We start from the raw sequence: 57,671 nt of genomic DNA, 5'->3' as shown, positions 1-57,671 counted from the left end.
TGCGACTAGGTTATGCAAAACCGCGACTGAGATTGGCAGGTGAAACCATACATTACTGATCCCAAGGCTGATTTGGGTAAACAGGACTATTGCGACAATCACGCTCAATTTTTGGTGAGGCGCTTGGCCAAATTTCCATAGCTGGTACACGATCATCAGCACCGTTAACGTCGCCACAATAGCCCCGAACCTGTGCATTACATGGATGGTAAGCCTTGCGGGATATTCCAACACACCAAACTCATAGTTATCATGACCGTGTTGAGCAAAATCGAAGGCATTCTTGAAATCTAAATAGCTTGTCCAGTTCCCTTCACAGATAGGTAATTGGGTACACACCAGAGCGGCATAATTAGACGATGTCCAGCCACCGAGCAGTATCTGCCCGACCACAATGAGTAATCCGAATAGTGCCGAGACTTTAAGTGGTGAAGAATAGGTAGCCTCACCAAAACGGCTTTGGAATTGAGACAAACGACAGTAGAGCAGACACAACAGTGACAGCAACGTGAAGCCCCCCATCAAATGCGCCATAACCACAACGGGCATCAACTTGAGAGTCACCGTCCACATTCCAAGCAAAGCCTGAAATATCACGGTTGCAGAGATAAGTAACGGAAGACCAGCAGCTGTTATGTTCTTTTTAATACACCAAGCAACAACGACAAAGATAAGCAGCCCTAATGTTCCTGCAAAGTAGCGATGGATCATCTCTATCCAAGCTTTGTCTGCTTCGAGAGCTCGTTCTGGAAATTGTAGATTGGCTTGATTAACGGCTTGGGTATTCGAGGGAACGGTGATCTTTCCATAGCACCCAGGCCAGTCAGGACAGCCAAGGCCAGCATCAGACAAACGGGTATAAGCGCCGAGTACAATCACGGTAAGGGTTAACAAGATAGTGAATCTCATCATGTGCATGAGTAAATCAGGGGCTTTATTCTGCATCGTTTATCTCCCTATACTTATTCCCTTTTCGCTAACAACACTCAGCATTAACGTAATCAGCTAAAGCTCATTAACTCAAGCTTATCAATTCAAGTTTATCAACTTAAGCTGATTAACTACCCAACTCGTGACAGCTTAAGCAGCTTTCTTAGATCATGAATCATGCCTTTAGATTGGCTGACTAGCTGCGAAGGATCAGAAACGCTTTTGTATTCCATAACCAATTGTCCGAGTGGGTCAATAATGACTATGGAAGCCGGCGAAAACTCGGTACTTAATTGATCACCACCCGCTAACAAAGATAAATCAGGCTTGTTGAGCGAACCCGACAACGAGTTACCTTCTGAGACGAAAACAACGGCGGTCACTCGCTCTTTGTTTTTCCCTAGCGCCAAGTAACTTTGATTCAAATAATGAAGCTGTTGTTCACACAAGCTTTCGCACTCCATCGGTGCGATATAACCCACAACCCAACCCTCTCCTGCCATGGGTACCGTTACGCCGAAATCCGCTAGTGTAATTCTTGGTTCTACCAATTCGCCTGAGTTAGTGACACCTGATGTATACCAATTCTGATCCAACACTGTTTTGGCGATAATCGCAGGCAAAGCGAAAATTAAAACGAGTCCGATTAATACCAAACGTCCCTTAGTACGACGGCTTCTAAGCTCAGCCATGTTTGCCTCGGTACTTTCCCTGTTCACTTGTGCTTGAGACTTATCCATCGTTGTTCTCCGTGATAGGTGTCGCTTTTAGGTACCGATAGCCAATCAACAACATCAAAAACAAAAGTACCGCAGCCATAACAAACCATTGAAATGAGTAACCAAAATGCTTCTCAGACCTCATCGCCGTTGGACGCCATAACATTTCATAGGGCCATGAATCTAAACTCTGAGGTTGGAAGACAAAGGGCAGCACTTCTTGTCCTGTATACTGTGATAACGCTGCTATGTTTAGGTTTTGGATTCTATTCGGTGTCGTATTTTCTAAACCCAACTCATGACTTAAAGGATTAATTGAGCGTGTATACAAGCGCCCTGACATTTTGGTTGGTACAGTGATACTTCCTAATTGCGGTAGTTCTCTTCTGTCATTACTTGCCGGAACAAACCCAAGATCGATCAACAACTGTTTTTCAGCCACTAAGGACTGGTTTCCATCTTCAAAGCGAACCTCACCCAACATGTAAATCACATACCCTACCGTTCCTTGGCTTATCTGGTTGTCTAACAAGAGCATCAAGCCGCTCGTATTGACTAATTCAACATCAGCCTTTAACCCGTTTAGGGTTTGAGGATTTAATGACTCTTGACCAGATAAATCCAGCTCTCGCAACTCAGAAATAACGACACCCAAAGGTTGTGACGAGAGATGTGCTCTCTCAGCTAATTGCTGTTCATAACGTAATTTCTCGTTACCACGATCGAGTTGCCACAAACCTAACTTGATTAAAGCGCCGACTGAAACCACAGTTAAAACAACCGCTATCCAAAAACCTTTACTGCGGAACTTGTGTTCATCATCAATCAATCGGTTTGGAGTTATCACTATGGCGTCATCTACCTTTGTTCTGTTATTTAAAGTCGTCTTGGTCGCTTTGCTGTTTTTTATCGCTTTCAATTTGATGAAAGGCCTAATCCAAATCGCCTCGGGCAAACACAATGGAAAAAGGCTCAGTCACTTCTTGGGGCGTCGTGTCATGTGGTCAGCCGTTGTCGTGCTACTTTTATTACTTGCTTTGGGATCAGGAGTGATAACTCCTAACCCTCGCCCCTATTAATCCCCGATAGGCTCAGCAGTTAAAGCACATAGACAAATACAAACAGGCCTAACCAAACCACATCAACAAAGTGCCAATACCAACTGCCCGCTTGGAACGCAAAGTGGTCTTTCGGAGTGAAGTGGTCTTTCGCAACCCTTGCCAGCAACACAATCAAAAAGATCGTCCCTAAACAGACATGTAAGCCATGAAACCCAGTAAGTAAAAAGAAGGTATTACCGTAGATGCCAGACTGAAGTGTCAGCCCCATCTCTTGATAAGCGTGAAGATACTCTTCAACTTGGAAGAACAGGAAGAAGCCAGCCAGAACAATGGTTATCTCCAACCACACGATCAAAGCCATACGCTTATTTTGTTCAAGACTGATATGTGCCATGTGCAGCGTCACAGAGGAAAGCAGCAGAATAATGGTGTTCTTAAGCGGGATACCTTGCCAAGGCATGGCTTGTGTCGTTACGCCATCAGGGGTCGTCGTTAGTGGCCAAATTGATTGGAACATCGGCCACAATACTTCATGGGTCATTTCATTATTGCCCGCACCACCAATCCAAGGCACAGAAATCATTCGAGCATAGAAAAGCGCGCCAAAGAAAGCGCCAAAGAACATGATTTCGGAAAAGATGAACCAACTCATTCCTTGTCTAAAAGAACGAGAAATCTGCTCAGAATAGAGACCACTCAATGATTCTGTGATCACATTGCTAAACCAACCTGCGAGCATGTAAAGCAACACAGCAAACCCGACTAACAACACCGCTTTGCCAAACACACCACCTGCGGCGTCGGTACCCATGTTTTGCACCGTCAAGCCAGCGCCAACCGCGACCAAAAACAGTGCTACAGCACCCACCAATGGCCAGTGGCTTTGATGTGGAACGAAATAAACTTCCTTTTTAGAACTCATCGCTCAACTCCTTATGTTGATACTGGTTCTGTAAATTCCTAGTTACTTGCGAGTACGTTAGGCTCAGATTTATTGGCCGCAGCACCCACCTCATTCGTGATATTGAATAATGTGTAAGAGAGCGTCAGCGTATGTATCGATTCTGGAATATCTGGCTCAATGTAAAATATCAAACCCATTTCTGCGCTCTTGTGCCCGTCCAATGGCTGCTGATTAAAGCAAAAGCATTCCATCTTATTGAAGTAGGTTGCCCCCATACCTGGAGAAACCGACGGTACGGCTTGGCCAACCAATGAGGCTCCAGAAAGGTTTTTGGCAATGTAGTTAGTTTGAACCACTTCACCAGGATGAACCTCTAACACTCGAACTTCAGGCGAAAACTGCCATGGCATATCTGGCTTGATGTGGGACATGAATTCGACTCGAACCGTACGAGAGTAGTCTGGCTGCATTCCCTGAGGTTGCACCGCTGAAACAGTATTAGTTTTGCCATTGATGCCTAAGGCCTCACACATGACATCGTAGAGCGGCACCAAAGCGAAACCGAAGCAAAACATCGCAACCACGCTCAACACCAAGTAGCCCGTCAGCTTTTTGGTCGATCGCTTATTAGACAGGCGCTTAGGTTGTTTTTTATCTTGATTGGGATCGCTTTGCTTATCACTCATGGTTCTGCCCTCTAATCCACTTTCGGCGGATGGGTAAAGGTGTGGTGAGGCGCAGGGCTTGGTACTGTCCATTCAAGACCTTCAGCTCTATCCCAAGGCTTACTTGGCGCAGGCTCTCCCCCTCTTACGCACTTAATCGCTAGCCATAAGAAAATTAGCTGAGACAACCCAAACGCAAAACCACCAATCGACACGACTTGGTTAACGTCAGCAAACTGAATCGCATAATCAGGAATACGACGCGGCATACCCGCTAACCCTAAAAAGTGCATCGGGAAAAACAGTACATTAACTGAAATCACCGACGTCCAGAAATGCCACAGGCTGAGCTTGTGGTCGTACATATGTCCGGTCCACTTAGGCAGCCAATAATAGGCAGCAGCCATAATCGAGAACACGGCACCGGTTACCAGAACATAATGGAAGTGAGCCACAACAAAATAAGTATCGTGGTATTGGAAATCAGCTGGCACGATAGCGAGCATCAATCCAGATAACCCGCCAATCGTAAACAAAACAATGAAGGCAATCGCAAACAGCATTGGTGTTTCAAAGGTCAAAGCACCCCGCCACATGGTCGCTACCCAGTTGAAGACTTTCACACCGGTCGGCACCGCTATCAACATGGTGCAATACATGAAGAACAGTTCGGCAAATACTGGCATACCCGTGGTGAACATGTGGTGTGCCCAAACCAAGAATGACAACAGTGCGATACTACAGGTCGCATAAACCATCGAGTGATAACCAAACAGGCGCTTACCACTGAATGCAGGGATGATGGCTGAGACAATACCAAAAGATGGCAAGATCATGATGTACACTTCGGGGTGCCCAAAGAACCAGAATATGTGCTGGAACATCACCGGGTCCCCACCACCAGCGGCATCAAAGAAACTAGTCCCAAAATATTTGTCAGTCAGTACCATGGTCACCGCACCCGCGAGCACGGGCATCACGGCTATCAGCAAGAAAGCGGTAATTAACCAAGTCCATACGAACATCGGTAGCTTGAACCAAGTCATGCCCGGTGCGCGCATGTTCACTATGGTTACGATCACGTTAATCGCCCCCATGATCGAACTGATCCCCATAATATGAACTGAGAATACGAATAGCGCGGTACTGTCTGGCCCATAAGTTGTCGAGAGTGGCGCGTAGAAGGTCCAACCAAAGCTCGGGCCGCCACCCTCTGTAAACAAAGATCCGATTAAGATTAGAAACGCAAAAGGCAAGATCCAGAAACTGAGGTTGTTCATTCTCGGCAGCGCCATATCTGGTGCACCGATCATCATCGGAATCATCCAGTTAGCCAAACCCGTAAATGCAGGCATTACGGCACCGAATACCATGATTAAACCATGGACTGTAGTCATCTGATTGAAGAAATCTGGCTCAACGAGTTGCAAACCCGGTTGGAACAGCTCCGCACGGATCACCATCGCCATTGCGCCGCCCGTTAAGAACATTGCAAAGCTGAACCACAAATAAAGTGTACCAATGTCTTTATGATTGGTTGAATACAGCCAACGAGCCCAGCCTTTAGGTGCCGCATGTGAATCGTGATCATCAACAGGCAAATCATTATTGCCCAAGGTGCCTTCCGCAGAATGGCTCAGTACTTGATCTTCTGCTGGAGCCGATTTCACCGGCTTATTGATTGGTGAACTCATAACTGATCCTTAGCATCATTTTGTGCATCATCCGTTGAGCTTTCAGAACTGCCTTCTTGCTTCGCCTTATAAGCGTTGATATCTGAGGCCTGAACAATATCGCCGGTATCATTACCCCAAGCGTTTCGTTGATAAGTTACTACCGCTGCGATCTCTTTCTCGGTTAACTGATTATCGAATGCTTGCATCGCCGTACCGCCACGACCATAAACAATTGTGTCGATATGAACATCCACATCACCAAGGGCAATAGGACTTCCTTTGATGGCAGGGAATGCTCCAGGAATGCCCTCACCGTTTGCTTGGTGACAAACCGCACATCGAGTTTTGTAAACCTCTTCACCGATGGTATTCAACTCCGCCAAGGAAAGTGACGCACCTAATGCATCTTTTGCGGCTTGTTGTTCGGCTATCGCTAACTCTTTCTGCTCCGCTAGCCATGCGTCAAACTCATCTTCTTCCATGGCATGCACCACGATCGGCATGAAACCATGGGCACGACCACACAACTCTGCACACTGCCCTCGGTAAACACCAGGCTCATCTATCTTAGTCCAAGCCTCATTAATAAAGCCCGGAATGGTATCTTTCTTAACGGCGAATGCTGGCACCCACCATGAGTGAATCACATCATCGGAAGTCATCAAGAAACGGACTTTACGGTCAACAGGCAGTACCAGCGGCTTATCAACTTCTAGCAGGTAATGCGCGCCTTTCACTTCGAGGCCTTCAATCTCTTTGTCACTGGTCGCTAGAAGGCTGTAAAACTCGACGTCTTCACCAAAATAGCTGTAATGCCATTTCCATTGTGACCCGGTGATTTTAACGGTCAGATCTGATTGGGAGGTATCTTCCATCGCTATTAAGGTTTTGGTGGCGGGTATCGCCATAGCGATGAGAATGATGATAGGGATGATGGTCCAAAGAATTTCGACTTTCGTGCTTTCGTGAAAATGGGCAGCAACTGCGCCCTTCGATTTCCTGTGCCTCAAAATCGAATAAAACATCACACCAAAAACAACAAAGGCAATCGCACAACAGATGTAGAAGATCAGCATATGAAGTTCATACACCTTACCACTGATCTCAGTGACGCCTTGAGTCATGTTGTAATCACTGCTAGCGTGCACTAAAGGCGATACTAAAAGCACAACAAAACTCTTCAAAAGCCACGCTAGCCTAACCAGTAATCTTTTCAAAAGATCTCTCCTTGTCCTTCCTAATTGGATACTTGCGACCTAAATGTCGTTGCGAACTGGACAACATTCATTGTTATTCCGGCTACACATGAAAAGGCTGAATCTCAATCTACAACTCACATGGAACTAGCCTGTGAGCAGGCTACTGACCTCATATAAACCCAAGAACTAATACGGTTCAAAAGCGTTGGAGGTTTCCATGAAAGATTCAAAAACGGCGAATTTGTTAAATTTTGTTATATTTATGTAAAAGGCTAGTTAGTGATATCCAATTATTCAAGGTAAGTTTACTTACTAAACAGTCAATTATTTGAAGTGGCTTAATCTACGTGCCCTCTTGCCGTTGGAATTTATTTTATATCGAGTTTTACGATTGCCCCCATGGAAATGAGAATCAATATCACTTAAATTAAATCAACGGTAAGTCATACAGACATTAATAGGTTTAGTGATTATGCAAGATGCAATGAATTGGTTAGCGAGAGACCCAGATCCAAGAACTCGTGAAGAACTTCAACACCTCATCGATGAGGGAATGCACGACGAACTTGAAGACCGCTTTACTCAACGATTAGAGTTCGGAACGGCAGGACTTAGAGGCAAAGTTGGATGCGGCCCAAATCGAATGAACCGTTTAGTCATACAGGAAACAGCAACCGGGCTCGGCCACTACTTAATCGAACATGTCGCTAATGCGACCATTCGCGGTGTGGTCGTCGGTTATGACGGCCGTTTAGATTCAAAGCAGTTCGCGATTGATACCGCTTCCGTACTCACGGCTTTAGGCATTAAGGTTTATCTAACCTCGAACGTCGCGGCGACCCCTATCGTTGCCTTTGGTATTGAGCACTTCAACGCCGCAGCTGCCGTTGTGGTGACGGCCAGCCACAACCCACCGGAATACAATGGTTTCAAAGTGTACTGGGAGAATGGCGCTCAAATCATTCCTCCTCACGATGCGGGTATTGCCGCTGAAATCGATATCGCATCGACCAAGCCGCTCCCTTTAATGAGCCTAAGTGACGCTGAGACGCAAGGTAAGTTGGTGTGGTTAACTGAAGGCTATTATCAAACGTACCGCGCTGCGATCAATCAGAGCCCATACGTGAGTGACGAGATCGAATCGGCGAACACCACCATCACCTATACCGCAATGCATGGTGTCGGCGCACAAATGGCCGAGGATCTACTTCACGATTCTGGTTTCCATAAGGTGTTCAGCGTCGCCGAGCAAAGAGAGCCCGATGGTAACTTCCCGACCGTCAACTTCCCGAATCCGGAAGAAAAAGGCGCGATGGATCTGGTGGTTAACTTAGCAAAAAGTGTCGATGCCGACATTGCTTGTGCCAACGATCCAGATGCAGACCGATTTGCGGTTGCAGTGAGAACAGATGATGGCTCATACAAAATGCTAACAGGTGACCAAGTCGGCGTGCTATTCGCTCATTATCTACTCTCAAAGCCGCATACCAAAAACCAATTAGTTGGTAACAGTATCGTATCTTCAACATTGCTTGAAAAAGTAGCTCAATCCCACGGGGCGACTTATTTCCAAACACTGACAGGCTTTAAATGGTTAGCGAATATTGGCATGCAATTGGAAAATGATCAGAACGACTTCTTGTTCGCCTATGAAGAAGCATTAGGCTACACAATTGGTACTCAAGTACGAGACAAAGATGGGCTGTCTGCTATTGTCGTGTTTGCTCAATTGGTTGAGGAGTTAAAATCTCAAGGTCGAACTGTCTGGGATCTTCTTGCTCAAATTTCATTTGAACATGGGGTTCACACCAACGCGCAACGAAGTATTGCTTTAGACCCAGACTCACCATCGATTGGTTCTAAGCTCCGCTCAGCACAGCCTAAAGCAATCAACGGTGTCGCTATCTCTGTAATTGAAGACCTGCAGTCTTCTTTACGCTTCGTCATTGGAGGCAATACTGAAGCCATTAACCTGCCTGCAAGTGACGTACTCATCTATCATCTCGAAGATGGTTCACGCATTATCGTAAGACCTTCCGGTACTGAGCCAAAAGTTAAGATCTACTATGAGACGGTGACAAAATTTGAAGGGACAGAAACCTATGAAGACACTCGCCTGCGCGGTGAGAAGTACATGGAGAAACTGATTGAACAGCACCAACAAGAGTTGAATTCATAGCGATTTAGCGCGTTCAACATGTAACGGTTAAACATAAAAATGGACGCTCGAAGCGTCCATTTTTGTCTCAGCGGCTAACCACGAGAAGATGTCTGATTTGATTCGTCTACGAAGTAAAGAAAGAAGACAACATCCAGATAGCTAACACGATGAAAACTCCGCCCATGACTTTCTGTTGATAGGTACGAAACTTCGCGTTTTCTACGAGAGATTTACCAATCGTACCCACTAACGCCACCAGCAAAAAGTTAAACGTTAAGCCGAGAACATTCAGTAATAAACCCAGAACAAGCATCTGCTGACCGGAAGTCGCTTCAATATTCGTCGACACAAACTGAGGCAGAAACATCACAAAGAAAACCAAGGCTTTAGGGTTAAGCAGGTTGCTGATCAGCGCTCGTTGATAATAGGCTTTTGCAGCAAAATTATCGTTTAACTCCGGCGCATTACCCTGCTCTGTTCGCAGGCAATCCCAACCCATCTTCAACAAGTACGCGCCGCCTAACAAATGGAGAGCTTTAAGCGCTATTGGGCTCATTGCGATCAACGCTGATACACCCATGGCCGCTAATACTGTCAGAATGATTCCAGAAGTCGCATTACCTAGGCTTGCAAACACGCCGACCTTACGGCCATAGCTCATGCTTGAACTCGCAATCAGTAACATATCAGGGCCAGGTAAAAGAAGAAGTGCAACAACGGCAGTCAGGTAGACAGGTAAAATGGTTAAGTCGATCATGAGGGTCAGCATTGATAAAAACGGAGGCGGATTTTATATCAATTACTAACACCCTTCCAGATGCAATCAGTTGTTCGACGTTTATTTAATCGAATTAAAAACCAACATTAATCGACAAAGCCAATTTATTAACTAAATAGAAAAGACTAATTAACTTGCTACCCATTCGATCTCAATCAATGTCGTATCGCCACACTTTAGGCGACCAAGGAAGATATCGCCTCGATGTACGGCCCCAACACCTTTTGGCGTACCTGTCATCACAACATCGCCGTCTAGTAAGGTGGTATAAGAAGACAGCTCTTCTAGGATAGTTTTTGGAGAGTAAAGCATCTGCTCAACATGTCCTTTCTGAACACGAACACAGTTAATAAACAACTCTAGGTTTAAGTCTGCAAGGTCTAAGTTATCAATTGGAACAAAGCGACTCAAGACAGCGGAACCATCAAACGCCTTGGCGCGCTCCCAAGGTAGGCCTTTCGCTTTTAAGCTACTTTGTAATTCACGTTTGGTGAGATCTAGTCCTAAACCCACAGCGGAGTACTGGCCATTTTCAACAATAAAACAGATTTCTGCTTCGTAGTGCAGCGCTTCTTGATGAAAAGAAGACAGGGATGACGTAACGCTGGTACTTGGTTTATTGAAAACCACCATAGAGTCTGGGATTGCGTTATTGAGTTCTTCGATGTGATCGACATAGTTACGCCCAACACACAGCACCTTAGTTGGGGTTGCTGTTCGTCTCGAATTCATCAGCTGTTCCTGATCGACAACACTGCTCATAGTTTATCCCTGAACTATTTTTTTTGAGTGGAGAGTTTAACGCATCATAAAATGAGAGTCTTCGACAAGATGGTTACCAATATCTAAATTCTGATCTTTAGCTCAATTCGATGCTTTGAAAGCGTTTATACGAAGGTCGCAATAGTGCGAAATCACCATTCAAGACAAAAGCCCAAAACGAAAAAAGCCCTCTCTAACCAAAAGGTTTGAGAGGGCTTAGCATGGTGTCTAGGACAGTATCCTAAAAGGTAAACCTAAGGAGTAAACACTATGCTAAATCAGTCTGCGACTTATAGGTAGTAACGAGCACCAAGTAGCCATTGGTCGTCAGCTTTCTCTTTGTACTCACCAGAACCTTGTAGGTCGAATTGGTAACCAGCGAAGCCTACGAACTGAGATGTGAAGTTGTATTCAGCTTGTAGAGCTGTTGTAGCAAATACTGTTTCGCTCATCTTGTCATCTTCTACAGCTTCGTAGTTAACGCTTAGGTTAAGGCTGTTAGCTAGTGCGTAAGATGCTAAAAATTCGTAACCTGTAGACTCTGAAATAACGCCAAACTTACCATTATTCATGTAGTTGTTCGCTGCGTATACAGCTGCAACGTAAAGACCTTCAGAACCGTATGAACCGTAAGTTGCACTTAGTACATTAGAATCAGCAGTCTTTGAATCAGTACCAACATTAGCACCAGTACCGAAAGTAACGTGACCAGTATTGTAAGCGTAGTTCACAGAGAAGTTAGCGATATCGTAGTTCAGAGCGATTTGACCGCGGTTACCGTACTTATTCTCTGAAGCAACTTCGTTGTATTCTTCGTCAGAAACCTTACGACCTTGCCATGCAACGCCAATTGCTAGAGAGCCAGCGTTACCGAAATCCACAGCGTTAGCGTAGCTCACCATCTCTTCAGCACGACCAGTACCTAGATTACCGTGATCTTCGTAGATGAAGTCATTCGCGAATGCGATTGGCATATCAGCAACACCAGCAACGTTGTAGTAAGGTGCCCATTGAGTACCTACTGCTGCACGGCCATAATCGTCGTGAGAAACACCAACGTAACCAAGACGAGTTGTGAATGACTGATCACCACCGTCAAGCATGTTTAGCGCCCATTCACCTTTAGCATCAGCAGTAAAGCCGTTACCAAGTTCGTGAGTTGCACCGAAGTTGATACGTGGAGAAACAGTTTCAACACCGATGTCATCGCTGTTTTGACGATCGTCGCTGTTTACATCACCAACTGCAACTGAAACGTGACCGCCAACTGAGAATGTTGTGCCGTCTTCGTTGTAAAGTTCTACTGCGACTGCCTGTGTACCAAATACTGCACCAGAAATTGCTAGCGCTAAAAGTTTCTTATTCATTTGTCATGTCCATTATGTAACTGGGTGAGTTATTCACTAACAACCTCGTGCTTACGGAGAAGTTGTTACCTGCATTTAACAAGTAGGCAAACCCTAATATACGAATGACAAGAAAGTTGCATTAAAATATATAAAATAAAAAAAATCGCACTATAAAAAACAAAAATACCTTTTAAAACAGTTGATTAACACGACAATCGCTGGGATCTCCTTTCATTCTTTGAGATAAATACTTTGATTATTTTTGATTTTATAATCACTAAAAAAGCATTAAAAATCTAAACCCAAGGTAACTCATCAGACCATCGAGAGGCTCGCCTTTGCCTTTGAAACATTTTGTAACACGTAGAGCTCAGCTGAAATATTTAGCTTTGTGAAACAAATCCCAATATGAGCTAGGAAAAATCGTTCAATAGAAAGTTCATTAGAGAAAAACAAAAAAGGGCAACCAATCAGCGACTGGTTGCCCTTCATAACTCATCATTGAACTCTTATTTGAAGCAAACCTCAGCCCAACGAGCTAAACCTGCAGTTACTGAACCGAAGTAATTACCACTCACAATCGGTACATTCGGCACAGCTTGTTGTACGGCTTCACGAAGTATCGGTGAACGAGCGGAACCACCCGTCATGTAGATTACGTCTGGCTTTTTCTGGCCTTGTTGAATCGCTTCTTTAACCAACTCAATCATCTTAGACTTTGGTGTTTCAATCGCTTCAACCATCTGTTCGACTGAGATATCTACCTCGACCAGTTCAGAGGCAACATTAATCGCAGCACGATATTGAGGGGATTCTGCCAGCGCAATCTTGGCCTCTTCCGCTCTACGCACAATACCGTAACCCAAAGTGTCGTGATAAACCTTCATCAAACGTTCTAGCTTTTGAGGCTCTGACGCTTCTTTACGAAGTAATTTTAATGCCGCTAGGTTTTCTCTTGAATAGAAGTTCTTTTGAGCTTCAACATTATTAATCGCAATTGGGTTCCAGAATTGAGTCAGTGGCATATCAATACCCGAAATGCCTTTGCTGCCCATACCAAAAGGTGACATCAGTTGTTTGAATGCAAGATAGATATCGAGGTCATTCCCCCCTACCCTTTGCCCACTGTGTGCCAACAAGCTCTGGGTACGATCCGCTTTACCAGACCACGTTGGTCCCATTTCTAATAATGAGCAATCGGTGGTACCACCGCCAATATCAACAACCAATACTGTTTGGTTTTCAGTTAATGTGCTTTCGTAATCAAGGCCTGCGGCTACGGGCTCAAATTGAAAAGCGATATCAAGGAAACCGGCACGCTTAGCTGCGCGAGACAGTATGTCTTCAGCTTGTCTGTTCGCCTCTTCACCACCTCGACCGTGGAAGTTAATTGGTCGGCCGATAACAGCTTGCTTGATCTGCTCTTGAGTCGTGAGTTCGGCTTGATTCTTGATATTTGCCATCATGGCGCACACTAAATCTTCGAAAAAGCTCACCTGCACATCATGCAGTCCACTCGCGCCAAGGAAAGATTTAGGGGACTTAACATAATAAACATCGCGAGGGTCTTCTAAATATAAGTCCAACGCAGCCTGACCAAATGCCATGTCTTCTGGCACTAAGTCGATACTCTCTTCTCTGTTCAGCGCAATCGCACGTCGTAGTACTTGCTCACCGATCGCATCACTCGGCTTGATATTCAAGTGGCGGAATAGATGTTCAGAAACACTCTCACGAGTAGGCGCAAACACGGTTGAGGGAATATAGTGGTTGTTACCTTCTAGCGGTAACAGGCTTGGCTCTCCATTAACCATCGCCGCGACAGAACAGTTCGCTGTTCCATAATCAAATCCAATAAACATAATATCCCCCCACTCAACAAAAGGGGCGAGATGTTACATGAAAAGCCTAAAAATTACGAGGTCATTTCTAAATTTAACTGAGTAATTTCTTAGCTTAACGGCTCTTCAAGAAGAAACAAATATGCTACATTTCAGCCCAAATGAATCACAGGTTAGAGAAATGAAAACACCTTGCCGAGCGGCTTGTAAAAATAATGGCGGAATGTGTAGTGGCTGCTTTCGAACAATGGATGAAATTATAGGTTGGAAAGGCTTATCTGAAGAAGAGCAAACGTCGGTTATGGATAATCTTAGTGGCGCGAGTTCGACTCACCAATGTCCACAGTGTAATGAGCCAGCTCAATGCGATATCAGTGCGGGCAAAGAGACGTGTTGGTGTTTTGAGTTAGAAAAACGAGATACTAGCGATATTCCAAAGGCTGGAGTTTGTATGTGTCGTAAGTGCTTGTCTGCCCTGCCCGTTCAGTAGTTTAGAGCCCATTTAGTAAGTTACTGGATAGCAAGTTACTAGCCAGTTCAACATAGACAAAAAAAGCGAGAGGTTGTTTTCTCGCTTCAAAATACTGAGATCAAATTTCGACCTAATCGTTACCTGGTTAGTGTCTACTTCGCTTTTGCAACCAGCGCAGGCTGAGAAAACTGGATACCATTCCAGCCATGAACCATAAAGTTACGAATATTTTGATGGTCGCTGTTCTCAGGAAAACCTAGCACGTCGTTACGATAAAATTGACCAAAACAAGCAAGTGTTTGCTCTGCTGATAGGCCTTGCTCTAAACCAAAAGCAAAAATCTTACACGAACCATTATTCTGCCCTGCAGCGTTCACTACCTCACCATTGCGAAATTCGCGCTCAGAAAAATCATAGTGAGCTTCGATCACTTGCATTGTATCTTCAAATTGCACGGCCTCTGGGGTTTCAGCCAGAGTATTCAATAAGGTTTCCAGTTCCATTTACTATTTCTCCATCAAGTATATATCTGTCAGCAGTGTATCTTGTTTTACGACAAGAGTAAGCCGTTGTTTACTTGAGATAGCGATTCACTTTTTTGTTGTACGCTGCTAATTACTTCAATGAAACTAATGACATAGTTTTATCAGGGCGTTATATTATTTTATCAAACGATTAACATTGTTCAGTAACGAATATGCATAAAGATAAAAACTTAGAACTGTTCAGATACCTAAAGCCAGGTACAAAAACAGCAGGTGTATTGGAATTTGGCCCAGACGACTCAATCCAGATCAGTACACTTTATATCGGACACAAAGAAGATCAGTACCTCATCCTAGAGCTTACGCAAAAAGCGACAGAAGCACTGACGCTGAGAAAGCTCACAAACGTTGATATTATTGTTCGTGCGATTACCGACACCGAACTTGGGCACATTGTCGCGTTCAAAACCAATGTACTGGCTCATATCACCTCTCCAGCACATCTAATCTTCCTTCGCCCACCCTCAAACTTTGCAAGCAAGCCTATTCGTGAACACGAAAGGTATAAAGTACGTCTCAGCTGTGAAGTCACTTTTGATACCTTGTCGCTGGATGCCACACTAGTCGACTTTTCAGCGTCAGGGTGCGGTATCTATCTTACCCAGCAATCAGATATTGATGTCGGCTGGAAGATAAAAGTTAATTCTGACTTAAATGAGTACTTAGATGACGATCTTGTCTACAAGGTGGTAAGTAAGAAAAGGCAAAGACAAGGCTGGCTGCTAGGTATCCAATTCCCTGAACACCTAGATATGAGTGATGAGTTGAAAACGCTGCTATTGGAACAAGCCTTTGTCGCTGGCTCGATATAAAGGCAGAAAATTAGTTACTTCTCTTCAACAGACTCCATTAAAGAGCACTAAGTTAAAGCCTAGTGCTCTGTGTCATTCCAGTATGAGTTTTTGAAATGAACAAACGCTTGGTGGAGCGACTCTTCTTTAATCGGCTTTACAATCACGTAATTCGCCCCTGCGGCCATAAAGCTGTCTCTAGTTGACTCTTGAGCATCAGCGGTACACGCATAAATAGGGGCTGACACACCAATCTCACCTCTTAGCTGCTGAGTGGTTTCAACACCACCGAGATTAGGGAGTTGGTTATCCATCAAGATCAAGTCATAGGTAATCGTCTTAGCCATCTCAATCGCTTCTAAGCCATCTTTTACCCAGGTGACGACCATGCCATATTTCTTACAGAAAGCCTGAGCAATAAAGGCGTTGGTGTGATTGTCTTCCACCAGCAACACATTCAAAGGTCGACTAAACAACGCCTCTGGCTCAACCTCAGCTTGTTGCTTAGCATCGACTAATAGCGGCTTGGCGTGTACGACTACAGGAATTTCTATCGTGAACTCTGAGCCTTGACCTATCACGCTGCGGACTTGAATGTCCCCTTCCAGCATATCGACCAGATTTTTTACAATTGTAAGTCCTAAACCAGTGCCACCATATTCACGAGTGGTGGTCTCTTCGGCTTGAACAAAGGGTTCAAAAACAGCATCAATTTTGCTTTCATCAATACCAATGCCAGAATCTTTCACTCGAACGATCAAGCTGGCGTGATCGGAGTTAAAGATACTCTCGAGATCAAAGCTGACGGAGATACCGCCTTGATGAGTGAATTTAAAAGCATTACTCAACAGATTAAACATGATCTGATTGAGGCGTACTTGGTCGGTATTGATTTCAATGTCATCAACCAAGTGATTCACAATGGTAAATTCGACGGATTTATCTTCACACAGCGGTCGATAGATGCTGTCTAAGGTATTAACTAACTCCCCTAAACGGAAGTCTTTCTTTTGAATATTAAACTGCCCTTGCTCAATCTTTGAGAAGTCCAAGATATCGTTAAGTACCGCCAGTAAATGTTCCGCACTATTACACAGTACATCCACCTGCTCGCGATTATCTTCATTGTGCATAGAGCGCTTGAGCAGCTGAGACACACCGAGAATACCGTTGAGCGGCGTGCGAATCTCATGACTCATCTTAGCTAAGAAGTCTGCTCGCACATTCGCAAGATGCTCAGCTTCTTCTCTTGCTCGATCAGCCTGTCTTTCCGCCTCGATTAGCTTAGTAATATCTTGCCCTTGTACCACCACTCCTGTGATGCCGTGTTCCACGCGAATAGCAGACATGTTCCAACGAAACACCTTTTCACCAATGGGTACGTTAATACCCGTCAGTTTAGAACCCTGAACCACCATTTGAATATTAGGCAGCATTCGCTGCTCAAACTCTTGGGCAATTGGACCATAATTGTCATCAGCATCGAACAACGCCATACGAGCGGCGGGGTTCATCTGAATCAAATCGCCTTTTTCAGACCAAACTAAGATAGGCGAATGAGCAAAGTTAAAGAGATCTTGGAATTTTTGATTCTGTTCAGATAAGCGCTCAAAGGTGTCTTCAAGAGTACAACCAATATGATGAAATTCGAAAATGTTAGAGCCATCGAACTTGTTGTACTCTTCGCTAGCACTTGCCGAACGAGTAAAGTCCATTAGCTTATCAAGCTCGGCTGAGACTCTCTTTTGAATCCAAGTTCGAGCAAAAAAAGACATCAATATGATCACCACAATCACCACGATGATCGCACGCTGATAATTCTCTTCTAACGCAATGAAATTATTATTTTTTTGAACAGCTCGAATGATTAAAGGAGTTTCAACAGCATTAATCTTAATGGTTGCGATGGTAACGAAATGACGCGGCAACTGTTCGTACATTTGGTAATTGAGGATGTCAGTAATGGTGTAGCTTTCATCACCACTGAATGTCGATGTCACCGGTGTACCGTGCGCTTCAATCACGATATTTTCGCTATTACTGCCCTGTTGGATTGACTCAGCCAAAGAGAAGTTATTGTCAAGCACAATGGCGATATAGAGTTGACCAAGGACTTCCCCAGTAGCGTTATCAACAATAGGGGTACGGCGAGCCAACAAGTGACGCTTACCTATATCTGTCCTCAGTTTAATAAAATGCCAATTACTGCTGAACGAAACCTCATCAGAAATATGCTTTAAGTTGGACTCATCCAAACCATAAAATTGACTGTTGCCGTCTTCCCAAGCCAAACCATCGTGGGTTGAGACAAAGCGTAAATCTGGTGCATGATCCGGTTCACCTTGGTCAACACCAAAGAAAAAGTAGCTCAGAGTCTCGTCATTACCCGTATCAAAGTGCTCTCTGAGAGTTTCACTGTGTGAGCTACTGTCTTGATGGATTTGCAGCACCGACAAACGATAATCAAACATGTTTTGGATCAGGCTTGAGGTTTGCTGTACCGTTCGATTCGTCTCTTGCTGTACGATATTACTGCTGGTTTCATAATTATGAATAAGCACGCCAAGTGCCATCACGCCTATCACCAAAATAACGATACGCGTAATGAGTCTAGCTAAAGTGTTTCTAGGTGTACTGGCGTAACTTTTCTTCATTAGTGACCTGAGTACCTAAATGCTCGCTGTTTAAGTTCTGAAATACGTTCTGGGGAATCTTCCTTGGTGACAATTTCAAATTCACCAGAGTAAACGGTAGGCACTTCCAAACCGGCTAGATCCCACTTGATCGCCTCTGCCATTGCAATGCCTGTATCGTCGTTCATACGCATGACAGTAACATCTAGGTCGCCCCTTGCAATGGCTTCAAGTTCAGCAGAGCCGCCTCCCCAACCATTCACTAAGATGTCTTGGCCCGATTCACGAATCGCTTCCATTGCACCGAGAGCGACATCCGTTGAACATGCATAGATAAAGTCTAGATCCTTATCGTTCTCTATGCTGATTTTAGCCGCTTGGTAGCCACTGTCTTTGTTTGATTTTGTGTAAAACGAAGACTTAAGGGTAAAGTTGGTATCCGTATTCACTTCATGGATAAAAGTATCTCCACGCGCATCACTGATATAGCCTTGTGAGTAATACAAAACAGAATACTTACTGTCTGGCGGACTTACTTGTTTAAAATAGTCCGCCAGTTTTAAACTGCCTGTCGCATGGTCAAAACCCACATACATAAATGGCTGTCTATCTGCCCAAGCTCGCACTGGCGTCGTGATATTTTGAAGAATCAGTTTGGTGTCTGTAGAGGTCAACACGTGCTCGATAAACTTGCGGTGGCGCGTGGTATCTAGCGTGAAAATCAAATAATCCGTCTTGTTTTCAATCGCTTCTTGCAACGAAATACTCTGCTGCGCGAGATCGGCATTAATACGGGTAAACACTTGATTTATTTGATAGCGGATCTTCAGCCTATCGAGACGCTTCTCAAAAGCTTGAATATTGCGAACCCAGTAATCCGAGATCTGTTGACCCGGATACACCACGGAAATCGTGATCGGCTCATCTTGGATCCTTCTCAGTGGCACAGGGTGATTTTGTACAGCCTCGACCATTTTATCGGTCAATGCTCTTTGTTCTGGAAAAGTGGAAAGATAATCTTGGTATTCCCAGTACCCATTGAGGACATGAGTACCATGGGAGAGAGCGGACGCAGAAAATACGGCAAGTCCAAACAACATCAGTAAACGTTTCATATTTTTCTCGTTTTATATGAGCTACTTTGGCTCATTTTTTAACCTAGCATGACACCATCTCTTTGTATGGCTAGTGGATATTATGTAGGACAACGATGATAAATGATAGCGTCTAACACTAATTAGAACGACATTCTAAATGAGCAATATGTTAATTTGGAATGGAGATTAAGAACAACGAGTTAAATTATGATTTCAGCCCATTCACGGTAAGAGTAATTACCATTTAAATTCATAAGCTTAGCTAGAGCTATTATAGCCCCTTACACTATTAAGATTTAATCAATAACAAACATTTTAGCTATGAATTATGAGACTTCGATATATTGAATTTGCTCTTCTTGCCACTCAATGATTAGTTTGAGTGATACCAGTTTTTCTTTGCGGGATTTGGGCAACTGCTTGATCGCGTATTCGGTTTTCAACGCCTCACTTTTTGAGCCAACACCAAAGCTCCAAACCAGCTTAAGTGGGCCTTTACCTTTTAAAGCTTTGGCGCCTTTACCGGTTTGATGTTGTTCAAATCGACGTTCTAGATTGTTCGTCACGCCACAATAAAGGGCATTGTGACGATTGCGGATCAAGTACACGACCCAATCCGCATTTTTATCAGCATCTGACATTTAAAGCAGTGATTCAACCAGAGCCTTAAGCTCTGCCACTTCTGCTCGTAGGCTTGCAACTTCAGACTCAAGCTCTTCAAACTTTTCACTCGTTGCAGAGGGGGCAGCCGCGCTTACTGATGCCATCGCAAACGCTTCAACGTCCACTTCACCGCTCAACAAATGCTGGTAGCGTGATTCACGTTTACCCGCTTCGCGTGGCAGCTTCACAACCAAGGCACCTGCTTCTCTTGCAGCGAGTTTGTCTAATGTTGCTTCTACTTCTTTCACATCACTAAAGTTTGCAAGGCGACCCGTTCGAGTACGAAGTTCACCGGGTGTTTGCGCACCGCGCAGTAACATACAGCAGATGATTGCACGCTCTTGCTCTGTAAATTGCAGATCGCCGAACTCAGTGTTGCAGAAACGATGCTGATACTTATTAACACGGCTATTGAAGCTGCTCTCATCACTCACCATGCGACGTCCGATTAAACCATCAACTGCATCTAAAACATCTGACTCAGAAAGAGAGAGAACAGGTTCACGGTTACTCTTTTGATTGCATGCCGTGGTTAAACTGTTCAGTGTCAGTGGGTAATGATCGGGAGTAGTGATTTCTTTCTCGATCAAACAACCGATAATTCTCGCTTCAATTGGGGAAAGTACTGTGTTCATCGTTTTTCCTTTTTATTATTTTGATAATTCCATCTCAACACCTAACAATGCAGTAACTAGTGTTCAGACAAAATTGGTACTCGTTTCTTTCTGCCCTGTTCATCAATCATTATGATCTTAGAACGGTTTAGCTCTATTTCCACGACTTCCAAATAAGTACGCTCTTGTACATACGCATCACGAAGCTTGTTTTGTTCTGCTGAAGATTCAGTGACATTGTCGTCCAATTCTTCGTTTTCCAATTGTTGTTGATTCATTTCACATTTCGTATCAATGCAGTATCTACATGGGATACTAACTTGAACGGTAAGATAAAAACAATCACACATCAGCGAGAGTGACGAATAATTAAACAACCTTACTTTTGCTTTGATCTAAAGACTGTTACATCATCAATTGATGTGCTTTAATCAGAAGCAGACAACGTATTTGACGAATAGGAAAAGGAATCTATGAGCAGCGTATTTGAAATTGTTAACCAAGCACGACGTAAGAACAAACTTAAGCGTGAACTTTTAGACAACGAAAAGAAAGTTCGCGACAACCGCAAGCGTGTCGACCTCCTTGATAACCTACTTGATTACATCAAGCCAGAAATGACTCATGACGAAATCTTAGGCATTATCAAAAACATGAAAGCAGACTACGAAGACCGTGTTGATGACCACATCATTAAGAGCGCAGAGATTTCTAAAGCGCGTCGCGATATCAGCCGTCGTATTCGTGAACTAACAGAAGAAGACAAGCAAACCCAAGGTAAGAAGTAATCTAACCGAGTAAATTGACTTGCAATAATGTTAGCAACCCACTCTTTGTAGTGGGTTTTTTTGTACGTAAATTCTATCGTCTATACTTAATTGAACGTAAATGATTTGGTGACAGCAAGTTATCAAGTGAAGGTAAGTTACTAAGTAAACGCAAGCAATGGAGTGACCCTATGTACGCAAGTATTCTGATTACCTTAGCGCTATCATCAACTCAGCCCTACCCCGAAGAATTTGAGAGACTTTACACTGAAGAGACAGAAATCACTTACGACGACCTCGTAGTAGATGTTCATGGTTACAAGGTTCCGACTCGATCGGCATTTCGAGGTTGGATGCTTCTTAATCATGCAGAAGATAAAGTAAAGGAAGTTGGGCAACAGCTCAAAGATGCTGGTGTGACCAAAAGTATGCCATTGCATTTAGTGCTACTTCAAGGAACAGACTGGGCAATGAGTAACACCACTTTGTTTACCCTTCCCAATAAGAAAAACGTGCCTAACATGATCAATACCTTGAAATACATACAACAATATATTGAGCCTGAAATCGGTGTTGTTATACCAGTATCTGGAGAGCGAACCGATATCTACAATCAACAAGCTGGTGGTGCACTGCGAAGTAAGCACTTAGAGTTTTGTGCCTTAGACCTAGTGCCTGCAAATGACATTACTCGCGAAGATCTACACGTGAAACTTAAAAATATTCATTCGGAATTCGGGCAAAAAAATAATGTTGGGCTTGGTTTATATTCAGGTGTTCGATTCCACATCGATACTTGTGGGTTTAGACAATGGTAAAGAAACACGATCAAGTCATAAAGACCTGCAATTCGCACGTGTCACTTAGACTCTAAAAACAAGCGAAATTACATAAGATTATGATTTTAAATGTAAATTAAAACCGGAACGCTAATTGATATTAATAACAAGTATCATAATTATTAATAGCAATTAGGAATTCAATATGAAGACGATGACTCAACGCTTTCAAACTCTGCTTTCTGTTTCAAACTTCAGTCTAGCTATCACAACCTTGCTTATGCTTCTCAGTATTATTGTTGCTTATCCAATGGCCGATCACTTCTCACTGCCAATTCAAATCGTCGCCCACATCAGCACCATCTTAGTCGCAGCCTTGCTGAACATCAGCTATGTCGGTCGTTGCCTTGCACAATACAACCTTGGATTGGAAGTTCGTTAAGTAGCGCCGCGCTAGCCTTGATACGGGAGCCCTAGACAATATCAAGGCTACTGAAAAGATCGTACAGCTGGTGAGATTTATAGGGTTTAGGTAAGTAGGCGTTCATACCGGCTTCAAAACAATCTTTGATGTCTTCTTCTAGAACACTGGCGGTTAAAGCTATGATGGGTAATGGTGTGACTTGTTGATCGGCTTCCCACTGACGTATCGCACGAGTCGCCGTTATGCCATCCATAACAGGCATCATGCAGTCCATTAAGACTGCATCAAACTGAGCACCCTGGGTGATGACATCCACCGCTTCTTGGCCATTACTGGCAATCAAATATTCATAACCCGCTTGCTCAAGGAAGAAGCTCGCTATTTTTTGATTCATCAGATTGTCTTCAACGATCAAAATGCGTCGATTCAGAGAGCGAACTTCTTCATCTTTTGCTTCCACTTGAGGCGTTTGCTCTTCGCCCACATCGAGAGATTGTAAGCTGGTTAAGAAACGTCGGCCCAAGAATGGCAAGGTATGAGTCGAGTGGACCGTTTCTCTGATTAGGTTGGTTTTAAATAGGTGATGCTGACAAACGATGACGCGAGCAAGAGGATATATCACCTTCAACGTCGCAAGATCTTTTTCCATAGAGTGGTGCAAGGTATGACAATAAAGTATGAAGTCACTTTCTTTTACACTTTCACTAAGGGCAGCAATGGATGACACCACATTGGCTCGAACATTCAAACGCTCACACTCTTTAACGAGCTGATCGAGGTAATTGAAAGAGTTCGAGATGATGGTCGCTCGGCTCAGGTTATCGAAAGTTTGAACAGGCGCTTCTACAACATCGACATACAAACAAAAAGTGAATGTAGAGCCCTCTCCTTTCACTGAACGCGCGGTAATGTAACCACCCATCAAATCAACAAGCTGTCGACAAATCGCAAGCCCTAACCCCGTACCGCCAAATTGACGGGTAATGCTGCCATCTTCTTGAGTGAAAGGTTCAAATATGGACTCTAACTTCTCGGGCTCAATCCCAATCCCGGTATCAGACACGCTGCATTCAAGCTTGCCCCTGCCCATAGACATAGGTGTATAAGCAATGTCAGTTGTAATTGTGCCCTTAGACGTAAATTTGATGGCATTAGAAAGCAGATTGGTCAGCACCTGTCTCACGCGGTACTCATCGAAAAACAGTTGTGACGGCGTTTGATAATCGATATTGATGTCGAGCTCAATATCCTTACTTATCGCTTTCGACTGAATCACACTCACAGAGTCATAAACCGCTTCTCGCAAATCAGCATTGTGTGGTGACAACATCAAGTTACCCGACTCGATTTTAGACAGGTCGAGTATGTCATTCAGCAGCACCAGTAAAGAGTGAGAGGACGATTCGATATCCCCCAGTACTTCTTGTTGATTTGGGCTCAGTTGGCTTTGAGATAAGATCTCAGCCATGCCAATGATCCCGTTAAGTGGCGTGCGTATTTCATGTGACATATTTGCTAAGAATGCGCTTTTGGCTTTGTTAGCCGAAATCGCGTCTTCTTTTGCTGTTATCAACTCTTTGTTGTGCAGATAGTTGCGTTCCATCACTCGATTTAGGGTTTCAGTGAACTCGGCAAGCTCATCGTTCCCTTGGATACGAATCACCTTTGGCTGGCCGTAGCTATCAGCGCATTCCGACAAACCTTTCAAGATAATCGACAGGTTTCTGTTTAAGCGCAGAGATGTCGCAACCCCAAGCCACATCAAAACACCAGAAGCGATGAGTATAAGCAACGTCATGACCAAGGTTTGCCTTTTCTGCAACGCGATATTCTTGGTCAGTTCAAACTGTATTTGATTGGTGTAAGCGCCAATCGCGTTTGAAATAGCCCGTTTTTTAACCTCTAAGCTTTTCAAGTGTTGATATATTTCGGGTGATGAAAAGTCCCCTTTGAGGATTCGAGATATAAATTTGTCTTGAAAATCATCTTTGGCGACCGCGTTTAGCAACTGTCTAATGTTTGGAGAACGCGTATCCGAACGGAAAAATGTATCTAATAGCTGTTGCTGCCTCTCTAGAGCAGCGACATAGCTAAGCAAGTATTGGTTTTTAAACTCTGGGGAGCGATTCAAACTGAAGCTTAACCACGCTTCTCTCTGAGTCCAAAACACATAATGCGTAAGATTGATAAACATCGCTTCAGCTTGACCGATATTTTCATCGACTAAGGCCATACGATATTCAGACAGCTCCATCAGCACGTCTTTTAACAAGTCGAAAGCGCGCTCTGTCAATTTTCTGCTGTCTGTCGTTTCAGGTGTACTAGCTAGGATCATCAACAACTTTTTCAATTCAGCTAACTGAGGGTCAATACTCCAATTGCTGTCGAACCGTTGAAGTCGCATTCCATACTGAGTCAGTCTATCCAGTTCTGATTGCAGTGTTAAAAGCAACTGACCTTTCTCAGGGGAGTCATTAGACAGCACCAACCATCGATAAGCATCACTTGAAACCGTATTAAAAGATTGAAGCGCTTCGACCTTAATACGCGTTGTTTCAAGGTGATTCATCTTCTCATCGTTCTTAAGCACTTCATTCACTGTAAACCCGAACATAATGAGTACAGAAACCGTGGAAAGAAAAATAAGACGCCATCTAATTGACATGTTTATCATTTTTATAACGACTCCCTTCCCGAAAGTAATTTACCTAACCCAAATTAAGAATAGGACATTAACAGAGGGTTATTGATCAAATTGGATATGAACAAACGATACTCTGAGCCCAGAACGAAAAATTAAAGCCAACTGGTATCCAGAAAAGTGCTTTAAAGCGGAAAGGCGTGCTTTATTAAGACTGGTTTAAACAAGCGAGGTTTCAGTGAGCAAAAGGTAAACAAAAGACGTTTTCTCCAGTTATTATCACCGGCATAACAAGTACACATCCACATTCTGCGGCTCAACTAGACTGTGAATAATGACTCTGCGTGCTAACAAAGTGGATAGTTAGGTTAAAATTGTGACATCCAATCGTTTGCGTGATGCACTTTTCACACTCAAGCTAGGCTTATTCAAAGGTCGAACATCAATACTCGTTAATTCCCTTATTTATCGTTTACTGTTTACGTGTAACTTGAGTTAGCGATCACACCTTTAATGTTCAATATGACCTGTATTACATATTACCCTTTGAATTGAGTATTTTTTGACGAAAAATAAGTGCTACAGATTGTTAAAGTCAATAGTCTTTATCTACGTTCAAATCTTGATTTATGGCTAATATAAAGCCAATTTACAGATATTTTGTCTGCATTTATTTTTCCTAGCAGAATAACCCGTCGCACCTTACAATCCTGCCACATAAAAATTACAAGTTACACACAAGGTATATCAGCACATTTAAGTGGCAATAGAGACCACAGACTGATGCCTCAAATCCCCTATGCTGATTGGCTTCCCTACAACCGCCATGAATGCAGAAACTTAACGTGAAAGGTCCCGAGTAAAGATGAGTCCCGAAAAGCACCTCCTAGATTGGCAAACTAGTCAAACCATTGCTGAATCCATCGCTCCAACTTTAGGTCAGTTATACCGTCAAAAAGGCGTAGAAGTTATCCTCTTTGGTAAGACCTTAGTTAACGCGACAACTATCGACATCATCAAAGCTCACCGCATCGCAAAACGTTACACTGGTTCTCCTCTTACAGCAGAACAGACTCAACCTATCATTCAACACCTTCTCTCTATGGACTTATCTCCATGTCGTATTGATGTTGGTCGCCTTGCGCATTCATTCTGGCAAGATCGCGAAGACACACATGGGTTGGATGATTTCCTACAAACTGCACTTATCGAATCGCTTGAAGGCGATGCAATGACAGAACCTCGTGACGTTGTATTGTACGGTTTTGGTCGTATTGGCCGACTGCTAACTCGTCTGTTGATCGAGAAAAGTGGCCCGGGGTACCCACTGCGTTTACGTGCAATCGTTGTACGCGGCGGCAAAGATGGCGACCTAGAAAAACGTGCAAGCCTGCTTCGTCGTGACTCTGTACACGGCCAATTCAACGGCAGCATTGTTGTAGACCAAGAACGCAAAGCGATCATCGTTAACGGTAACTTCATCCAAGTTATCTACGCAAACAAACCAGAAGAAGTGGATTACACGGCTTACGGTGTTGAAAATGCACTTGTGGTTGATAACACAGGCGTATGGCGTGACGCGGAAGGCCTGAGCCAACACGTTGCGTGTAACGGTGCGAAGAAAGTGCTACTGACTGCACCTGGTAAAGGCGACATCAAGAACGTGGTATTTGGTGTGAATGAAAATGTTATTCAGCCAGAAGACACCATCATCTCTGCAGCAAGCTGTACTACTAACGCAATCACGCCAGTATTGAAAGCGGTTCACGACAAGTTTGGCGTGCTGTCTGGTCACATCGAAACGGTGCACTCATTTACCAATGATCAAAACCTAATCGATAACTTCCACTCGGGTGATCGTCGTGGTCGTGCTGCATCATTGAACATGGTACTGACATCGACTGGCGCTGCTAAAGCAGTATCAAAAGCGATGCCGGAAATGGAAGGTAAGCTAACAGGTAATGCGATTCGCGTTCCTACGCCAAACGTTTCAATGGCAGTTGCGAACCTAAACCTTGAGAAAGGCACAAACAAAGAAGAGTTGAACGAGTACCTGCGTGAAATGGCGCTGTCTTCTGCTTTGTCTGCACAAATTGATTACACAGACTCGACTGAGATTGTATCTACCGACTTGGTTGGCTCTCGTCACCCAGGTGTGGTTGACGGTGTGGCGACTATCGCACAAGACAACCGTGCCGTGCTGTACATTTGGTACGATAACGAGTTTGGCTACAGCTGCCAAGTTGTTCACTGTATGGAACAGATGATGGGTGTACGCTACAAGACATACCCAGAAGTTTAATTAACTTCGCTCTTGTAGATACGTCCATCGCAACAAGCTCCACAACATAATAACTATATCTGCGAAGTCTGTATGGACTTCGCAACCCCTTTTGTTTTACTCCCCCGTATAAACAAGAGGGTTGCCACTTAGATCTGCTCTCTCTAACTGATCTAGGTGGCCTTTTTACATCTAGCGCCCTAACTTTTATCGCTATAATAAGATCTTGTCTTCATCACTCTTGCACAGCTTTACGTCTGTTATAACTCAACCTCAACATCTGACTGAATCGAGCTTGAACATGCAAGCACGTAGCCCTGTTCAATCTGCTCTGGCGTCAATGTTTCTTGGCTGCTTGATTCCACAGATCCTTTGGTCACTTTGCATTTACACGAACCACAAATCCCACTACGACAAGCGATAATAATTGGAACGCCTGCTTTTTCTAATGAATCCGCCAATGGTGTGCCAGTTTCCGCTTCAACTTCAGCGCCGAACGCAGGCACAAATACCTTAACAGCACTATTCGTATCGTCAGCAATTTCGGCGTTTGACGCTTCTGATTGAGCATCCTGAGTAGCAGGAGTAAAGCTTTCTTGATAGAAGTTATCCATGTTGAACTCAAGCTCTTTCAGATAACTCTCAATATCTTGCATGAAGCCGACAGGCCCACACAGGTAAACCGTTCTATCTAAGATATCTGGGCTCAGTTTCACCAACCAGTTTTTATCTAAACGACCTTGAGGGGCGGTTGTTCCTTCGTTGTCTTTTAACAGCAGTTTTAAGTTGAAATTCGCATGTGATTCATCGAGCTGATGAAGTTCTTGAAAGTAGATAGTCTCAAGCTTGTTGCGTGCCATGTGGACGAAATCAATCTCAATGTCACTGTCACTGTCACTGTCTTGAGACAGCCAATATTTTACCATCGCCATTACGGGTGTAATGCCACAGCCCGCACTCACTAGCGTTACTTTCTTTGTTGCCGTTGGCATGCAATCAATACAGTTAAACGAGCCTGCCGGCTTCAACACAGAAACCTCGTCACCTTCATCAAGCTCATCAACAATAAAGTTCGAAACCAAGCCACCTTCCACACGCTTGACCGTCAACTTCAGGCGGTTATCTTCGGGGCAAGAAGCCACGGAATAAGCACGGTAATCCGTTTTCGTCGGCATATCTAAACCCAAGGTGATGAACTGACCGGGCTTAAAATTGAAATGTAAATCTTGTGGAATACTGCCAAGCTCAAAGCTGACCGTATCTGGCGTCTCGTGCCATTTCTTTAAACACACTAAATTGATTGAATCGCTATCCGACCATGCATACATAGTTCACACACCTCACTGATACTAAAGAATTAAATCTAAAAAGCCCCGCCGCTGCACGTTCCTAGAGAACAGCAACAACGGGGCTTGGGAGTGGGCTTAGATTAAGCCGCTAAGATTGTTTTAAGATCTTGCTCTGGCGTTGAGATAGAACGCATATCGAACTCGTCTTGAATAATCTTTAGTAGGTTTTCAGTTAGGAATGCAGGCGCTGTTGGGCCTGTGTAGATACCTTTCACACCCAGTGCGAACAGAGTAAGCAGGATAACGATCGCTTTTTGCTCGAACCAAGAAAGAACAAGTGTTAGTGGTAGTTCGTTGATGCCACAATCAAACTCTTGAGACAGCGCAAGAGCAAGCTGAATCGCTGAGTATGCATCGTTACATTGGCCAACATCGAGCAGACGTGGAATACCGTTAATGTCGCCGAATTGGTTTTTGTTGAAACGGAATTTACCACATGCCAATGTCAGGATTACTGAATCTTCTGGCGCTTGAGCTGTGAAATCTGTGTAGTAGCTACGTTCAGATTTGTCGCCGTCACAACCACCCACTAGGAAGAAGTGTTTGATGTTGCCTTCTTTCACTTGTTCAACAACCGCAGGCGCTGCTTCCATCAAGGCGTTACGACCAAAACCGACAGTGATCATTTGCTCGATCTCGTCATGCTTAAAGCCTTCTTGCGCAAGAGCACAATCGATCACTGCACTGAAATCGTCACCTTCAAGGTGAGCAACACCCGGCCAGCCTACGATGCTACGCGTAAATAGGCGGTCAGCGTACGAGCCCACATCTGGGTTAAGCAGACAGTTAGATGTCATTACGATCGCACCTGGGAAGTTCGCAAATTCTTTTTGCTGGTTCTGCCAAGCGCTGCCGTAGTTACCCGCAAGGTGTGGGTACTTGTTTAGTTCAGGGTAGCCGTGTGCAGGTAGCATCTCACCGTTGGTGTAAACGTTAATGCCCTTGCCTTCCGTTTGTTGAAGGATCTTTTCTAGATCATGCAGGTCGTGACCAGAAACAAGGATACAGTGACCTCGCTTCGTCTTCACATTCACGGTTGTTGGTTGAGGGTGACCGAAGGTATCTGTCTCGCCTTTATCCAACATTTCCATGACCTTGTAGTTCATTAAGCCGATCTGCATAGACGTATCTAACAGTTGTTTTAGGTCTGATGGATCTGTACCTAGGAACGCCATGATTTCATGGTATTCAGCGAAAATAGCATTATCAGTTTGACCAAGAACACGTGCGTGCTCCATGTAAGCTGCTGCACCTTTTAGACCGTATAGGCAAAGAAGGCGAAGACCAATCACATCTTCGTGTTGAGAGTCGTGACCACGGTTTACCGCCGCTTGAGGGGCAAGCGCCAATAGCTCTGAAGAGTCCGTTGGAAGGTCGAATTGAGCAGCAGCAGAAAGCGCTGGGATCTCAAAACCAATCAATGTCGCTGCCGCGCGAACCTGTTGCTCTAAACGCTGCTTGAATTCATGGGACTGTTGTGCGAATTCGATGATACGAGCAGGGTCGAAGTTAACGTTGGTTAGTGTTGCGAAAAACGCTTTTGGCGCCCACTCGTCGATTTCAGTATCAATAACATCACACGCACGGCCCAAATTGGCCCAAAAAGAAACACCTTGAAGAGAATGCACCAACACGTCTTGAAGGTCGGATACTTCCGAAGTTTTACCACACATACCTTGTGCGAAAGAACAGCCTTTTACGGTTGGGGTTTGAATTGTTTGTTCACATTGAATACAGAACATATAAGGGCTCCAGTAATTTTTATTAACTGTAAGTACTTTGCTTACAGTGACTTATTCCAACCCCTATAGAGCATCAAGCGTGCCAACTTTTAACATATTGATTTTATTAAACTTAGTTTTATTCCATGTTTTTAGTGCGTGATTATGACTACATATAAACTCCCTAACAGCACACATCCGTGTCATAGTGACTCTCAGAGATTTATTAACGGCGTTCATGTTTCGTTCAGAATAGAAGCGATAAAGTAACAACATAGAAAAAGAGGAATGAATATGAAAAATATATTAGTTACGATTGTTGCATTGTTTACTGGCCTTTTGGCGTTATTCACAAGCTTGATCCTTGCTATTCCTTTAGCTATTGCAGCTTTAATTACTGGCAAGCGCATTCAGAATCAAATGAAGAAACAAGGTTTCGCAGCTCATATGAACACTCGTCAGTCATCAACCAATGATGCCGGTGTTATTGAAGGTGAATACGAAGACCTTTCAAGCAAAAAGTAACCTAAACTTTAGTTTCAGACATAGTGAAAGCACAACAGAGACAAGATTACATAATGCAAAGAAAGCCCCTCCTAGCACTGCTGGCCTTAACGACTTTAAGTCTCGTTGGTTGTTCCAACGAGACACCGATACCCGCTTACGAAACATCTCCAGACTTGCCTAGCTATCAGCAAGACAGCTTTGATGCCTACGTCAATGACACACAAGATTGGTTATTGAAAAACCGCGTGTTCATGACGGAAGACAAGCAACTTGAGATCCAACTCAATTCACCAACCGAGTATCAACCAACCTCGCCAAACGGCAAGGCGGTATTATTGGTTCATGGATTAGGCGACTCACCTTACTCATTTAAAGACATCGCTACCCATTTGGCAGAGCAAGGTTACTTAGTGAGAACCGTATTACTTCCGGGTCACGGCAGTCGCGTGGGTGATTTAATGCAGCCGAGCCTAGAAGATTGGCAAGGTGTGGTGGCTCATCATACGAAGTTACTTGAGCAAGAGTATGATTCTGTTTGGCTAGGCGGCTATTCAACCGGCGCGAACCTCGTGACTTCACAGGCGATGAACGATCCAAAGATCTCTGGGTTACTGCTGTTCTCACCTGCGTTTCAACCGAGCTCGTCTGCCGTTCAATACGCGGGACTAGCAAGCTACTTTGTCACTTGGGCGGATCAAGATCCTGAAGACAATGTGTTGCGTTACAACTCGTTGCCAATGAATGGTGCATCGGTTTACTACGAGACATCAGAAGTCGTACGTGGTGACTTACAAGATAAACACTTCGATAAACCAGTTTTTATTATGATGAGTGAAGGCGACAGCGTGATTGACACCAACTACGTTCAGCAAGCCTTTACTGAATCTATGCCGAATCCAAACAATGTGTTGGTTTGGCAAGGAGAGACGACTCTCGAGGATCCTCGCGCTGTTCAGTACAGCATGAAGATCCCAGAGCAACGCATCTCGAACGGCTCTCACATGGGCTTACTGTTCTCACCAAACAACCCTTATTACGGAATCAATGGTAGCGAGAAGATTTGCTCCAATGGTCAGGCAGAAGGGTTTGAAGAACAATGCAATGCAACCAGTGAGGTTTGGTACTCAGCTTGGGGCTATCGTGAAGAAGGGAAGAACCATGCGCGTTTGACCTACAACCCCTACTTCTCAGACTCGATGGCGAAGCTAGATGCCGTACTGAACTCTGAAGGCTAATAAGCTCAAGTCTTCCAAAAGCTAATCCAGAGAAATCAAAAAGGCTCACTAGATAACGTCTAGTGAGCCTTTTTTAATGAGTGTCGTTTCTGGTGAACGTCTAGGGTCTGTTGACCTTTAGAGCTGATTTTTGCAGCACTTTGTGGGAAATTTCTACAAGGCAGAGGCTTTGAAGTGTAGCTAGCCTACATGAGAAGCCGATAACGCAGTAGAAATGAACCACAAAGGCTGCCCGAAGGGTTCGGCTAGAATCGTTTTATGCTTTGTTAAGAAGTATTAACTTAGAATGACTAGGCTACATACTCCTTGCCGCGCCTAAAACGATTCTATCTCGAACAAAATTTAACCACTAAAAGTTAACAGACCCTAGTTACTTATTCTTATCGTTTACTGCTATATCGTCCACACCACGCGAACAGCAAGCAGGATCAGCACCACGCCAGATAGTCGATCAATCAACTGAGCTTTCGAGCGAATACGTTCAACAATCAACGGGCTAGACAGTACCAAGGTGATAACGGTGTACCAAAGGCCGTCGACAATCAGCGGCGTTGAGACAATAATCACTTGATTGGTCAGTTCATTACCTAGCGCTACAAATTGGCTAAACAGAGCGATGAAGAACAATGCGATCTTTGGGCTCAAGATAGAGATCAAGAAAGCCTCACGAGCAGACTGCATGTAACTCATCTTTTCACCCGCTTCTAATTTCGCGGCAACACCACCTTTCGAACGTAACGCATTAACGCCAAGATAAAGCAGATAAGCAGCCCCCGCTAAGCTAATACCTTTAAATAACATTGGGGATTGCTCAAGCACAACGGCTAAACCAACAATGGTTGCGAACGCATAAATACCGATACCAGCAGCGTGTGACCAAGCTGCGATAAGCCCGTTCATACGGCCACCAGCCAAACTGTGTTTAGCGATCATCGCCAAGCTTGGGCCCGGAGACATTGCACCCAACAAGCAAATCGCTAATAAAGAAAACCAAATTGTTACTGTCATCATTCCATTCCTAATAAAATAAAGCGTTCCAGCTGAACGCTCTACGCTTAATACTCAATACTTGGCACTTACCATAATTCGCAGGAGGTATTATTTGAAATCAAAGATTATCATCACACCTATGATTTCAAGTCATACTGATATTGTAACTCGACTTTTGCATGGCTTGGAATGCTTTTTCTCGCGCCCATTTGTGGGCAGAGTCGTTGTCATATTTAGGATGCCACATTAACCAATAGGTATGCATTTCCGTATCAAATGGCAACGAAAAGTAGGTAGTATCGAGGTGTCGACCTAGGTTATAGGCGATATGTTCTGGCACGATCATCAGATAGTCGTCTTGCAATAACACAGTACCAGCAGATGAAAAGAACGGAACCTGTAAAGCCACTCTTCGCTTCAGCCCTTGCTTCTTCAATGCTATGTCCGCGTAACTGTCTTTATCTCCACCACCCGTCACTTTGATGTGAGAGTAGTGAACAATATCTTCTGCACTCAAAACCGCTTGTTGAGCCAGCGGGTGCGACTTTCGCATCAAACACACCGACTTATCTTCACCAAGTTTGATACTTGAGACATGTTCTGGCTTTGTGGGAAACATACTGGAAGCCAAATGAATCCCAGACTCGTTCAGTGCTTCAAGGTAGTTTGGCTGCCACAATCGATAAGCCAAATTAATGTTCGGCGCTTCAGCAGACACCTCTGCCACAATCACAGGAAGAATATACTGAGCGACATAATCACTCGAAGACAACACCAATTCACCCTGCCAGTCTTGCGGCTCGAAGGGTTTATCATCTAACAGGTGGTCAAACTCGCCAAGCAGGTCGTCGAGTTTACCTTTGAGTAGCAATGCACGGTTGGTCGGCACCAGTTTGTTGCCGTCACGGACCAGCAAAGGGTCGCCACACAAATCACGTAACTGGCTGAGCTGACGGCTCACCGCGGATTGTGTGATATGCAAACGTTGGGCGGCACGGCTCACATGACACTCTTCAAGAAGTACATGCAGTGAACGCAGTAGGTTTAAGTTGATATTGCCTAACATGAATGCACCGTCGCATTCTGTTTGTTGAAAAACTCGGTCAAAACCGTATGAGTCATTAAGTGGCGAAGATCCGGGTAACTTTGCAGCTGATCGCGAACTCGGTTCAAGCTCTCCATGCTTTCCACTTCCACGTACAACATCATATCTGTCTCACCGCTAATAGAGTGGCACCATTGCACCTCATCAATACTCTGGATTTGTTTCGCGTAAGACTCACAACTATGGTCACTACTCGACATGTCGAACTTCAACAAGATATAAGCGCACACATTCTTCGTTTGGTTGGGTTCTGCCACTTGAGCGCAGTAGCCCGTAATCACTTTGTCGCTTTCCAGTTTCTTGATTCTGGCGTTCACCGCTGAGCGCGAGAGGCTGACATCTCGGGCGATATCGCTCACTGAGCATCGTGCATTGGTTTTGAGAATATCCAAAATCTGGCGATCAAATTTATCCATGCTTCTGATTCTTTTCATTTATTGTTCTATTTATAACGCCTAATTTGACACAACTTTCCTACTTATAACAGCCATTCTGACAGCCGACACTTTCACACTGAATCGGATTAATACCGTTAAAATGACGGTGTCTTACGACGTTTCGCTAGCTGTATTATTGATGTCAACAATGTATGCTCTCAATCATAACTTCTCACACACCAGAAGAAAGTTACTGGAAGACCGTGACCAGAATCAAATAGCTAGGAGAGCGAATGACACAACTCAAACAAGAAATCACGCTTATTTCAGGAATCGGACAACTCTCGACGACCTTGCTAGGCACTGGATTATTTATGATCCCTGCGATCGCAGCAGGCATTGCAGGACAGTTGTCTCTTCTCGCTTGGTTAATCCTGTTTATCGCTATTTGCCCGATTGCACTGACCTTCGCATCATTAGGAAAACGCTACCCGAATGCAGGTGGTACTGCCTATTTTGTGCGCCAGGCGTTTAGCGAGCGATTAGAAACAAGCGTGGCGTGGTTGTTTGTGAGTGTTATTCCTGTCGGTATTCCAGCGGCCATTGCACTGGCTGGTGGTTTTGCTCAACAATTGTTACCCGCACCTCTCGATACACCACTTGGTGCTCAATCCTTTACCGTCGCCCTGCTTATTGCCGTCAATTTGATGGGCAGTAAATCTTCTGGCCGACTGCAAACCGTGATCGCATTGTCGATTTTTGCCTTAGTCAGCGCTTTTGTTTGGAAAGCCGACATCACGGCAACCGATGTTGCTCTTCCTGCCATCTCATCCAATTCAATGTGGTCTATCGGCGCTGCTTTAGCTGTCATGTTTTGGTGCTTTGTCGGAATAGAAGCTTTTGCTCACATGGGAGAGGAATTCAAAAATCCACAACGTGACTTCCCAATCGCCATCATTGCAGGCTGTTTTGTTGCGGGGCTAGTGTACTGGGCTTGCTCAGTAGTGATTCTTAAGCTGGGTGCTTTCGGTTCATCTGAATTCGATGCCGCATCCATCCCTTGGGTAACAGAACAACTGTTTGGTAATGGCTTCAAAACCGTCATCAGCGTGCTGGGGTTCTTTGCTTGCTTTGCCAGCCTAAACCTTTACACACAAAGCCTGTCTCGGATGATCTGGGCTCAGGCCCGCCAACACAGCCCTGCAAGTCGAATGGCTCAACTGAACAGCCGCGGCGTACCGCTCTACCCAACGTTAGCAATTGGCTTTGTCGTGCTTATTTCGTGTGTGATTGGTGAGCTGTCTAATTTAGACCTTGAGTTCTTTCTCAAGCTCGCCAACGGTATTTTTGTTCTGGTTTATCTGCTCGCAATGTTAGCCGCTTGCCGATTACTAACAGGCGCATCTAGATACACTGCCATGCTTTCATTGGTCATCTGTACCTTGGTGTTTATCTGTTTAAGTTGGTCGATGCTCTATGCTGTGACTGTTTTTGTGACATTGTCACTCCCTTGGCGGAAGTGGCTAGGTAAAGGTAAACCCACCGTCTCTATCGACAAGTTGTAACTCGATAAATGATGAATCGACAAGCTGTAAACGATACCTACCAATATCACTGATAAAAAAGCCGAGCGATCTGTTTGATCTTCGGCTTTATCTCAGCCAGACGGATATTTCCAAACCCTAGCACCGCCCCACTCCAATCACGAGCATCACTCGAACCGTACTCATAAAAATCAAACGGACGAATGATGATATTTTGAAGATCAGCTCTTCGGCTCCACTCATGTTCAGATATACCTTGATACCACTTCACGGTCACATGTAGCCCTGCCGCCTGACTGATCACTTCAAGATCACCGTTAAACTCGCTTTCAATCGCTTCTATCATGGCTTCATACTTGAGTTTGTATGACCGACGCATCTTTCTAATATGACGCAGCAAGTCGCCTTCTCGAACAAAATCCGCCAAAGCTTCCTGTGTGTGGGACGCCGTGTCTCCAGTAAGCGCGTCTTTGATCTCAAGACACTTCGCCACCAGACTTTCTGGTACCACTAAGTAACCTAAGCGGAGTCCGTTGAACATGACTTTACTCAGCGAACCAACATAAATGATTCGTTCATCAAACCCGAGTTTACCCGCTAAGCCTTGCATACTGGTGTAAGGGCGATGAGCAAACTGGAACTCACTGTCATAGTCATCTTCAATGATCCATGACTGATGTTGATTGGCCCAGTCGATCAGTTTAAGGCGTTGCTCAGTATTTAAAGTCGTGCCCATTGGGTATTGGTTACTCGGTGTGACATACAGAGCCTTAGCATTACTGGCCAACACTTTCTCAATATCCAACCCCACCTTTTCACGCACACTTACACCTTCTAACTCTAGTCTCAACAGATCGATAATTTTATGTACTTGTCGATAACCGGGTTCCTCCACGAGGATTTTGTCGCCCATCGCTAACGTTGCCATTAATCCGATTGAGATGGCTTGCTGCGCACCTGCGGTGATGATGATTCTGTCGGCATTACAATGAACGGAACGACTGCTTGCAAGATACCCACTCAACGCTTCCCTCAAGGCTGAGCTTCCCTGAACCTCTTGATTGCCCGCAATGTTCTGACGTGTAGAGTGACGTTGCAGCAACCTCTGCCATTTCGCAAAAGGGAACGCATCTAAGTCAGGAACTCCTGGGGCAAAGCTGCGGTTAATGTCGTTAGGTGTCGCTATGTTTGTACTCGGTTTACTGACTGTTTGTTTGACCTTCGGATCCTGAACACTGTTTGGCTTAGACAAACTTAGAAAGTGTTCTGGTTGTTCAACCGAGACATAAAACCCTGAGCCTTGCTTACTCTCGATATAGCCTTCAGTAACCAGTTGTTCGTACGCATAAATCACCGTATTTCGACTCACCGATAACTCGACAGCCAACTTACGTGTTGAAGGTAACTTACTGCCCTTGCTCCATAAATCTTGAACGATCTTCTCTCTTATCGCGTGGAACAAGGCGGTTTGACGCGTGCCGTGTTGTTCGTCTAACTGTAGATCACCGACATCGATAGGCTGCATAACTGGATCCAAATAGTGTTTAAAAGTGGCTCTATTTAATAGACCAGTTAATCGCTACATTAATCAAAAGGCAATGATTAAGGAGCGATTATGTTATCTAACACGAAAAGAACCACGATTAAAAAAGGGGCTCACAAAGCCGTATTTGAACAAGAGAAACTGCACCAAATTATTGATGAGAGCTTAATCGCACACATTGCATTGCAGGGCGAACAAGGACCAATGGTCATCCCGATGCTCGCGTGGCGAGTGGGTGATATAGTCTACATTCATGGAGCTAAAAACAGTCGCCTACTAAAAGGACTAAAAAAGGGAGAACCAACCTGTTTAACGTTCACCTTGTTCGATGGTTGGGTGCTGGCTCGTTCGGCATTTCATCATAGTGCGCATTATCGTTCTGCTGTGGTATTGGGGTCATTTTCAGTCATCGATGACAATCAAGAAAAGGATCGCTTGTTGAATATCTTTATTGAGCAAATCGCACCGGGCAGAACCGATGAAGTGAGGCTCAGTAATGAAAAAGAACTCACTGCGACCGAGTTGTTGGCGATACCTTTAACAGAAGCTTCCGTGAAGATTGGTAAACATGGAGTGAATGATGATAAAGCCGATATGGACATTCCAGTTTGGGCTGGCGTATTACCCTATAGAACTGTTGTTGGGCCGTTAGAAACCGTTCCAGAACAAGAAGGCATCATTGAAACACCAGATTACCAACAAGCTTATGGTGAACGCTGGTATCAGAATTAACACTCGAAGATGGTGAACTTGATAAAATTGTATACAATCTGAATTACAAAAATTTAACATGACTCAATAATGTAATCAGACGATGAAAACGAACAAGGATATTCTGCCGTTTCAAGGCTTGCTCAATGGCATTGGGCAAGTCTATTTCACACCGTCTATCATGACGTCGACTTTGCTGTTGCTTGCCATTTCTATTGAGTCACTGGCGCTGGCTTTTCTTACCTTACTTGGCGCCAGTTGCAGCTATGCATTAGCTTTCTATGGCTATATGTACACCAACACCAACAAGTCAGTTGACGACATTGATAGTGGAATGTACGCGCTAAATGGCGCTTTGATTGGTTTATTTATCGGTAACTTTTTTGGTGTGACACCATTATTGGCTTTAGTGACTGCGTTAGGTGCATTACTCACGGTGCCGATTGCCCACATCGTATTCAGTTTTGAGAAATATCGCGGTTACACTAGCGCCTTTATCCTCACCACTTGGCTGATTTATATTATCCAATCAACCTTTGAGCTGTCAGCGTTTTCTGCACCTGATTCCGCACTGATGCCACTCATCAGTATTGAGGCTAACTCGTGGTTCAACCTGCCGACAGTGGTGATCCCGTTGTTAAAAGGGATAAGCCAAGTCAGCTTCATCGAAAATGCGTTGTCGGGGCTCGTTATCTTAGTCGCCATCGCACTCAACAATATCAAGCATGCCATTTGGGTTATGCTCGCAGTAATAATTAGCACCGTATTTAGCGGGTTGATTGGCGCTTCTAACGAACTGGTAGCCCAAGGTCTTTACGGGTACAACGCCATTCTTGCCACTTTAGCACTTGTGCCCTATCCGCGAATCCGTTGGCCGTTAATCCTATTAGGCATGCTGTTAAGCTGTCTCATCACACTTGGTTTTCATGAACTGTCACTGTTACCACTCACCGCCCCTTTCATTTTGAGTACTTGGGGGATGGTTTACTTGTCCAGCCTGATCCATAAACGAACCATAAGTTAGCTCTGAATAGTTACAGGCCAGTTTTTAGGCGCTCAACATATTGCTTGGGTGTCAAACCTCGATGTTTCTTAAACATCCGATTAAAGCTCGCGACATTGGTATAGCCGAGCCTCGTCGCGACTTTATCTATTGGCACTGAATACATCAACAACTCCACCGCCACATTACTTAACGCATAGCCCATAATGGTAGAAAAGTTGATGCCTAAGTTATGCAATCGACGTTGAAATTGCTGTTCAGATAACCCAAGCAAACTCGACACTTTATGCAGTGTTGGCAGGCCGAAATGGCGACTGTAATTGATCATCTCATAGGTCACCTTATGCTCATCCGCGGCATCAGGCATGTTGAGGTAATTATCTAAGTCATGAAAGTTCATTGCCAAGCTCATCTTGCCGCTAGAAGGGGCTTGATTGCTCGATAACCTCGACTGGCTTGGTATCCAGATTTCAGTTCGTGGCTGGCCCCACTGAATATTGCACCCAAAATACTCTTGATAGAGTTGAGTGTTCTCGCGATAACCTGCGATAGAGACGGCTGCGGGAGTAAAGTCGTCTCCCAAGTAACGCCTTAATATCTTCATCATAAAGATGGCAACTCGAATTGAGTCATGAACTTTACCCACCTCAGTATAAGCAGGATTGTCGTAGCACCATTTGATGAAATTACCGACTTGAGCGCCATATAGAAAAGCCCCGGACTGCAAACAGTGCAACCCGATGTTAACTCGGCGTATAGACGACGCCAGATCGTGCCCCGAGAAAAACCAGTTAGAGAGAGGACCTAGCCTTTCAATATCCACTCTATCAGCCAGCTTCAAGATAATATCGGGAGGCTCAGTGGTTCAGTCTCCACATATTCAGCTGCGTCCCGATTCAACTAATGTGTCGGGAAAAACTTCCAAAGTCCACATCGACCCAAACCAGGATGTGACTGAAGGACAGCTAATTTACGAAATTGATGACACTAAATATGTCATCGCAAGAGACAAAGCCAGCGTTCAACTTGAATCTGCAGAGGTCGCTTTAGACACAGCTCGTCAAGAAGTGAGCATTGCAAAAGTCAGCTATCAATCGGCGCTTGAAGACATCAAAGCTTCAGTCGCACAAATAGATTCGGCTAAAACAGACTTAGTACTGCAGTCAAAGACGCTTGATCGTTACCAGAAGCAAAACAAAGTGGTAGAACATACGATCACTGAAACTGACATCGACCAACAAACAGCAAAGGTAGACTTAGCGACGTATAACGTTACGACATTGGAATCTCAGCTTAGCAAGAAAGAAGTCGATGCCGAGAATGCGAAGTTGAACATCCACAAAGCTGAAACCAATGTGAGCAAGAAGCAAACTGAGGTCGATTCAGCAAAGGCAACACTGACACAAGCACAATGGGACTTGAACAGCACCAAAGTCACGGCACCGACTGACGGCTTTGTAACGAACTTTATTCTTCGTGAAGGTCAGCGCGTTTCAATGATGCCTCGTATCCAGATGTATACCGAAGAGAAGTACGTGCTGATGCGAGTTAACCACCAAGCGATTCGTAATATTAAGGTCGGTCAACCTGCGGAATTTGCGACAGCGGTATACCCAGGAAAAGTGTTCTCTGCAACCGTAGAAGGCATTGTAGAAGCCACTGGTGAAGCGCAAGCAAGTTTGCTGGGTATCGATGAGCAGGTTCGTGTTACCACAGGCAAAAACCTTCAGAACAAGCACCACTTTGTTCGTTTAAAAATTGATGAGGCAGAGGGTTACGATATTCCTGTTGGCTCTGTCGGATTAGCGTGGGTAAGCGGTGAGAAGCCTATCAGCTTTATGGCGTTCCTAGACGTAATACGCGGGATCATCATTAGAATGAAGTCTCAACTGTACTTCTTCTACTCCATCTAATACTTCCTATTGGTGAAACAATACCCAAGCCCGTGCGCTCTTAGATCGCACGGGCTTTTTGTTTATTTCACCATTCGTCGCCAGAAAGAACACAAACCCGAAAAACGAATAAACACTCTAAAGTTGCAAATCGCAATTGCATTTTGCAATTGGGTATTTCAAAAACGCAAATTAAACGCTCAAATACGCACCAGATTGCTATAAAACTGCCGTTTTACGTGGTTTTAAAAGTTGGCACACTAACTGCAATGTATATATTGACCCTTCTTAAGCCGAGGGTCACCTAGCCAACTGACGTTGTTAGTGAACCTATTCTTGTTCACAAAATATATAGGCCAATTGCGATTATTGCGATTGGCTATTTTTTTGCCTGCAGTTTGGCCAACCGCCCTCTTTTTCGATACAGACACCCATTCAGACGTATAATAATAAGCATTCATAGCCAACCAAGAACAGCAGATAACCAACGCATTATAGAAAACGTTTTCTATTTGTTTTTTTTAAATAAAGACAGAAAATAACCCTATGTTTTACAAGATAATTACTGCAATAACTGGTTTTTATGGGCAATTATTGACAAAATTAGCATTGACTATGTGATTTATATCACCATAATGCGCAAGTTTGCCTGCAATACGGCGACCGTTAATTTTAATTTTGATCATTTGCGGAGGTAAAAAATGGCTGCTGATAATAACTACAGTCTAGGGCCGGTTCCTACATCGGCTAGGAAAGGAGTCGCTTCACTCACCATGGTAATGCTTGGACTCACTTTCTTCTCTGCAAGTATGTGGACAGGTGGTTCACTCGGGACAGGTCTTTCATTCAACGATTTCTTCCTCGCCGTTCTCATCGGTAACCTAATCCTCGGTATTTACACTTCTTTTCTTGGCTACATCGGCTCATCTACTGGCCTCTCTACCCACCTCCTTGCTCGTTTCTCTTTCGGTACTAAAGGCTCATGGCTTCCTTCTGCTTTACTTGGTGGTACACAAGTCGGTTGGTTTGGTGTGGGTGTTGCGATGTTTGCTATTCCAGTACAAAAAGCAACGGGCATTGATACCAACACCTTGATTATCGTATCTGGCTTATTGATGACGGGTACAGTGTACTTCGGCATTCAAGCGCTAATGGTGCTTTCAGCGATTGCAGTGCCTGCGATTGCGATTCTGGGTGGTTACTCAGTACTGACTGCGGTAGACAGTGTTGGTGGACTAGAGCAATTGCAACTTATTAAACCAGAGACGCCAATGGACTTTTCAATGGCTCTTGCAATGGTTGTAGGTTCGTTCGTAAGTGCGGGTACGTTAACGGCCGATTTCGTTCGCTTTGGTAAAAAGCCAGCAAGCGCAGTGTTAATTACTATGGTTGCGTTCTTCATCGGTAACTCGCTGATGTTTATCTTCGGCGCAGCAGGAGCAGCAGCAACCGGTCAGGCTGATATTTCAGATGTGATGATCGCGCAAGGTCTGCTGCTTCCAGCCATCATCGTGCTTGGCTTGAATATCTGGACAACCAATGAAAATGCACTTTATGCATCCGGTTTGGGTTTATCTAACATCACTGGTCGCTCAAGTACTACAATGTCAATCATTAACGGCATTATCGGTACGATTTTCGCACTTTGGTTATACAACAACTTCGTTGGTTGGTTAACCTTCCTTTCGCTGGCGATTCCACCAATTGGTGGCGTAATCATCGCCGACTTCTTCGCGAACCGTAAACGTTACAAAGATTTTGCAAATGCAGAGTTCCAAACCGTTAACTGGGCTGGCATTATCGCGGTAGCAACAGGCGTAGCCGCTGGTCACTTCCTACCTGGCGTTGTTCCTTTGAACGCAGTGTTAGGTGGTGCAATCAGTTACCTCGTGCTTAATCCTCTATTGAACAAAAAAGCTCTGAAATCTCAGGCCGCTTAAGGACACACTATGACAACCTTATTAATCAAGAACGCGAAACTTCAAGACCAAGAAGGCTTGAAACAGATTCTGATTGAAAATGGTCAATTTTCTCGCATTCTCGATAATGGCGCGCAAATCAATCATCAAGGCGACATCCTTGATGCTGAAGGTGGCATTGCAGTTACTCCTTTCTGTGAACCGCACATCCACCTAGATACTACTCAAACTGCTGGTGAGCCTAACTGGAACATCTCTGGCACTTTGTTTGAAGGTATTGAGCGTTGGGCTGAGCGCAAAGAACTGCTATCAATCGAAGACGTAAAGTCTCGTGCCAAGCAAACACTGAAATGGCAGATAGCTAACGGTGTTCAACACGTTCGTACACACGTTGATGTGTCTGACCCAACACTCGTTGCGTTAAGAGCGATGGTTGAAGTTCGTGAAGAGATGAAAGAGTGGGTCGACATCCAGATCGTTGCATTCCCTCAAGAAGGTATTCTTTCATACCCTAACGGCAAAGAGTTGCTTGAAGAAGCAGTGAAGATCGGCGCTGACGTTATCGGTGCTATCCCTCACTTCGAATTCACTCGTGAATACGGGGTTGAATCTTTGCATTATGTGTTCGAGCTTGCACGCAAGTACGACTGTCTGATCGACGTTCACTGTGATGAAATCGACGACGAACAGTCTCGCTTTGTGGAAACATTAGCAGCCCTTGCTCATAAGTTTGAAATGGGCGAGAAAGTAACTGCTAGCCACACCACTGCAATGGGTTCGTACAACAGTGCTTACACATCTCGCCTGTTCCGTCTATTGAAGATGTCAGGTATCAACTTCGTGGCAAACCCGCTAGTGAACATTCACTTACAGGGCCGTTTCGACGATTACCCGAAACGCCGCGGTGTAACGCGCGTTAAAGAGATGCTAGCAGCAGACATCAACGTTTGTTTTGGCCACGATGATGTGTTTGACCCATGGTACCCACTGGGCACAGCGAACATGCTTCAAGTTCTGCACATGGGACTGCATGTAACACAGGTTATGGGCTACGACCAAATCAACAACTCACTTGATTTGATCAGCAAGAACTCTGCTCGCACATTGAACATTCAAGACAACTTCGGTATCGAAGAAGGTAAGCCAGGTAGCTTGCTGATTCTTCTTGCTGACAATGGCTTTGATGCAGTACGCCGCCAAGTACCAGTGCAGTACTCAATACGCCACGGTAAGGTGATTGCAGAGACTCAACCAGCGAAAACAAAAATAAATTTAGATCAAACTGAAGATATCAACTTTAAGCGTTAATATCGTCTATACTAATGATCAAAAGGAAGCTGAGATGCTTCCTTTTGTTGTGTTGGACGAAGCGACAAAACTATCACTAAATCAGTGTAAATCTTGTACATTCGCACGGTATGACAAAAAAAAGCACAAATTTCTTAAGCAATGCGTGTACATCTCAAAAGACTGTGTTAACATGCTCTCGCTCTGTTAGCCGGAGTTATTTAAGTTAGATGAATAGTAAAAAATTGACATGTAAAATCGTTACCCGTTTTTGTAAGTAGTTTTTCCTTATTTCTTAGCAATATTAAATAATTCAATTATCAGCGCATTGCATTAAATGCAATCAACAACTTAGAAAATTTATGAATAAGGGACAAATTATGTCTAACACAAATACTGGCACTGTAAAATGGTTTAACGAAGAGAAAGGTTTCGGTTTCATTTCTCAAGACAACGGCGGCGCTGACGTATTCGTACACTTCCGTGCAATCGTTTCTGAAGGCTTCAAAACTCTGAAAGAAGGCCAAAAGGTTTCTTTCGAAGTTGAAAATGGTCAAAAAGGCCTACAAGCAGCAAACGTTGTTGCTCAATAATTAGCTCTTATAGCTAAAAAGAATTTTAAAGCGCTGATTTTTATCGGCGCTTTTTTATGCCTGCTTATAAACATTTCCCCTCTCGATACAGGCTTTCCCCCGTAAACTCTGAACAAATGCAAATCACCAGCCAAGCGTCCTCAACCTAGACTTTCTCAATTAAAGCTCAACGATCAATTTACGTCACTTTTTGTATGCACTTCCCTAGACAACACTTAATTCTCAGTAATCTTTTGATACTAACTCACGCTACGCCGAAAGTTTGATAAGCCCAAATATGGTTAAAGAACAATCCATTAGATTACGCTTATGAATACGCAATCGATATTCATAATAAAAATGAGTTATTTATCCAACCCTCATCCACTAATCATATAATTTTTAAAGCAAAGACCTTCGAAATCCGCTAACCTTGTTCGCAAGTGGCTTAGTTGTTTTGGTATCTGCAGTAAAAATAATGAACAAAGACGAATTTCAGAAATCCACCGCAAATCTAAAAAAAGCGGTGCCTCTTATGATGAAGAACAGGGTGTCAACGACACCTGCAAATTACGCACTTTGGTACACCTATGTCGATAACGCTATTCCCCAGCTGACTCAAGACATGGATGGTGTTTTAGAACACTACGGTATTTGTCCTCCTGCCGTTGGTGAGCAGCTATACAACAATTATGTTGCCAGCAAATCCGAAACCAATATCAATGACCTTCGCGCTAATTTGGAACTGTTAGTTTCTGAAGTTTCCAATTCAATGAATGACACCCTGACCGACACCTCCGCTTTTTCTGACATGATCGATAAAAGCTTCGAGGACTTGGCTCGTGTTGATAATGAAAGCCTATCTATTGATGAAGTCATGTCCTTAGTTCGACAGCTGGTGTCTGAATCCCGTCATATTCGTCACTCTACTCAGTTTTTAAACTCTCAGCTAAACTCTGCAACCTCAGAGATCACCAAGCTAAAAACCCAGTTAGTAGAAGTTCAGAAAGATGCGCTTTTCGATAGTACAACCACACTCTATAACCGTCGCTCTTTCGACCGTGACATAGAAACCCTGTGTGAAGCACAACAATCTTTGTGTCTGATTCTTCTCGATATCGACCACTTTAAAAATTTCAACGACACCTATGGCCACTTGTTTGGCGATATGGTGCTTAAAGCGATCGCTCGCAAGCTGAAGTTAAGTTGCCGTGAAGGTATTTCTGCCTATCGATTTGGTGGTGAAGAGTTCGCGCTGATTGTGCCTAACAAGTCTTTGCGTATTGCTCGTCAACTCGCTGATACCAATCGTCGCTCTCTAGAAAAGCTGTCGATTAAAGATCGCCGCAGTGGTCAACAAGTCGGCAGTATCACTGCATCGTTTGGTGTCGCTGAACTTGAACCCGGCGAATCAGCTCAATCGCTGATTGAACGTGCTGATAAGCTACTTTATGAAGCGAAATCACTTGGCCGTAACCGAGTCATGCCTTTGTAAAACACACCAACAATGCTCTTATCGACATATTAGTCGGCTCGTATTGAGACTAGAAAGCCCCAAAGTTCATTATCTTCGGGGCTTTTTCTTTAGTTGTATAAATTACTTTAGCTAACTAGGATTCACCGTTAGATCTGGAAGCAATAATTCAAGCAGTAGTCTTCACCACTCTTTGCTCTGAACTCTTTATCTTCACTGCATGCCTTTGGTTTACCCTTTGCGTCACCTTGAATCAAACTGATCCAGTGGCGCATCGCTGCAATGGTCTCTTCACGCATTGTGGTTGTTGCTTCCATTGGTGATTGGCCAAACGTGGTGCATGATTCCAACTGAATATCATCAATTTCTACTAGCTCAATACAACCTGTCCCTTTGTGGCAACCAAACATCACCTCTAGGTGGCTGCCACTGCCATCTCGAAACAAGATAGAGTCTGGGTCGTTCTTCTCACCCATGTACGCTACAAACTGCTTAGGGTGCTTCAGACCGCTGTGCTGACCGTCTTTAAAGTAAGCCATAATATGGCGGTAATCGACTACGTAGCTGGTTACGTCTTGATGTGAGCCATTCTCTAGTGGGAATAGTCGATCAAGCAGCTGCTTTGCTTTCACTTGCTTTTCAGTTTGCTGATTAGCATTGATTGTCTCCACGGCAAAGACAGCTTCAGCGATAAATGGCTTTGATTGTTTTTGGATTTCTGTTTTATCGAATGTAAGCATATTCATAGTCTTTCCCTCTTGACCAGTCCGGTGATAACCACCGATTTCTACAGCAAAAATGTGTCCTAGAGCAATTATTCCAAACTAACGTTTAATTTATTTGTCATTTTGTGAATTGCTTAGTTTGTAGATTAGCGCTTTTTTACATACAATTTCACAACAAAAATTTTACAATGTGAATTTTACAAATATGGCCTTGTCAAAAAGTTTAGTTCGTCAGTCACATTTCCTAGGTACGAAAATACGTAACCTAAGAAAACGTAACCATTTAACGATGGAAGACCTGTCTGCGCGTTGTATTAGAATCGACCCAGAATGTGCTCCTTCCGTTTCTTACCTTTCAATGATTGAACGTGGAAAGCGGGTTCCGAGCATCGATATGCTGGAAGTGATTGCACAGGTCTTTCAGAAGAATCCGACGTGGTTCCTCGACGACGAATCTGAACAACAAGCCATTGCTCCTGATAAGGGGAATCGTGGTGGGATAAGTGGCATGGCGCTCGAGCCGAGCTTCCTATTCTCAAACGACATCCTGCAAATTGCGATTCCTGAGATGCTGTCACAAACGGGCATTTCAGGCCGCCAGTTTGCGCACCTCTTGATTCGAGCACACCAAGAGAGCAACCAGAACCACTTCCCTGACCTTGAGCGCGCTGCGGAAGAAGTAGGTTTAAAACGTCTTAACCTCAGCGTAGAAGACCTGATAGACATCGCTAGAAGCCTAGGAATCAACATCCGCTGGGTGACGCGCACGCCGCAAGACGTCGTCGATGAGCTCGGAATTAACGCTAAGCAGTTAGTGACCTCCTTCTTTGAGCCTCCCGGTACTATCTTCTTAAACGAGATTCTTAAAGAGTATCCAACTCGTCTGAAATACGACCTTTCGGTTTATATCGGTCATTGCATTCTGCACAGCAAAGAAGGCCTAAAGAGTGTGTTGTCGGTCGGTAACAACAACACGTGGGACGACAACCAGATATCAGGCTCTTCACAGCTCAACTCCCAAGATATTCTTCAAGCATGGCGAGACTTTGAATCCAGCTTCTTTGCTGGCGCACTTCTGTGCCCGAAAGTCCCGTTTAGGCAGCTACTTGACCGCACTGGTTACGAAATCGACGTTCACAAAAGAGCAGGGGTTTCCCCCTCTGTTGCGATGCGTCGAATGACTGTAGTATCGCCCTACCCTCACTGGCACTACTTTGATGCTTATGGGCCGGGGAAACTCAAGGCGGTATATCGCGGGAACGGGATTCCGCTACCTTGGGGAAATATGAGAACGGTCGCTGACCCATGTCAACATTGGGCTGTGTTCCGTCGATTATCAGAACCTCGAGCGGGAAGCTCGGCTCAAATCTCCATTTTGAACGTGGGTGATGAGCCAAGAATCTACTGCTGTGAATCCATCAATATGACGGATCCTGCGGGTAACAATCGTGTGTTGTGTGCTGGTATAGATCTCAACCCTGCGATTGATGCTCAAGGCGGTAATTCAAGAGACATAGCAGAGCAGCTTAAAGCGTCATGCGTTAACAATGGTGGCTCTGTGGCAATTCCGCGTAACATCAAAAAAGATCTCACGACAATAGCCAAGATTCTAAATATAAATTGGATTGAACGTGGGATTGAGACAGAGGCGAGGCTTATCTGCTCCAGAGGTGGAGAATGCCCACGCCAACCAAGCTGTTACTCTAAGTGTGGTGAGTAAAAAAGTAATAACAAAAAATAGAACCTAAATTTCAGGCAAAAAAAACCAATCACAATAAGGGTGATTGGTCATATATTTTGTGTGAACAAAAAAGGTTCACTAACAACGTCAGTTGGCTAGGTGACCTTCGGCTTAAGAAGGGTCACCATTACTAATGCAGCATGCGTGCCAACTTTTAAAACACGTATTTACTACGCATCTGGACACGTATTGGCCGGATATCCTTGTTTGTTTTGCAAACTGGAATTGCAAATTGCAAAATTCAACAAAAACGCTAGTGATTATGTTATTATTAATGAATAATTAAAGATTCATTACCCTTCCCAAAAATGTCATATTTCCCTTAGATTCAATCACTTTAAACAGCAATAAACCTCCCCTAGCTTACTCAAGCTATACGGTTACTCAACATAAACAACACCCTAAACAACGCCCATAAAAAAACGCGAACATTGAGATTCAATATTCGCGCTTATTCGATTTCTATGACAGAAAGAACTTAACCCACGAGACGCCTTTTTATAAAGCGACTCATGTTCGTTGCTCTTTCAATATCTCAGAAAAGATTACTTCTGAGGAGCTGGCTTAGAACGGCTTCGAGACGGTTTGTTTGTCGAAGGTTTGTTGCTTGTCGGCTTATTTGACGACTTGCTTGGGCCGTAGCTGCCGCCGTAACCAGACTTCTTAGGTTTGCCTGCAGGTTTACCCGCGTTGTTTGGCTTACCAGTACCGTTAGATTTACCCGCACCGCTTGGTTTGCTCAGAGTGTTCTGAGCACCTGCGTTATTTGCAGCAGGTTTATTGCCCGCACTACCGCGTTTAAAGTTGCTGCCGTTGTTTCTTACTGATTTATCTTCAGTTGTCGCAGCTGAGTTGTTTTCAGCAGGTTTCTTACCAGATGTCGGCTTACGCTTTGGAGCCGAACCATTACCAGCTACATGACGCTTGTTCTTACCTGCTGGCTTGTGCCCGCGAGCGTTATCACCAGAGCGTTGACCATCAGCATGTTCACGTGGCTGTTTTGCTTTCTTCGGTTTCTTAGGCTTGATTGGACTCGAATCCAACCGAGACTCAGGTAACTTATTTACTGGAGAGAAACCTTCCAGTTCACGACGCTCTAGCACTTGTTGAATCAGGCGTTCAATACCGAACAGCTCACCCACTTCATCAGCACAAACCAATGAAATCGCTTTACCTACTTCACCTGCACGGCCAGTACGACCGATACGGTGTACATAGTCTTCTGATACATGAGGAAGATCGAAGTTAACTACTTGAGGCAGTTGCGGGATATCGATACCACGAGCGGCGATATCAGTTGCAACAAGTACTCGTACCTTACCTGTTTTGAAGTTCTCTAAGGCTTTAGTACGTGCACCTTGGCTCTTGTTACCATGGATAGGTGCAGCAGTGATGTCTTGCTCTTCAAGGAAGCGAGCAAGCTTGTTCGCACCGTGTTTCGTCTTGCTGAACACCAACACTTGTTGCCAATCGTTATCTTTGATTAGCTTCGCTAGCATTGCGCTCTTTTTCTTTTTGTCTACTGGGTAGATGCTTTGCTCAACCGTTTTTGCCGTCGAGTTTGCAGGGCTTACTGAAATCTCAACAGGATTGTTCACTAAGCCTTTCGCTAAGCTGCGGATATCATCAGAGAACGTCGCTGAGAACAGTAGGTTCTGACGCTTCTTAGGCAAGAAAGCTAAGATCTTACGAATATCGCGGATGAAACCCATGTCTAGCATGCGGTCCGCTTCATCTAGCACTAGGATTTCTAGTTGGTCGAAACGCACTGCATTTTGGTTGTATAGGTCAAGGAGACGACCAGGTGTTGCCACCAACACGTCACTACCTTTACGCAGTTTTTGCATCTGAGGGTTAATCTTCACACCACCAAACACTACCGTCGAAGTCAGCGGTAAGTTAATACCGTACTTCACTACGCTGCCATTCACTTGCGCAGCAAGCTCACGAGTTGGCGTTAGCACGAGCGCACGAACTTGGTTCTGACGTACGCGAGTACCTTTCGATAACATTTCAAGAATAGGTAGCGTGAAGCCTGCAGTTTTACCTGTACCTGTTTGAGCAGCGGCCATAACATCTTTGCCCGTTAGGACAGCTGGCACGGCTTTCTCTTGTATTGGTGATGGCTTATCGTAACCTTGTGCTTCAATAGCTTTAAGGATCGGTTCAGAAAGGCCAAGGGAGGTAAAACTCATAGATTATTTTCTCAGTTGAATAACATTTAGTATGAGCAACACGTTAAAAAGTGCGTTGCTTCAGCTTTTGCTCATCAAATACATTGATACGGAGCAAAGCGCGGTATTCTGAGGCTTTTCCCCCCATTCAGCAACTAAATTCTAATCGCAGCTAAAATTCAACCTAGATAACTTGTCGCTTCTGTTCGTACATTTTTTCATCAGCGGCTTTCAAGAGCGCATCGACATCATTGTAGTTACTATTGTGAATAACCCAACCCACACTGATTCTGAGATAAATAGAGTGCGCTTCGTACACAACTGGCGCCGAGCATATCGCCTTTCGTAGTTTAGTCACGATTGAAGATACGTGTTGATCATCGATAATGCGTGGCAACAAGACCAAGAACTCATCACCGCCTATCCTTGCAACGATATCTGAAACACGCAGCTCACTTCTTATGCGGTTAGCACACTCGATCAATACCTGATCGCCTGCCGCGTGACCATAAGTGTCGTTGATTGCTTTAAACCCATCGAGGTCGATATTTACAACAGCAAAGGTTCTCGCTCTCTGTTTTTGAGTGGTTTTGAAGGCCTGCTTGAGGCTATACATGAAGTATCGACGATTCGGTAACATCGTTAACTCATCATGCATAGAGCGGCTATCTGCAATGCGGTAAAGGCGATAAATAGTAAAGAAAGCAAACGCCAGCACTAATATTATGGAGTAGCCCACCAGCCTTACCGCTTGGATGCGATACCAAGGCTCATCCATCAATACATGTTCGTTACCGGAGAGAGCAAGGTACCAACCCCCGTATGGAAAACTCACCTGTTCAGTGGCAAACGCATTATCGAACACATCCTGAGTACCATAAAAGACAGCGCCATCTTTCCCTGAACTGTTTGCACCACGAATTGCTAATTCATACTTGTTCTCGATCTTGCCGATTCCAACATCTTCAAACAGCTCATCTAAACCGATAACAGCACTGGAGACACCCCAATAATCTTGATTAAAAGGCGGATCTCGGAAGATCGGAGTACGTGTAATGAGGGCTTGCCCACCTTGAAACAGCTCAAAAGGACCAGCAATAAAGGTGTTGCCAAGATTACGGGCTATCTCAACAGACTCCCATTGATTTGGGTGATCACGATAATTAATACCGAGAATCTGCTCATTACCTTCCATCGGGTAAACAAAATTTAGAATGTCGTCTTTGGCGAGTCCGATAAGTCGAATATGGAAGCCATCTTGAATGATATTCTCTGCAATCTTATCCCAATTTTTTACCTCTCCATCGGGGTTGATGGTCACTAAGGTCGAGAAATTATTGAGGATATACATATCTGACACGATCGCGGCTTCAATCCGAGAACGAATAATGGATAGTTGCTTTTTTGCCTCTGAATACGATTCGTTTTTAAGAAAAGTTAATTGCTTGGCATGAAAGAACTCAATTGCGCTTACTATCGCAAGAAAAAAAAGAAAAGCTACTACTCTGGCAGACCACTGCTTGCTAGAACCACTTGGCATTTACGAACCTCTAACACTATTGTTCTATATACTGCCTTATAACGGCTCATTTCTGGCTTATTGCTCCAGTATGCCGCTAAGTCATTAAAAATCCATACTAACGTCGACTATCTATCAAATATTGGGTGATCCATCACTTCAAACTTCTTTACTAAACGAATGGTTTAATCAAAAAGGGTTAGTGAACCTTATAAAGCTTACATTGTATTGACTCAACGCTTACATTAAAGGATTCATCAATGTTATTTTACATAGACTAATAATCAGCTTGGTACCTCACGACATGAAGTTAAAAACTATCACACTGTGTACATTGCTATCAGCCTCGGTTGCCGTTCACGCACAAGAAAACGTTCAAGCGCCAACCGCAGTGAACGTTCAATCCCAAGCAGATTCGCTCAATTCTCAAGAACAATCTTTCAAGCAATCTGCAGACCTAATTCGCACCACCTACGAAAGCCAGCTTTACACCCTGCCTGCATTCAAAGAAGGTCACTACGGGCTGCGCATGTATCGTCAAACATTAGACGATAAGTATTCAGCGGCGGTGTGGAGCGACATGGCTCGAGTGGCAAGCAAGCTCAGCACCCTGTCGAATGACGTTCAAACCATGGAACAAATCGTACTCTACTCAGAGAAGCGAGTTGCATCTTATATTGGTGATAACGATGAGCGCAGTATTCGACGCTACAACATCACCAAGCACATGCCTGAATACCTTTACCTTGGTGTTGACCTTCTAGGCTCTATGGCTCGTGCTAACGAATACGGTTTAGAACACAAGAACGATGCCAAGCTACGCGAAATCATTCGTCGCTATGACTTCTCACGATACGTGACCAATGAAGACATGGTGAAAGCGTGGGCCGCTCAATTAGCGAATCAGGTTTACTGGTTGCGCCAACTGGGTGAGCAGGATGTCGTTGATGAGTTTGTCGATACCTTCAAAAAAGCGTATCCAGACGATAAAGACAAAAAACTCTCAAGCCAGCAATTCGGCAATAAGATCTATGGTATGACACACGTCATCTTCGGCGACTCAGAATATTACCAACATCAAGTAAGCGAACAAGACCATCAATGGATCTACGATTACTTTAGAGAAAACATCGATACGATTCTGCTGCGTGCGAAAGAAGATGTGATTGCTGAGGTTGGATTAACCTTCTTATTGGCAGGTTTAGAAGATGACCCAGTTCTAGAGAAAACTCGACTCGCGATTCAAGCTTCAATCGATGAGAAACAAGGCATGATCCCTTCAATTACTGGCGATTTTGACCTTGAGTACGGTGAACACCGCAACGTATTAGCAATCATGCTACTCGATTGGCAGCAAGTGAATGAAGCGCCGACTTATGAAGGCAACCCTAAGGTGTTTACTAACATCCCTTACGGACTCATTAAAAACCAACCACCGAAGAACTAGCAACATACCTAGCCTAGGTTCATCATAGAACCCAAAAAGCCTCATACCTTTCAAGGCTGCGGCTTTTTGCTGTTTACTACGTCAGTACTCGTATCAAAAGTTGTTAATATCAAAACCTGCGTAAAGATAAAAACAAAGACGACATCAAGCTCCTGACACGGCTTTGTTCATCACTATCGTAAAATCCCCTTCTGCGTAGCCCTCCGTTAAAGAGACATCATCGCAGAGCGTTTTACAGAAACGATAGACACCTTGAGGGTGATAACTCATCAAGGTATTACGCGAAGGATACTGGCTTGAGTTGAGAAGATTAAAAATCACCGTCTGATTCGCCAGTTCATACATGCGAGTAATCATGTTTGTCAGATAATCAGAATCACGACAGATGTAGTTCAGTGAACCACTAGCGATGACAATGTCGTGCGCCTCAAGGTTCATTTTGCTCATATCACCCGCCAAAAACTGACAACGATCTTCTGTGTAGTTTTGCTTCGCCTTCTTAAGAAAGCCTGCGAGTTGGTCAACGCCGGTATAAGATTGAATACGATAGATGCTGTCGAGCAGTTCAAACAGCTCGCCATAGCCGCAACCCAAATCTAAAACACTCTTCTTTTCGAAGTCCGCCGCACGAGCGATTACTTCAAAGCGACACAATTGACTCTCTTCGCTAGTCCAACCTAAAGCTTTAGCCTTGTCGCCATTCGAGCGGTTAGTTTGTTTCCGATGATAGCGATACACCTTCCAACGATCGAGCCAGTGCATTCAAATCAGCCCTACTTCAATGAACATCAGCACACCTTGATAAGATTAAGCTTTAGAACTTGAAGAAAAGAGCCCACCGATTTTATAACCGATCGCATAGCAAACCACGGCGACAGTAACAAACACCAATGCCGAGAAGAAATACGCTACAGACGCTGCGACACCAGCCCCCCACACCACGCTGAACACCAAACCGAGATAAGCCTCTTTTGGCCACTGGTAGATAGGAAACTGAGCGCCGCCAGCAATTAGGTAAACCATCGCAAACAAGCCAATGAAGGTAACAATAAGACCGATGAGAACGCGAATGTTCATGGAGAGACCCTTGATTAATTTAGCTTGGTTGCCATTGTTCCTAATCGAAAGCGGATATGCTTAGTCGGAACCGAATGTTCTCAATCGAAATCGAATGTTCTTAATCGAAGCCGAATGTTATTAATCGCAACCTGATGATATTCAAGTATATCGGATAAAAGGAACTGGCTCTATTACTCTTCCGAGTGAGCTTTTACTCACGATAGACAAATCACAGTCGACGGCCAAAACCTGATTTCGCCTGATTAACAGGCACAAAAAAGCGGACACCCTCCTTACGTTAACTCCGTAAGTAAAGTGTCCGCTTTAACTGAATATAGCTTAAAGCAGGATGAAAATACCCGCTAAGCATGCACTCATTAGGTTTGTTAGCGTACCAGCAGCTACAGCTTTCAAACCTAAGTTTGCAACTTCAGCACGGCGCTCTGGTGCCATAACACCGATTGAACCTAACTGAATCGCGATAGAACCAATGTTAGCAAAGCCACATAGAGCAAAAGTCACGATCACTTGGCTGTGTTCAGATAACAGAGCTTTGTTCTCAACGAAGTCGATGAAAGCAACAAACTCGTTCATAACGATCTTCTGACCGATGTAAGAACCCGCCATCAATACTTCGTCACTTGGGATACCGATCAGCCATGCAAGAGGCGAGAACAGGTAACCAAAGATAGCTTGTAGCGTAATACCCGCAAAACCGAACGTTTCACCTAGGCTTTCTAGGCCAGTGTTGACCATCGCAATCACACTCACGAATGCAACCAACATAGTACCAACCGCTACCGCAACCTTCATACCGTTCATCGCGCCGCTTGCCAATGCATCAATCACGTTGCTTTGGTCAGCTTTATCTAGTTCGATATGGTCGTAATCACTTGGTGTGCTGCGCTCAGGAACAATGATCTTCGCCATTAACAGACTGCCCGGAGCCGCCATAAAGCTTGCAGCGATAAGGTATTTAAGCTCAACACCAAGGCCAGCATAACCACCAAGTACACTACCCGCTACCGACGCCATACCACCTGCCATTACAGCAAACAGTTCCGAACGAGTCATAGACTTTAAAAAGGGACGAATAAGAAGAGGAGACTCACCCTGAGAAAGGAAGATATTACCTGTAGCAACCAGAGATTCAGCTTTACTTGTACCCAGCAGTTTTTGCACCGCTCCGCCCAAGATTTGAATCACTTTCTGCATAACGCCTAAATAATAGAGCGCAGAGATCAAAGCACTGAAGAAGATAATGATTGGAAGTACGCGAATCGCGAAAATGAAACCTTCAGTAGCCAGATCACCAAATAGGAAAGCGATACCAACGTCTGCAAAACCAAGCAAACTCGAAACGCCATTGCTTAGGCTTGTTAACGCCAGTTGTCCCCAAGGGAAATACAATACTAAGGCTGCAAAACCGATTTGAAGTAATAGTGCACGAGAGACCGTTTTCCAGTTAATTGAAGAACGACTTTCAGATAACAGGTACGCGCAAGCAATCAGTGCAAGAACACCGACAAAACCAAATAGAATATTCATAATGTGTCCTAGTAATCCTTAAAGAGTGAACATGAGCCAAGCAAATGACATCAAAGGAACAGGACAAAGAACCGCAAGCAAAACGCTACGCGATGAAGGAGCTAACAGGGTTAGCGAATGTAACAACGAGTTGTTCATGTAAAAAATCACCTTATACAAGCAGTGGAACGTAGCTGGTCCGGTCCGTGGGGTCATTCACATATCCATGTGACGGCTTGTATTGGCTAAGCACCGGCTTAAAACCGGAAGAGAAGTATAAACAGTTAAGTGAGACTTTCATCACATTTTTTAACGCAAACGATCGCGCGATCAAGGATTAAGCAAAATGTATTGTTTGTCGTCGTTTTCGAGCTTCAAAACTGTAAACAATCTGTAGGGAGTTGAATTTGTAATGTTAAGTCTTTAAGTGTGTGAGCGTAATCACTCGGTTAATTCTGTGTGATTCTTACTACTTTTCTGGGCTTTGTTTCCTAATTG

At 44.3% G+C, this 57,671-nt stretch carries 50 protein-coding genes and 1 pseudogene (1 of these 51 running past the window's edge); 20 read left to right on the top strand and 31 right to left on the bottom strand.

What is annotated here, in order from left to right; translation table 11 throughout:
- The 3 genes from AB4585_RS13080 to AB4585_RS13070 all read right to left on the bottom strand — a co-directional run.
- Positions 1–945, bottom strand: the 5' portion of a protein-coding gene (locus AB4585_RS13080) for a heme A synthase (protein WP_372170008.1). It extends 111 nt beyond the left edge of the window; the window shows 945 of its 1,056 coding nt (coding positions 1–945); it begins with the start codon at positions 943–945; its stop codon lies beyond the left edge, outside the window.
- A 116-nt stretch (positions 946–1,061) separates the two neighbouring features.
- Positions 1,062–1,670, bottom strand: a complete 609-nt coding sequence (locus AB4585_RS13075; RefSeq protein WP_061023251.1) for a hypothetical protein — start codon at positions 1,668–1,670, stop codon at positions 1,062–1,064.
- On the bottom strand, positions 1,663–2,610 hold the full coding sequence (locus AB4585_RS13070) for an SURF1 family protein (protein WP_372170005.1): 948 nt from the start codon (positions 2,608–2,610) through the stop codon (positions 1,663–1,665). Before AB4585_RS13070 ends, AB4585_RS13075 begins: the two co-directional genes overlap by 8 nt.
- Here AB4585_RS13070 and AB4585_RS13065 point away from each other — a divergent pair.
- Positions 2,498–2,728: a DUF2909 family protein gene (locus AB4585_RS13065; RefSeq protein WP_017064837.1), complete on the top strand. Its 231-nt coding sequence runs from the start codon at positions 2,498–2,500 to the stop codon at positions 2,726–2,728. The two genes, AB4585_RS13070 and AB4585_RS13065, sit on opposite strands and share 113 nt — an antisense overlap.
- A gap of 19 nt (positions 2,729–2,747) precedes the next feature.
- On the opposite strand, the gene AB4585_RS13060 is transcribed toward AB4585_RS13065, so the two are convergent.
- From AB4585_RS13060 to coxB, 4 genes are read right to left on the bottom strand one after another with little or no spacing between them, the layout of a single operon-like run.
- On the bottom strand, positions 2,748–3,632 hold the full coding sequence (locus AB4585_RS13060) for a cytochrome c oxidase subunit 3 (RefSeq protein ID WP_009845661.1): 885 nt from the start codon (positions 3,630–3,632) through the stop codon (positions 2,748–2,750).
- A gap of 38 nt (positions 3,633–3,670) precedes the next feature.
- The gene (locus AB4585_RS13055) at positions 3,671–4,300 is read right to left on the bottom strand and encodes a cytochrome c oxidase assembly protein (protein ID WP_017064839.1); all 630 of its coding nucleotides are present in this window, start codon (positions 4,298–4,300) and stop codon (positions 3,671–3,673) included.
- Positions 4,301–4,311: 11 nt separating this feature from the next.
- A complete protein-coding gene (gene ctaD / locus AB4585_RS13050) occupies positions 4,312–5,973 on the bottom strand; it encodes a cytochrome c oxidase subunit I (RefSeq protein WP_017061756.1) in 1,662 nt (553 codons plus the stop codon).
- Positions 5,970–7,172: a cytochrome c oxidase subunit II gene (coxB, locus tag AB4585_RS13045; RefSeq protein ID WP_017064841.1), complete on the bottom strand. Its 1,203-nt coding sequence runs from the start codon at positions 7,170–7,172 to the stop codon at positions 5,970–5,972. Before coxB ends, ctaD begins: the two co-directional genes overlap by 4 nt.
- Positions 7,173–7,626: 454 nt before the next feature.
- Between coxB and AB4585_RS13040 the strand changes: the two genes are divergently transcribed.
- Complete coding sequence (locus AB4585_RS13040; RefSeq protein WP_104216245.1) at positions 7,627–9,333, top strand: phospho-sugar mutase; 1,707 nt, start codon at positions 7,627–7,629, stop codon at positions 9,331–9,333.
- A gap of 106 nt (positions 9,334–9,439) precedes the next feature.
- On the opposite strand, the gene AB4585_RS13035 is transcribed toward AB4585_RS13040, so the two are convergent.
- The 4 genes from AB4585_RS13035 to yegD all read right to left on the bottom strand — a co-directional run bounded on the left by AB4585_RS13035 (position 9,440) and on the right by yegD (position 14,066).
- Positions 9,440–10,072 carry a LysE family translocator gene (locus AB4585_RS13035; protein WP_017064843.1) on the bottom strand — a complete coding sequence of 211 codons (633 nt, stop codon included), beginning with the start codon at positions 10,070–10,072 and terminating at the stop codon, positions 9,440–9,442.
- A 150-nt stretch (positions 10,073–10,222) separates the two neighbouring features.
- Positions 10,223–10,855 carry a fumarylacetoacetate hydrolase family protein gene (locus AB4585_RS13030; RefSeq protein ID WP_017061760.1) on the bottom strand — a complete coding sequence of 211 codons (633 nt, stop codon included), beginning with the start codon at positions 10,853–10,855 and terminating at the stop codon, positions 10,223–10,225.
- 290 nt (positions 10,856–11,145) lie between these two features.
- Positions 11,146–12,222 (bottom strand): porin, encoded by a 1,077-nt coding sequence (locus tag AB4585_RS13025; RefSeq protein ID WP_171733606.1) that lies wholly within the window; start codon positions 12,220–12,222, stop codon positions 11,146–11,148.
- 491 nt (positions 12,223–12,713) lie between these two features.
- Positions 12,714–14,066, bottom strand: a complete 1,353-nt coding sequence (gene yegD, locus AB4585_RS13020; RefSeq protein WP_017064846.1) for a molecular chaperone — start codon at positions 14,064–14,066, stop codon at positions 12,714–12,716.
- Positions 14,067–14,226: 160 nt separating this feature from the next.
- Here yegD and AB4585_RS13015 point away from each other — a divergent pair, with 160 nt between their 5' ends.
- Positions 14,227–14,535, top strand: a complete 309-nt coding sequence (locus tag AB4585_RS13015) for a DUF1289 domain-containing protein (RefSeq protein ID WP_080582242.1) — start codon at positions 14,227–14,229, stop codon at positions 14,533–14,535.
- 134 nt (positions 14,536–14,669) lie between these two features.
- Here AB4585_RS13015 and AB4585_RS13010 read toward each other — a convergent pair whose 3' ends face one another.
- Positions 14,670–15,020: a HopJ type III effector protein gene (locus tag AB4585_RS13010; RefSeq protein WP_102397945.1), complete on the bottom strand. Its 351-nt coding sequence runs from the start codon at positions 15,018–15,020 to the stop codon at positions 14,670–14,672.
- 194 nt (positions 15,021–15,214) lie between these two features.
- Between AB4585_RS13010 and AB4585_RS13005 the strand changes: the two genes are divergently transcribed.
- Complete coding sequence (locus AB4585_RS13005) at positions 15,215–15,874, top strand: PilZ domain-containing protein (RefSeq protein WP_017064847.1); 660 nt, start codon at positions 15,215–15,217, stop codon at positions 15,872–15,874.
- 59 nt (positions 15,875–15,933) lie between these two features.
- Here AB4585_RS13005 and luxQ read toward each other — a convergent pair whose 3' ends face one another.
- The 5 genes from luxQ to AB4585_RS12980 all read right to left on the bottom strand — a co-directional run bounded on the left by luxQ (position 15,934) and on the right by AB4585_RS12980 (position 21,138).
- On the bottom strand, positions 15,934–18,507 hold the full coding sequence (luxQ, locus tag AB4585_RS13000; protein ID WP_372170001.1) for a quorum-sensing autoinducer 2 sensor kinase/phosphatase LuxQ: 2,574 nt from the start codon (positions 18,505–18,507) through the stop codon (positions 15,934–15,936).
- Entirely contained in the window at positions 18,507–19,601 is a 1,095-nt protein-coding gene (locus AB4585_RS12995; protein ID WP_136973815.1) for an autoinducer 2-binding periplasmic protein LuxP, read from the bottom strand. Before AB4585_RS12995 ends, luxQ begins: the two co-directional genes overlap by 1 nt.
- Positions 19,602–19,909: 308 nt before the next feature.
- Positions 19,910–20,224 (bottom strand): GIY-YIG nuclease family protein, encoded by a 315-nt coding sequence (locus AB4585_RS12990; RefSeq protein WP_136978689.1) that lies wholly within the window; start codon positions 20,222–20,224, stop codon positions 19,910–19,912.
- Positions 20,225–20,881: a YceH family protein gene (locus AB4585_RS12985; protein ID WP_372154995.1), complete on the bottom strand. Its 657-nt coding sequence runs from the start codon at positions 20,879–20,881 to the stop codon at positions 20,225–20,227.
- A 56-nt stretch (positions 20,882–20,937) separates the two neighbouring features.
- Positions 20,938–21,138: a hypothetical protein gene (locus AB4585_RS12980; RefSeq protein ID WP_017068647.1), complete on the bottom strand. Its 201-nt coding sequence runs from the start codon at positions 21,136–21,138 to the stop codon at positions 20,938–20,940.
- 195 nt (positions 21,139–21,333) lie between these two features.
- Between AB4585_RS12980 and AB4585_RS12975 the strand changes: the two genes are divergently transcribed.
- The 3 genes from AB4585_RS12975 (at position 21,334) to AB4585_RS12965 (ending at position 22,848) form a co-directional block, all read left to right on the top strand.
- Positions 21,334–21,648, top strand: coding sequence for a DUF496 family protein (locus tag AB4585_RS12975; RefSeq protein ID WP_004730049.1), 315 nt, complete (start codon positions 21,334–21,336; stop codon positions 21,646–21,648).
- 170 nt (positions 21,649–21,818) lie between these two features.
- The gene (locus tag AB4585_RS12970; protein ID WP_372154994.1) at positions 21,819–22,445 is read left to right on the top strand and encodes a D-Ala-D-Ala carboxypeptidase family metallohydrolase; all 627 of its coding nucleotides are present in this window, start codon (positions 21,819–21,821) and stop codon (positions 22,443–22,445) included.
- A gap of 166 nt (positions 22,446–22,611) precedes the next feature.
- The gene (locus AB4585_RS12965; RefSeq protein ID WP_017061772.1) at positions 22,612–22,848 is read left to right on the top strand and encodes a hypothetical protein; all 237 of its coding nucleotides are present in this window, start codon (positions 22,612–22,614) and stop codon (positions 22,846–22,848) included.
- Positions 22,849–22,879: 31 nt separating this feature from the next.
- Here the strand turns inward: AB4585_RS12965 and AB4585_RS12960 are convergent, their stop codons facing one another.
- The gene (locus AB4585_RS12960) at positions 22,880–25,444 is read right to left on the bottom strand and encodes an ATP-binding protein (RefSeq protein WP_372155026.1); all 2,565 of its coding nucleotides are present in this window, start codon (positions 25,442–25,444) and stop codon (positions 22,880–22,882) included.
- Positions 25,445–26,336: 892 nt separating this feature from the next.
- On the opposite strand from AB4585_RS12960, the gene AB4585_RS12955 reads away from it, so the two are divergent.
- Complete coding sequence (locus AB4585_RS12955) at positions 26,337–27,773, top strand: glyceraldehyde-3-phosphate dehydrogenase (protein WP_017068649.1); 1,437 nt, start codon at positions 26,337–26,339, stop codon at positions 27,771–27,773.
- A 239-nt stretch (positions 27,774–28,012) separates the two neighbouring features.
- Here the strand turns inward: AB4585_RS12955 and AB4585_RS12950 are convergent, their stop codons facing one another.
- Together AB4585_RS12950 and hcp are read right to left on the bottom strand one after the other, a co-directional pair.
- Entirely contained in the window at positions 28,013–29,080 is a 1,068-nt protein-coding gene (locus tag AB4585_RS12950; RefSeq protein ID WP_372116971.1) for a 2Fe-2S iron-sulfur cluster-binding protein, read from the bottom strand.
- A 101-nt stretch (positions 29,081–29,181) separates the two neighbouring features.
- Positions 29,182–30,843, bottom strand: a complete 1,662-nt coding sequence (gene hcp, locus AB4585_RS12945; RefSeq protein ID WP_017068651.1) for a hydroxylamine reductase — start codon at positions 30,841–30,843, stop codon at positions 29,182–29,184.
- A 273-nt stretch (positions 30,844–31,116) separates the two neighbouring features.
- Between hcp and AB4585_RS12940 the strand changes: the two genes are divergently transcribed.
- A complete protein-coding gene (locus tag AB4585_RS12940; RefSeq protein WP_017061777.1) occupies positions 31,117–31,347 on the top strand; it encodes a hypothetical protein in 231 nt (76 codons plus the stop codon).
- 53 nt (positions 31,348–31,400) lie between these two features.
- Positions 31,401–32,564 carry a carboxylesterase gene (locus AB4585_RS12935; protein WP_017061778.1) on the top strand — a complete coding sequence of 388 codons (1,164 nt, stop codon included), beginning with the start codon at positions 31,401–31,403 and terminating at the stop codon, positions 32,562–32,564.
- A gap of 393 nt (positions 32,565–32,957) precedes the next feature.
- On the opposite strand, the gene AB4585_RS12930 is transcribed toward AB4585_RS12935, so the two are convergent.
- The 3 genes from AB4585_RS12930 to AB4585_RS12920 all read right to left on the bottom strand — a co-directional run bounded on the left by AB4585_RS12930 (position 32,958) and on the right by AB4585_RS12920 (position 35,075).
- A complete protein-coding gene (locus tag AB4585_RS12930) occupies positions 32,958–33,572 on the bottom strand; it encodes a LysE family translocator (RefSeq protein ID WP_372170035.1) in 615 nt (204 codons plus the stop codon).
- Between the two features lie 127 nt (positions 33,573–33,699).
- On the bottom strand, positions 33,700–34,620 hold the full coding sequence (locus AB4585_RS12925; protein WP_017061780.1) for a LysR family transcriptional regulator: 921 nt from the start codon (positions 34,618–34,620) through the stop codon (positions 33,700–33,702).
- A complete protein-coding gene (locus tag AB4585_RS12920) occupies positions 34,614–35,075 on the bottom strand; it encodes an Lrp/AsnC family transcriptional regulator (protein WP_017061781.1) in 462 nt (153 codons plus the stop codon). Before AB4585_RS12920 ends, AB4585_RS12925 begins: the two co-directional genes overlap by 7 nt.
- A 254-nt stretch (positions 35,076–35,329) precedes the next feature.
- On the opposite strand from AB4585_RS12920, the gene yjeH reads away from it, so the two are divergent.
- Positions 35,330–36,601, top strand: a complete 1,272-nt coding sequence (gene yjeH, locus AB4585_RS12915; protein WP_017066490.1) for an L-methionine/branched-chain amino acid transporter — start codon at positions 35,330–35,332, stop codon at positions 36,599–36,601.
- Between the two features lie 46 nt (positions 36,602–36,647).
- Here yjeH and AB4585_RS12910 read toward each other — a convergent pair whose 3' ends face one another.
- Positions 36,648–38,105 carry a PLP-dependent aminotransferase family protein gene (locus AB4585_RS12910; RefSeq protein WP_372103333.1) on the bottom strand — a complete coding sequence of 486 codons (1,458 nt, stop codon included), beginning with the start codon at positions 38,103–38,105 and terminating at the stop codon, positions 36,648–36,650.
- 90 nt (positions 38,106–38,195) lie between these two features.
- On the opposite strand from AB4585_RS12910, the gene AB4585_RS12905 reads away from it, so the two are divergent.
- Together AB4585_RS12905 and AB4585_RS12900 are read left to right on the top strand one after the other, a co-directional pair.
- Entirely contained in the window at positions 38,196–38,855 is a 660-nt protein-coding gene (locus AB4585_RS12905) for a pyridoxamine 5'-phosphate oxidase family protein (protein WP_017061784.1), read from the top strand.
- An 82-nt stretch (positions 38,856–38,937) separates the two neighbouring features.
- Positions 38,938–39,858 carry an urea transporter gene (locus AB4585_RS12900; RefSeq protein WP_372169996.1) on the top strand — a complete coding sequence of 307 codons (921 nt, stop codon included), beginning with the start codon at positions 38,938–38,940 and terminating at the stop codon, positions 39,856–39,858.
- A gap of 10 nt (positions 39,859–39,868) precedes the next feature.
- On the opposite strand, the pseudogene AB4585_RS12895 reads toward AB4585_RS12900, so the two are convergent.
- Positions 39,869–40,699, bottom strand: a pseudogene (locus AB4585_RS12895) (helix-turn-helix domain-containing protein); the annotation flags it as partial.
- On the opposite strand from AB4585_RS12895, the gene AB4585_RS12890 reads away from it, so the two are divergent.
- The 5 genes from AB4585_RS12890 (at position 40,698) to AB4585_RS12870 (ending at position 47,002) form a co-directional block, all read left to right on the top strand.
- Positions 40,698–41,750, top strand: coding sequence for an HlyD family secretion protein (locus tag AB4585_RS12890; protein ID WP_372169994.1), 1,053 nt, complete (start codon positions 40,698–40,700; stop codon positions 41,748–41,750). The pseudogene AB4585_RS12895 and the gene AB4585_RS12890 sit on opposite strands and share 2 nt — an antisense overlap.
- A 680-nt stretch (positions 41,751–42,430) precedes the next feature.
- A complete protein-coding gene (gene codB, locus AB4585_RS12885; RefSeq protein WP_032545811.1) occupies positions 42,431–43,669 on the top strand; it encodes a cytosine permease in 1,239 nt (412 codons plus the stop codon).
- A gap of 9 nt (positions 43,670–43,678) precedes the next feature.
- Entirely contained in the window at positions 43,679–44,956 is a 1,278-nt protein-coding gene (locus tag AB4585_RS12880; protein WP_372169991.1) for a cytosine deaminase, read from the top strand.
- A 359-nt stretch (positions 44,957–45,315) separates the two neighbouring features.
- Positions 45,316–45,528 (top strand): cold-shock protein, encoded by a 213-nt coding sequence (locus AB4585_RS12875; RefSeq protein ID WP_004740083.1) that lies wholly within the window; start codon positions 45,316–45,318, stop codon positions 45,526–45,528.
- A 457-nt stretch (positions 45,529–45,985) separates the two neighbouring features.
- The gene (locus tag AB4585_RS12870; RefSeq protein WP_017060611.1) at positions 45,986–47,002 is read left to right on the top strand and encodes a GGDEF domain-containing protein; all 1,017 of its coding nucleotides are present in this window, start codon (positions 45,986–45,988) and stop codon (positions 47,000–47,002) included.
- 128 nt (positions 47,003–47,130) lie between these two features.
- Here AB4585_RS12870 and AB4585_RS12865 read toward each other — a convergent pair whose 3' ends face one another.
- Positions 47,131–47,727 carry a malate synthase gene (locus AB4585_RS12865; RefSeq protein ID WP_017060610.1) on the bottom strand — a complete coding sequence of 199 codons (597 nt, stop codon included), beginning with the start codon at positions 47,725–47,727 and terminating at the stop codon, positions 47,131–47,133.
- 169 nt (positions 47,728–47,896) lie between these two features.
- Between AB4585_RS12865 and AB4585_RS12860 the strand changes: the two genes are divergently transcribed.
- The gene (locus tag AB4585_RS12860; RefSeq protein ID WP_082153947.1) at positions 47,897–49,426 is read left to right on the top strand and encodes a DUF3612 domain-containing protein; all 1,530 of its coding nucleotides are present in this window, start codon (positions 47,897–47,899) and stop codon (positions 49,424–49,426) included.
- 566 nt (positions 49,427–49,992) lie between these two features.
- Here AB4585_RS12860 and AB4585_RS12855 read toward each other — a convergent pair.
- Together AB4585_RS12855 and AB4585_RS12850 are read right to left on the bottom strand one after the other, a co-directional pair.
- Positions 49,993–51,642, bottom strand: a complete 1,650-nt coding sequence (locus AB4585_RS12855) for a DEAD/DEAH box helicase (protein WP_372169989.1) — start codon at positions 51,640–51,642, stop codon at positions 49,993–49,995.
- 163 nt (positions 51,643–51,805) lie between these two features.
- Positions 51,806–53,161 carry a diguanylate cyclase gene (locus tag AB4585_RS12850; protein WP_371725202.1) on the bottom strand — a complete coding sequence of 452 codons (1,356 nt, stop codon included), beginning with the start codon at positions 53,159–53,161 and terminating at the stop codon, positions 51,806–51,808.
- A gap of 283 nt (positions 53,162–53,444) precedes the next feature.
- On the opposite strand from AB4585_RS12850, the gene AB4585_RS12845 reads away from it, so the two are divergent.
- Positions 53,445–54,587 carry a DUF3541 domain-containing protein gene (locus AB4585_RS12845; RefSeq protein ID WP_017060606.1) on the top strand — a complete coding sequence of 381 codons (1,143 nt, stop codon included), beginning with the start codon at positions 53,445–53,447 and terminating at the stop codon, positions 54,585–54,587.
- A 144-nt stretch (positions 54,588–54,731) separates the two neighbouring features.
- On the opposite strand, the gene AB4585_RS12840 is transcribed toward AB4585_RS12845, so the two are convergent.
- The 3 genes from AB4585_RS12840 to AB4585_RS12830 all read right to left on the bottom strand — a co-directional run bounded on the left by AB4585_RS12840 (position 54,732) and on the right by AB4585_RS12830 (position 57,194).
- The gene (locus tag AB4585_RS12840; RefSeq protein WP_372169986.1) at positions 54,732–55,349 is read right to left on the bottom strand and encodes a class I SAM-dependent methyltransferase; all 618 of its coding nucleotides are present in this window, start codon (positions 55,347–55,349) and stop codon (positions 54,732–54,734) included.
- Between the two features lie 45 nt (positions 55,350–55,394).
- Positions 55,395–55,664 (bottom strand): hypothetical protein, encoded by a 270-nt coding sequence (locus AB4585_RS12835; RefSeq protein WP_017064869.1) that lies wholly within the window; start codon positions 55,662–55,664, stop codon positions 55,395–55,397.
- Positions 55,665–55,985: 321 nt separating this feature from the next.
- Positions 55,986–57,194, bottom strand: a complete 1,209-nt coding sequence (locus tag AB4585_RS12830; RefSeq protein WP_372154988.1) for a NupC/NupG family nucleoside CNT transporter — start codon at positions 57,192–57,194, stop codon at positions 55,986–55,988.
- Positions 57,195–57,671: the final 477 nt, after the last annotated feature.

It is taken from the genome of Vibrio sp. 10N.222.49.C9 (genome assembly GCF_041474985.1).
GTDB lineage: Bacteria > Pseudomonadota > Gammaproteobacteria > Enterobacterales > Vibrionaceae > Vibrio > Vibrio crassostreae_C.
The sequence above is the reverse complement of the archived record's forward strand: the minus strand, read 5'-3'. Positions and strand labels throughout refer to the sequence as shown.

Coding starts and splice junctions, on each gene's coding strand:
- AB4585_RS13075 (WP_061023251.1), bottom strand. CDS start 1,670: ATGGATAAGTCTCAAGCACAAGTGAACAGGGAAAGTACCGAGGCAAAC.
- AB4585_RS13065 (WP_017064837.1), top strand. CDS start 2,498: ATGGCGTCATCTACCTTTGTTCTGTTATTTAAAGTCGTCTTGGTCGCT.
- AB4585_RS13060 (WP_009845661.1), bottom strand. CDS start 3,632: ATGAGTTCTAAAAAGGAAGTTTATTTCGTTCCACATCAAAGCCACTGG.
- AB4585_RS13055 (WP_017064839.1), bottom strand. CDS start 4,300: ATGAGTGATAAGCAAAGCGATCCCAATCAAGATAAAAAACAACCTAAG.
- ctaD (WP_017061756.1), bottom strand. CDS start 5,973: ATGAGTTCACCAATCAATAAGCCGGTGAAATCGGCTCCAGCAGAAGAT.
- AB4585_RS13040 (WP_104216245.1), top strand. CDS start 7,627: ATGCAAGATGCAATGAATTGGTTAGCGAGAGACCCAGATCCAAGAACT.
- AB4585_RS13035 (WP_017064843.1), bottom strand. CDS start 10,072: ATGATCGACTTAACCATTTTACCTGTCTACCTGACTGCCGTTGTTGCA.
- AB4585_RS13030 (WP_017061760.1), bottom strand. CDS start 10,855: ATGAGCAGTGTTGTCGATCAGGAACAGCTGATGAATTCGAGACGAACA.
- AB4585_RS13025 (WP_171733606.1), bottom strand. CDS start 12,222: ATGAATAAGAAACTTTTAGCGCTAGCAATTTCTGGTGCAGTATTTGGT.
- yegD (WP_017064846.1), bottom strand. CDS start 14,066: ATGTTTATTGGATTTGATTATGGAACAGCGAACTGTTCTGTCGCGGCG.
- AB4585_RS13015 (WP_080582242.1), top strand. CDS start 14,227: ATGAAAACACCTTGCCGAGCGGCTTGTAAAAATAATGGCGGAATGTGT.
- AB4585_RS13010 (WP_102397945.1), bottom strand. CDS start 15,020: ATGGAACTGGAAACCTTATTGAATACTCTGGCTGAAACCCCAGAGGCC.
- AB4585_RS13005 (WP_017064847.1), top strand. CDS start 15,215: ATGCATAAAGATAAAAACTTAGAACTGTTCAGATACCTAAAGCCAGGT.
- luxQ (WP_372170001.1), bottom strand. CDS start 18,507: ATGAAGAAAAGTTACGCCAGTACACCTAGAAACACTTTAGCTAGACTC.
- AB4585_RS12995 (WP_136973815.1), bottom strand. CDS start 19,601: ATGAAACGTTTACTGATGTTGTTTGGACTTGCCGTATTTTCTGCGTCC.
- AB4585_RS12990 (WP_136978689.1), bottom strand. CDS start 20,224: ATGTCAGATGCTGATAAAAATGCGGATTGGGTCGTGTACTTGATCCGC.
- AB4585_RS12985 (WP_372154995.1), bottom strand. CDS start 20,881: ATGAACACAGTACTTTCCCCAATTGAAGCGAGAATTATCGGTTGTTTG.
- AB4585_RS12980 (WP_017068647.1), bottom strand. CDS start 21,138: ATGAATCAACAACAATTGGAAAACGAAGAATTGGACGACAATGTCACT.
- AB4585_RS12975 (WP_004730049.1), top strand. CDS start 21,334: ATGAGCAGCGTATTTGAAATTGTTAACCAAGCACGACGTAAGAACAAA.
- AB4585_RS12970 (WP_372154994.1), top strand. CDS start 21,819: ATGTACGCAAGTATTCTGATTACCTTAGCGCTATCATCAACTCAGCCC.
- AB4585_RS12965 (WP_017061772.1), top strand. CDS start 22,612: ATGAAGACGATGACTCAACGCTTTCAAACTCTGCTTTCTGTTTCAAAC.
- AB4585_RS12960 (WP_372155026.1), bottom strand. CDS start 25,444: ATGTTCGGGTTTACAGTGAATGAAGTGCTTAAGAACGATGAGAAGATG.
- AB4585_RS12955 (WP_017068649.1), top strand. CDS start 26,337: ATGAGTCCCGAAAAGCACCTCCTAGATTGGCAAACTAGTCAAACCATT.
- AB4585_RS12950 (WP_372116971.1), bottom strand. CDS start 29,080: ATGTATGCATGGTCGGATAGCGATTCAATCAATTTAGTGTGTTTAAAG.
- hcp (WP_017068651.1), bottom strand. CDS start 30,843: ATGTTCTGTATTCAATGTGAACAAACAATTCAAACCCCAACCGTAAAA.
- AB4585_RS12940 (WP_017061777.1), top strand. CDS start 31,117: ATGAAAAATATATTAGTTACGATTGTTGCATTGTTTACTGGCCTTTTG.
- AB4585_RS12935 (WP_017061778.1), top strand. CDS start 31,401: ATGCAAAGAAAGCCCCTCCTAGCACTGCTGGCCTTAACGACTTTAAGT.
- AB4585_RS12930 (WP_372170035.1), bottom strand. CDS start 33,572: ATGACAGTAACAATTTGGTTTTCTTTATTAGCGATTTGCTTGTTGGGT.
- AB4585_RS12925 (WP_017061780.1), bottom strand. CDS start 34,620: ATGTTAGGCAATATCAACTTAAACCTACTGCGTTCACTGCATGTACTT.
- AB4585_RS12920 (WP_017061781.1), bottom strand. CDS start 35,075: ATGGATAAATTTGATCGCCAGATTTTGGATATTCTCAAAACCAATGCA.
- yjeH (WP_017066490.1), top strand. CDS start 35,330: ATGACACAACTCAAACAAGAAATCACGCTTATTTCAGGAATCGGACAA.
- AB4585_RS12910 (WP_372103333.1), bottom strand. CDS start 38,105: ATGCAGCCTATCGATGTCGGTGATCTACAGTTAGACGAACAACACGGC.
- AB4585_RS12905 (WP_017061784.1), top strand. CDS start 38,196: ATGTTATCTAACACGAAAAGAACCACGATTAAAAAAGGGGCTCACAAA.
- AB4585_RS12900 (WP_372169996.1), top strand. CDS start 38,938: ATGAAAACGAACAAGGATATTCTGCCGTTTCAAGGCTTGCTCAATGGC.
- codB (WP_032545811.1), top strand. CDS start 42,431: ATGGCTGCTGATAATAACTACAGTCTAGGGCCGGTTCCTACATCGGCT.
- AB4585_RS12880 (WP_372169991.1), top strand. CDS start 43,679: ATGACAACCTTATTAATCAAGAACGCGAAACTTCAAGACCAAGAAGGC.
- AB4585_RS12875 (WP_004740083.1), top strand. CDS start 45,316: ATGTCTAACACAAATACTGGCACTGTAAAATGGTTTAACGAAGAGAAA.
- AB4585_RS12870 (WP_017060611.1), top strand. CDS start 45,986: ATGAACAAAGACGAATTTCAGAAATCCACCGCAAATCTAAAAAAAGCG.
- AB4585_RS12865 (WP_017060610.1), bottom strand. CDS start 47,727: ATGAATATGCTTACATTCGATAAAACAGAAATCCAAAAACAATCAAAG.
- AB4585_RS12855 (WP_372169989.1), bottom strand. CDS start 51,642: ATGAGTTTTACCTCCCTTGGCCTTTCTGAACCGATCCTTAAAGCTATT.
- AB4585_RS12850 (WP_371725202.1), bottom strand. CDS start 53,161: ATGCCAAGTGGTTCTAGCAAGCAGTGGTCTGCCAGAGTAGTAGCTTTT.
- AB4585_RS12845 (WP_017060606.1), top strand. CDS start 53,445: ATGAAGTTAAAAACTATCACACTGTGTACATTGCTATCAGCCTCGGTT.
- AB4585_RS12840 (WP_372169986.1), bottom strand. CDS start 55,349: ATGCACTGGCTCGATCGTTGGAAGGTGTATCGCTATCATCGGAAACAA.
- AB4585_RS12835 (WP_017064869.1), bottom strand. CDS start 55,664: ATGAACATTCGCGTTCTCATCGGTCTTATTGTTACCTTCATTGGCTTG.
- AB4585_RS12830 (WP_372154988.1), bottom strand. CDS start 57,194: ATGAATATTCTATTTGGTTTTGTCGGTGTTCTTGCACTGATTGCTTGC.